Genomic DNA, 57,671 nt, shown 5'->3' with positions numbered 1-57,671 from the left:
TCATCACCTCGAGTAAGCAGGTTCCTAAAGAAGATTGGCTGAATATCGTTGTTACTGCAAAGGCTAAGTCTAAAATTAAATCGGCGTTAAAAGAGGATAAAAGACGGGTTGCCGAAGAGGGCAAAGAACTTTTGGAAAGAAAGTTAAAGTCGCTGAAGATCACGTATAACACCGAGAATATACATAAAATTGCCTTCTATTTTAAATACAACAACACACTTGACCTGTTTTATAATATTGCCAAAGGAGGAATAGACCTGAAAGACCTGAAAGAATTTCAGGCATCGGAAAAGGTGGTAGAGAACCGGACACCGGAGCGCATTGCAGCCTCTCAGCTGGAAGGCATCATGAGCAAGGTGAAGGCAAAAGATAGTGACACACTTCTTATAGGTGAAGATCTGCAAAAAATTGACTACAAGCTTTCCACATGCTGTAACCCTATCCCCGGGGATGATGTCTTCGGATTTATTACCGTTAATGACGGAATTAAGATTCATAGGACAAACTGTCCCAATGCCACTAAACTGATGGCCAATTATGGGTACCGGGTAGTAAAAGCAAAATGGACCTCACAAAAAGAACTGGCCTTTTTAACCGGCTTAAGGATTACGGGTATTGATGAAGTAGGCTTAATCAACAAATTGACAACGGTTATTTCCAATGACTTTAAAGTCAACATGAGATCCATTACAGTGGACAGTAACGAAGGTATTTTTGAAGGATCCATCATGGTTTATGTGAACGACACCATTCATTTAGAAAATTTGATACGTAAGTTAAAACAGGTAAAAGGAGTCACAGCCGTAACACGTTTTGATTCAGAACCACGTAACATTAACAAAGCTTCATAAAGAAATTTAAGATTTGTTATTTTTTTAGATAAATTTGAACGTTGAGTCTAACAAAAAATATGCCCTTACAAGAAACGATAGCAATGGTTAAAAAGATTTTCGAGGCTTACCTTGAAAATAAAAGTTTAAGGAAAACGCCTGAGCGTTTCGCCATTCTTGAAGAAATTTATTCCCGTAATGACCACTTCGATGTGGAGTCGCTTTACATCCATATGAAGAACAAGAAATACAGGGTAAGCCGTGCAACGGTTTATAATACGCTGGAATTGCTTGTTTCATGTGATCTTGTAACCAAACATCAGTTTGGAAAGAACATGGCTCAGTTCGAAAAGTCGTATGGCTACAAGCAACATGACCATATCATCTGTATTGATTGTGGAAAAGTTGTGGAGTTCTGTGACCCACGCATTGGGCAGATCCAAAGCATGATGGGCGATTTGCTGAAGTTTGAAATAAAACACCATTCACTAAATCTTTACGGCAATTGTGAAAAGCTGAAAGAAGGTTTCTGTGAATCTTATACTAAAAATTAACAATACTACAATCATTCATGGCAGTTGATGTACTTTTAGGCCTCCAATGGGGCGATGAAGGCAAGGGAAAAATCGTTGATGTCCTTAGTCAAAATTATGATCTGATCGCAAGATTTCAGGGCGGACCTAATGCAGGCCATACCCTGGAGTTCGATAATCAGAAATATGTTTTAAATACTATTCCATCAGGAATTTTCAATGCTAAAACCATGAACCTCATTGGTAATGGAGTAGTTATTGATCCCATTATTTTGAAACGTGAGCTTGATAATTTAAAAACAAGCGGATTTGATCCTGTAGCAGCGAAGAAATTGGTCATTGCCCGTAAGGCACATCTAATTCTTCCTACACATCAGCTTTTGGATGCTGCATCCGAAAGTAAGATGGGTGACGAAAAGATCGGATCCACGCTGAAAGGTATCGGTCCAACGTATATGGATAAAACGGGACGTAATGGTCTCCGTGTGGGTGATATTGAGTTAACCGATTTCAAGGAGAAATACGATAAACTGGTCAACAAACACAAGTCTATCCTATCTCATTACGGTGAAATTCCTGATTTTTCAGAAAAAGAAAAGACTTTCTTTGCAGCGATCGAATTCCTTAAAACTATTGAATTGGTAGACAGTGAGCATTTTGTGAACCAATACCTGCGCGAAGGAAAAACTATACTTGCAGAAGGTGCTCAGGGAGCTATGCTGGATGTGGACTTTGGTTCTTATCCATTTGTTACTTCATCAAACACGACCACTGCAGGAGCTTGTACTGGTCTTGGTATTGCACCACAAAAGATCGGTTCAGTAATTGGTATTTTCAAAGCCTATTGCACACGTGTGGGTAGCGGACCCTTCCCCACTGAATTATTTGATGAGACAGGCGAGAAACTTCGTCAGATCGGACATGAATTCGGTGCTACTACCGGAAGGCCAAGAAGATGCGGATGGATTGATCTTCCTGCATTGAAATACGCGGTGATGCTGAATGGAGTTACTGAACTGGTAATGACAAAGGCAGATGTATTAAGCGGTTTCGACAAAATATATGCCTGCACACATTACAATCATGGTGGCGAAAAGATTGATTACATGCCTTATGATATCTGCAGTGTGAAAGCTATTCCTGTTCTGGAAGAAATTGAAGGATGGAATGAAGATTTGACCGGTATTAAAACTGTGGAGGAAATTCCTGCAAAATTATATGCGTATGTACGGTATATTGAAGAACATATCGGCGTACCTGTAAGATATCTTTCTGTTGGCCCTGACCGGGTTCAAACATTGATCTTAAACTAAAGACCATTCCGGCTATGCAACCGTATGATTGTACTATAGCTGATATTTCAAAATTTAAGCGTCAAGCTTTACAATGGGCCACATCATTCGATGTGGCCTGTTTTTTAGACTCCAATCACTATACTGATTCCTATTCCAGTTATACCGCTGTGATTGCAGCTGGCGTTTCAAAAGAGATTTGCTTAAATTCAGGTAATGCTTTAGAAGAACTTTCTAATTTCCTGAATAACAACAAGTTATTTATTCCAGGGTTTTTTTCTTATGACCTAAAGAATGAGATAGAACAGCTGGATTCGAATAATCAGGATGATTTAGAATTCCCTGATCTTTACTTTTTTGTTCCAAAACATCTATTGCTTATCAAGGGCAATGAGGTTAGGATTTTGACGAACAAGCCTAATTTACTCGAAGAAATCAATGCCCAGTTTTTACAGGATCAAGAAGTTAACTTTGAGGGAACGATTCAATCGACCTTAACTAAAGAAGCCTATATTGACAAAGTCAATCATATTAAAGAACATATCAAAAAGGGAGACATCTATGAAATGACCTTTTGTCAGCAGTTCTTTTCAGATTGTAAATCCTTTAATCCTTTGGCAGCTTACCTGCAGCTCAATTCCATTTCACCTGCACCATTCTCCACTTTCTTTAAGATGAGGGACAAATATATCATCTCCTCTTCACCCGAACGCTTTATTAAAAAAGAAGGATTGATGGTTATTTCCCAACCTATAAAAGGTACGGCGGCTCGAAGTGCAGATCCCATTGAAGATAATCGGCTTAAAGAGGATTTAAGAAACAATTTAAAGGAACAGGCAGAGAACATTATGATCGTTGACCTGGTGAGGAATGACCTGACAAGGACGGCTCTTCCGGGTACTGTTGAAGTAAAAGAGTTGTGTGGCATCTATTCGTTTGAACAGGTACATCAAATGATTTCTACGATTACTGCCCAGGTTTCAGCTACGACAAAAAATATAGCTATTATTAAGAATGCCTTTCCAATGGGATCGATGACTGGTGCTCCTAAGATAAGAGCCATGGAGCTTATCGAATTATATGAAGAAACAAAGAGGGGAATTTATTCAGGGTCAGTTGGTTACTTTGATCCGAAAGGAAACTTCGATTTTAATGTAATTATCAGAAGTCTGATTTATAATGAAAGCAAAAAATTTCTATCCTTTCAAGTAGGAAGTGCAATAACCTTTGCTTCAGATCCAGAACAAGAATATCAGGAATGCATGCTGAAAGCAAAGGCTATGTTAAAGGTTTTAAGCTAATAAAAAATAAATGTGCATTTGAGAAGATGTTGTGGTAAGTCTTCCAAAATATAACATTAGTAATACAAAGTGATGATTATCACTTTATTTAGACACTAACAGTGTGTATTTTGTGCTTCATTTACCATTAGGTTTTTAAATGAACCAGAAGCCAGATCGATAACTGCAACAGCACATACCCAAATAGTACTATTTAAAATGAGTGAGCAACCGCAATCAAACGACATTATATTTTATAACACACCTACAGGTGATGTTAAAATTGAAGTGATCTTTAATGCTGAAACTTTTTGGCTAACCCAAAAGCGCTTAGCTGAATTATTTGGAGTGGAGGTGCCGGCCATTAGTAAACACTTGAAGAGGATTTTTGAAAGTAATGAGCTTCAGGAAGATTCAGTTGTTTCCAAAATGGAAACAACTGCCAGTGATGGTAAAAAGTATCTTACTTTCTTTTACAATTTAGACGCAATCATAGCAGTCGGCTACCGAGTCAATAGCTATCAGGCTACACAGTTCCGTATATGGGCAACTAAAACACTTAGGGAGTATATTATCAAGGGCTTTGTCTTGGATGATGCACGGTTAAAACAAGGTAAACGTTTTGGCAAAGATTATTTTGATGAGCTTTTAGAGCGCATTCGAGAGATACGGGCCAGCGAAAGACGTTTCTATCTAAAGATAACAGATATATACGAGCAGTGCAGTATCGATTACAATAAGGATGCTGATATAACCCAAAACTTTTTTAAGACGGTTCAAAATAAACTTCACTTTGCTATTTCTGGTAAAACCGCTGCCCAAATAATTGCAGAGCGAGCATGTGCTGATAAGCCAAATATGGGCTTACAGACTTTCAAAAATGCACCTATCGGAAAAGTTTTAAAAGGAGATATAGCCGTGGCTAAAAACTACTTGATAGAAAAAGAGATCAAAGAATTAGAACGGGTGGTTACAATGTATCTTGACTTTGCAGAATTACAGGCATCAAGGCAGATACCGATGAAGATGGGTGACTGGATAAGCCGTTTAGACGCGTTCTTACAATTCAACGAATATCAGATATTAAAAGATGCTGGGAAAGTTAGCCATGAGGTTGCAATAAAGTTAGCTGAAAGGGAATACGATAAATTTAGGGTGATACAAGATCAAAATTTTGAAAGTGACTTTGATAAAGAGATTAAAAAAATAAAGCCAGGTAAGAAAGCGGACTAATCAAAATCAATCGATATGTAATAATAACTGGCTGAGCTGAGAAAGGCTATATTACAAAATAGCAATATAGCCTTTCTTTATATAAAGGTAAGTGTGATAATAAAAACCGTATGTCAGGTTGATTCAACATTGTTATTAGGAATCATATTCTTGTATACCTATAATAATGTGCTTAAGATATTCATTTCCCGAATCGTTCAGGTACTAATTTCCTCAATAATTTTCTTGGACATTAGCTACATAACCCAAACTTCACGTTATTTATTATAGTATTTCATTGCTTCAGGTAAGCGCTTTTGAATAGCAGCTATACGGGTTGCATCACTAGGGTGAGTACTTAGAAATTCGGGGGAAGCACCGTTACTTTGTTTTGCTGAGGCCATTCGTTGCCAAAAGAATACCGCTTCACTTGGGTTATATCCAGCCATAGCCATGAAGGTTAGTCCCAGGCGATCTGCTTCAGACTCCTGACTTCTTCCATACTTAAGCAAAGCAAGTTGTCCGCCCAATCCATATAATTGTGCTATACTTTGAGATCCGGTAGCAGATCCTATTACGCCACCGATAGCCTGAGCACCAAGCGTCTGAGAGTATCTTTCTTCAGCATGTCTGGCTATAGCATGAGCAATTTCATGTCCCATGACGGTAGCTAAACCGGCCTCAGTTCGGGTTACTGGCAATATTCCGGTATAAACGGCTACCTTACCACCAGGCATGCACCAGGCATTGATATCAGCACTTTTTACCAGGTTAAATTCCCAGCTAAAATTATATTGATTGGCATAGCCATTTGTTTTTAAATAACGATCGATAGCACTTGCAATGCGGAGACCAACTTTTTTAACCAGTTGAGCATCAGCACCGGAGCTTACCACTACATTTTTAGGATCTTTAAGAAAATCCCTGTATGCTGTTAAAGATTGAGTTTGAATTTCCTGGGAATTGGCTAGATTTAATTGTCTTCTGCCAGTTAGGGGAACAGTTGAACATGCCGCCAAAAAGGCAATTAATAAACATGTAAATATAATTTTTAAGTGTGTCATCTCTTTACTGTGTATAGTGTTTCAACAAAAAAACTATACAGCTGTTTTCTTTTTGAACATATTAATCTTTGATTCTTTGCCTTTAAGGAGCCTTTCAATGTTCTTTTGATGCGTAATCAGGATGAGCACACAGATACACATTCCATACAAAACTACCGCTCTTAAAGGAGAATGAAACACAAAAATTATGCTTAAAGGAAAGGCAAAACCTGCCAGTATAGAGCTTAATGACACATACTTAGAAACCATGAGTACCAAAACAAATACCCCTACGCAGAATAGAGCGGCATCAAAATGAACGGCTAGCACCATTCCAAATAAGGTTGCAATTCCTTTGCCTCCACGAAAGCCTGCGAAGACAGGAAATAAATGTCCCATAACAGCCGTAATGCCTAAAGCAAGCTGATAATTCACAAATTGAATGGAATCCTGTGGACCTGTTATGGACAATCCAATGAAGTATGCCAGATTAGTAGCGGTATATCCTTTAAGGATATCTAAAGTCATAACGGTTATACCAGCTTTGGTGCCTAAAACGCGCAACGTATTTGTCGCACCGGCGTTTCCACTTCCGTATTCGCGCACATCAATTCCATAGAAAGCCTGTCCTATCCAGACGGCACTAGGAATCGATCCAAAAAGGTAAGCAGCCAACACAGCTGTAATAGAAAATATGGATATCATTAAGTATGCAATTATACTAAAAAACCACTGTTAATGTACTTTATGTTCATTTAAGTCCTAATTCGTCGCTTTAAGGCTCATATCCAGACTCTTTACGGAATGAGTGAGAGCACCCATGGAGATAAAATCTACACCACATTGGGCGTATTCGAGCACATTTTCTTCAGATATTCCGCCGGAGGCTTCAGTAGGAAACCTTCCATGGATTAAATTGACTGCAGATTTTAAATTCTCAAAGCTAAAGTTATCAAGAAGAATGCGGTCTGCGCCACCCGCTTCAATAACTTCTTCCAGTTCAGAAATCGTACGCACTTCAATTTCTATCTCAAGTGTCAATTTCTTATCCTTTATATATGCTTTTGCTGCCAGCAGGGCATTTTTAATCCCCCCTGCATAATCCACGTGATTGTCTTTAATCAGGATCATATCGTATAAACCAATGCGATGATTTACCCCACCACCAATAACTACAGCTTGCTTTTCAAGGAACCGTAAGTTTGGCGTAGTCTTCCTCGTATCCAGGACACGGGTATTGGTATCCTTAAGTTTAGCCACTATACGGGCGGTAGTCGATGCTATTCCACTCATTCTTTGCATGGTATTCAGAACCAGTCTTTCAGCAATTAGAATAGAGGATACATTTCCTTCCACGGTAAGGGCTATATCGCCGAACTCCACTTTTGCCCCATCAGCAAGAAGCACATGCACTTGAAGATCAGCATCCACTTGTTTAAATATGGCAAGAGCAACATCCACTCCCGCCAGTACACCTTTATCCTTAATGATCAATTTAGCTTCCCCCTTTTTATTAACCGGAATCGTGGATAAAGAAGTATGATCGCCGGAACCAAGGTCTTCGGCAAGTGCATTTGCAATAAATTGAGTAAGTAACTCTTTGTAGTCTTTCATATACATTGCTAAAATAACAATAACATTAAATTAAACAATTAGTAACATCGAAAATTTACAAATATGACCTTTGTCACTTTGGATACTAATAATACAAGTCTATATTTGTTGTGTGGAAAATAAAAAAGTAGCACTTATAATTCTTGATGGCTGGGGCTACGGCAAAGCCGACGCATCCAACGCTATACTGGCAGCAAACACTCCTTTCTTTGATCACCTTATAGCAACATATCCTAACTCCAAGCTTGAAGCTTCCGGAGTTGCAGTAGGACTTCCTGCAGGGCAAATGGGAAATTCTGAGGTAGGACACATGAACCTGGGAGCAGGCCGTGTGGTATACCAGGAGCTCGGAAGGATTCATAAAGCAGTGGATGATGGCGAATTACTGGAGCATCCTATTCTTCAGGATGCCTTTAAATATGCGATCGCTGAAAACAAAAATGTACATTTTATCGGTCTTGTATCCGACGGCGGTGTTCATTCACATCTTAAACATATTAAAGGTCTGTTCGATGCAGCAAAAGCAGCATCAGTACCGAATGTATTTCTTCATGCATTTTTGGATGGCCGTGATACGGATCCGAATGCTGGAAAAGCTTATATCAAAGATTTACTTGATTATTCTAAAGACTCAACTATCCAAATCGCTTCTTTAATAGGTCGTTATTATGCAATGGACCGCGATAATCGTTGGGAAAGGGTTAAACAGGCGTATGATTTATTAGTGAACGCTATTGGAACACCATCCAATGACCTTGTTAAATCGCTTGAAAACTCGTACAGTGAAGGTATTACTGATGAGTTTATTAAACCTGTAATTAAGGTTGACGAAAATGGAAATCCTATTACCCATATTCAAACGGGTGATGTGGTAATCTGCTTCAACTTTAGAACAGATCGTGGTCGCGAAATTACTACAGCCTTAACTCAAAAAGCATTCCCTGATTATCAGATGACGCCACTTGATTTAAGATATATCACCATGACTACCTATGATGAAACATTCAAAGGAGTGGAAGTGCTTTTCAAAAAGGATGACCTGATTGATACGCTTGGTGAAGTACTGGAACGTTTCAATAAAACTCAGGTTCGGATAGCGGAAACTGAAAAATACCCTCACGTTACATTTTTCTTCTCCGGTGGAAAAGAAAAACCTTTTGACGGGGAAAAAAGACTATTAGTACCTTCGCCTAAAGTTGCTACATATGACCTGCAACCAGAAATGAGCGCCAGAGGAATCAGAGATGCTATCTGCGAAGAGATTCCAGAAAACAAACCAGACTTCATCTGTTTAAATTTCGCAAATGCAGATATGGTAGGACATACAGGTGTATTTTCAGCAGTTGTTAAAGCTGTTGAAACTGCAGACGAATGCCTGAAAGATGTAGTAGCTTGTGGTCTTGAAAATGGATATTCGTTTATTATCATTGCCGACCATGGAAATGCAGATTACATGGTCAATGCTGATGGATCAGTAAATACAGCTCATACCACTAATCTTGTTCCCTGCATTTTAATAGATAAGGATTACAAACATGTTAAGGATGGAAAACTTGGAGATATTGCTCCTACAGTTCTAACTATACTGCATGTACCTATTCCTGAAAAAATGACTGGTAATGTGCTTGTATAAAACACACACTTTATGTTTTTTAATTCTTCTGTGCGCGATTAGCTCGTGTACAGAAGATAAAAAAACCCCTGATATCAAAAACAAGTATTTTGATATCAGGGGTTTTTTCAATAAAGAGATTTTGCGATTAAGTGCAGCCAATCCCACGGTACTGAAAAAGGTTATTCACAATGGGATTAGCGAAGAAAAACAGGTTAAGATTCCTAATTGGAAAAATGAACTGGATGTATTTTCAGCGTCTGACCTCAATAAACCTTCCTGGAGGGATAGCTATAACATCAAAGTAAATGTTAACGGACTTGTTTATACTACCCTGGATAGTACTTTAAAAATTAAAAGAATCCGGATTAATAAGTCTGGAAACAGGATCACTTCAATCGATATAGAGAGTCAGGTAAGTAACGAAATATATAATTCGACTGAACTATTAAACTACTATCCTGATTCCTTGTATAAGATCAAAAAAACACAACAAGTAAAATTGATAGGCACAAACACCTATCAGATAAATGGAAAAATCAAACCCTGATCTGCATCAGGGTTTAAAATATTATCGACTTAAGTTTGCCATATAAACTTTGGCTTTCTTAATTTCCTCTGTAATGTCTTTCCTACCGGGAGTGGCATCAAGCACCTTCTGCAAGTCTTCGATACAAGATTTGAACGAGTTTTCAGCCACTTCCTTGTTATAAAACTTACGAATTTTCTGTCCCTTAAGGATTCCATAATCACGGTAAGCCATTGCACGGTTCTGGTACAAGACCTGATCTGCTGAATTTAATTCGATGGCCTTAGTGTAATCATTAATGGAAGCAAGGAGTAACTTTTCTCTTTCTGTAACAGACAGAGGAGAGTTCATTTGAGTTCCAAGTACATTTCTGGCTTTACCACGGTAGTAATAAGCGGAAACATTGTTAGGTTTTAGCGCGATTACCTGTCCGAAGGTGCTAATGGATTTCTGATAGCTTCCTGAATGATAATAAGAATACCCTAACATGTACAAAACATCAGGATTTGATCCTTCAGTGGGTATTGCTTTTTCCAGATGGGTAACCGCTTCTTTAAAGTCGCCATCCATGAGGGCCTTCTGCCCTAACTTTACATTGTTATTTTTAATTTCCTGATTCTGTTGTGCATAAGTGACGCCACTACATAAAAACACAAAAGATAAAATTGATGCAATTAATTTCATTTTTAAATACTTAAGTTCTACTCGTCTTATAACGATTGAGGTGTAATATTATTTCTAATTTGAGAATTTACAAAAATAGAAGCGTTTCGAATATACACATCATTTATTACACTCATAAATAACTTTAAGCTAAATTTGTTTTTACCAAGATACAATTGAAGCGGACAGCTATAGTTGGAATGAGGTCAAATTGCTGTGAAAGCCTGACTTTATTGCAGTATCAAAATTAATACGTGACTAAGTACTTCATTAATCCTCTCATATGTGCTTTTCATACTGATTTACCGCTTTTGGCATACGCCTTGCAGCAGTATACTTTTTATTAATAAACAATAGTTCAACTAATTTCACTGTCAGAATGACGTTAAGAAAGGATTTAAATGAATAACCTCCTTGATTTTAATCACTCGTTACCCCTTATAAATGAAGATACAGAATTCTTTCCTCTTATGTCACAAGAAGACGAAGAGGAAATGAATAATGAACAAACGCCTGATATACTGCCTATTCTACCATTAAGGAATACTGTATTATTTCCAGGTGTTGTTATTCCAATAACGGTAGGGAGAGATAAATCCATTAAACTTATAAAAGATGCCTATAAAGGAAATCGTACTATCGGGGTCGTTTCTCAAAAAGATGTAGGAGTAGAAGATCCAACATTTGAACAACTAAATGAGGTTGGTACAGTGGCACTTATCATAAAAATGCTTCAAATGCCGGATGGCAGTACCACTGTAATTATACAGGGGAAACAACGATTCCGCCTAAATGAAGAGGTGCAGAAAGATCCATATATTAAAGCTACCGTAAATAAATTTGAAGAAATCCGTCCTAAGACTGACAAACAGTTCAAGGCCATGGTCGGATCAATCAAGGATATGGCGATGCAAATTATACATCTTTCGCCTAATTTGCCCAGTGAGGCAGGGATTGCTATAAAAAATATTGAGAGTCCCTCCTTTTTAATCAACTTCATCTCTTCTAATATGAATGCAGATGTTGCTGTAAAACAGAGTATGCTAGAGGTAGCGAATCTGCATGAAAGAGCAATTTTAGTGCTTGAACAGCTTACAATTGATTTGCAAATGCTTGAACTGAAGAATCAAATTCAGTCAAAAGTTCGTGTAGATCTGGATAAGCAACAGCGTGATTACTTCCTGAACCAACAGCTAAAAACCATACAAGAGGAACTTGGTGGTAATACGCCTGACCTGGAATTAGAAAATCTGCGTGAAAGAGCTTCAAAGAAGAAATGGTCTAAAGAGATTAACGGATACTTTTCGAAAGAGCTGGATAAGCTTGGAAGGATGAATCCTGCTGCGGCCGATTATTCGGTACAGGTAAATTATCTTGAATTGGTGCTTGATCTTCCATGGAATGATTTCACTAAAGATAATTTCGATCTAAAAAGAGCGGAACGCATTCTGGATAAAGACCATTATGGTTTGGAAAAAGTAAAACGCAGGATTATTGAGTATCTGGCTGTATTGAAATTGAAACAGAACATGAAAGCTCCTATCCTTTGCCTTGCCGGCCCTCCAGGGGTTGGAAAAACCTCACTTGGGAAATCTATTGCCCGTGCACTGGGGAGAAAATACGTCAGAATTGCCCTGGGTGGTATCCGAGATGAAGCTGAAATAAGGGGACACAGAAAAACTTATATCGGTGCAATGCCTGGCCGGATTATTCAGTCACTAAAGAAAGCAGGGACATCAAATCCAGTATTTGTATTAGATGAAATTGATAAAGTTGCGAATGATTCTCATGGAGATCCTTCTTCCGCTTTACTCGAGGTGTTGGATCCGGAACAGAACAGTGCTTTTTACGATCATTATGTAGAGCTAGATTATGATTTGTCAAATGTCATGTTCATTGCTACAGCCAACTCTTTGAGTTCGATACAGCCTGCATTGCTTGACAGGATGGAAGTAATTGAAGTGAATGGGTACACCATAGAAGAGAAAATTGAAATTGCTAAACAGCATTTACTTGCTAAGCAACTTGAACAGCATGGTTTGTCTAAGAAACATCTTACACTGAAACCTGCTGTAATAGAAAAAATAATTGAAGAATACACACGGGAATCGGGAGTTCGTGGGTTAGAAAAGAAGATAGGTTCTGTTGTGCGGGGTATCGCTACAAAAATTGCCATGGAGGAAGACTATACTCCAGCGGTTAATAAAACGGATGTTGAAACGATTCTGGGCCCTCCTATTTTTGACAAGGACATGTATGAAGGGAATGATGTAGCTGGCGTGGTAACAGGTTTAGCCTGGACACAGGTTGGCGGTGACATCCTTTTTATAGAGGCTAGTCTTAGTCCGGGTAAAGGCAAGATGTCTATAACCGGTAATTTAGGTGATGTTATGAAAGAGTCGGCTACTTTGGCAATGGCTTATTTACGTGCTCATGCTATAAATTTCAATATAGATCATCAGTTATTTGATCTGTGGGATGTTCATATTCACGTTCCTGCTGGAGCCACACCCAAGGATGGTCCATCAGCAGGAATTACGATGTTAACTGCACTTACTTCTGCATTTACGCAACGTAAAGTAAAGTCAGATCTGGCTATGACAGGGGAAATTACACTTAGAGGAAAGGTATTGCCAGTGGGTGGAATAAAGGAAAAGATCCTTGCTGCTAAACGGGCAAACATCAAGCAAATCATTCTTTCAAAGTCAAATGAGAAGGATATCCTGGAAATAAAAGAGAGTTATATCAAGGATCTTAAGTTCCATTATGTTACGGAAATGAGGCAGGTGATTGATCTTGCGCTTTCAGATGACAAGGTAAAAGATCCAATAGATCTGACGATTAAAGCGAAGGAAACTTTTCTGTAGTTGAAGCGAAGATTAAATATACAAGAGGGGATTTCGATTGAAACCCCTCTTTTTTTTTGCTTATACTAATTTCTGGTTATGGAAAGGAATTAGCACTTTGTACAGCATAAATTTATTTACATATTTGTTTTTCAGGACAGCAAATGGTTAAGATCAACTTTATTCTTTTAGTGTTTTTTTTCAGTTCTATTTCTTTATCCGCTCAAACCGGCAACTTTAAAAATATGATCGGGTTTAAAAGCGAGAATGACTCTTATTTAGGATCAGGATCTGATCGCTATTATACAAACGGTTTATTTTTCAACTTTCGTCATGCTTTAAATCAAAAAGACACAACAGGTAGAGTTGAAAAAAAGATATGGGAAGCGGAAATTGGGCAATATATTTACAATGCGCAATCCGGTGCTGTGCCTGATATCATTTATGTTGACCGTCCTTTCGCAGGTTATCTTTATGGTGCAGCAAAAATAAGCTGGTACAAAAAGGATGAACAGGTAATGAGTGCAGGTTTGAATATTGGTACAATTGGTCCTAATTCCCTGGCAAAGGATGCACAGGAACTGCTTCATCGCGTGATTGGATTTTATGAAATTAATGGCTGGCAATACCAGGTGAAGAATGAAATTGGCGTTAACGCTTTATTTGAATATAAAAGACTGTTGCTTCGTCCTTCAGAAAATGCAGATTTCAGTTTGGCTACACAAGCAATAGTGGGTAATACCAATACGAGGGCTAGTGCAGGCGTATTATTCAGGGCTGGAAGTATAAATAAACTAACTCAATCGGCTTCCACAAACAGTCGTATTTCGAACATTGAAGGTTCCTCGCTAACAAAGAAAGAATTCTTCTTTTATACACAGCCTACATTAAATGTAATTGTTTACGACGCAACAATTCAGGGTGGCTTGTTTAGGGATGATAAAGGACCGGTAACCTATACACCAAATAGGTTGGTATATGCGCAAGAAGTTGGTGTGCTATATGCACAAAACCCGTGGACAGCCAGCTTTTCTGCTATTTTTAAAACTAAAGAGATGAAGTCGCAGGTTCGATCTCAGCAATATGGATCAGTAAGTTTGTCATATAGCTTTGGACATTAAAAAATTCATGTAGATCAGTTACGAAGTTAACAAATTGGCTACTAGTTATTCTTCAGGTTTTCGTTTATCTGACCTCTATTAATGAATATTTATCTGATGATATATCATTAAATAATAACTTTGCGGTATGACTGATAATATTGTAATTGCTATTGATGGATACTCGTCTTGTGGCAAAAGTACACTGGCAAAAGCCCTGGCCAAAAAGCTTCATTACATATATATTGATACAGGTGCCATGTATAGGGCGGTAACATTGTATTTAAAAAGGAATCATATTGATTTAGCTGATGAAAATCAAATCAAGGAATCGCTTAAGAATATTCATTTAAATTTTCACTCACGCGATTATCAAACGCATATCATCCTAAATGATGAGGAAGTGTCGGATGAAATACGGAAAATGGATGTTTCCCAGATGGTAAGTGAAGTAAGCACCATAAAAGCGGTTAGAAAAGAGCTTGTGAAACAACAGCAAAGGATGGGCAGATCGAAAAATATCGTGATGGATGGACGCGATATTGGTACCATTGTATTTCCTGATGCCCCAATCAAGATTTTCATGACAGCCGATCCTAAAATAAGGGCTGAGCGTCGATATAAAGAATTGATGGAAAAAGGGGAAGATATAACGCTGGAAGAGGTATTTGAAAACATTGCACACCGTGACTTTATCGACACAACCAGACTGGAAAGTCCGCTTACCCGTGCTCACGATGCTATTATTTTAGACAATACAGAACTAAATGAAGAAGAACAGCTTCAATTTGTATTAGATAGAGTGGAGCAACATATTGCTAATTAATCAGGCGACTTGTCATCAGGAGTTTGTTTATTGTCCTCGTTGATTTGTTGCTCATCTAAAGGTTGTTCCCAACCTAAACGATGTTCTTTATTTGAAGACTTAAAAGAGTCATCCTCATGTTTTTCAGTTGATTTAGCTTCAGTATTAGCTTCTGAAGGGTTATTTTCTTTTATTTTATTTTCGGGGTTGTTATTATTATCCATTTTGGCAGACATTTGATATAAAAAATCAACAGCAAGTTGCATGCATTGTTTGCTATTTAATAACAAGAATGAAGTATCTAAAAATCAGCAAAATAAACTTTAGTATTAAATATCAATTTTATACCTTTGCCATTCCGATTAATTCGGGAAAAAGGAGATAAATTAATTAATGGCCAAAAAACAAGAAGCAGAAAAGGAGCTAGAAGCTAAAACAGCGGAACTCCATGAAGAAGAAACCAACACGGTTAAAGAAAGCATTGAATCAGAGGCTGATTCTTTGTCAATTGAAGACATTAAGTCTAAAACACTAATTACGCCAACCGGCGATTTCGACTGGGATGCAGATGAAAAAGGTTTTGGTAACTACAGCGATGAAGAACGCACCAGACTGGAAGACATGTATGCCGGAACATTTAATTCGATCAGCAAGGGTGAGATCATCGCAGGTATTGTTGTATCAATTAACAACAAAGACGTTGTATTAAACATTGGATTCAAATCTGATGGAATGGTATCCTTATCAGAATTCCGCGATACACCGGATTTGAAGGTAGGTGATTCAGTAGACGTATTTGTAGAATCACAGGAAGATGCTAACGGTCAATTGGTTCTTTCACGTAAACGTGCTAAGACTCAGAGATCATGGGAGCTTATCAATGAAGCTTTGGAAAATGACACAATCATTAACGGTTACGTTAAGAGTCGTACAAAAGGTGGTCTTATTGTGGATATCATGGGAGTTGAAGCATTCCTTCCAGGATCACAGATTGATATTAAACCAATCCGTGATTACGATATCTACGTGGGCAAAACAATGGAATTCAAGGTGGTTAAAATCAATCATGAGTTTAAAAACGTGGTTGTTTCACATAAGGTTCTTATTGAAGATGACCTTGAGAATCAAAAAACAGAGATTGTTGCTAAACTAGAAAAAGGACAGGTTCTTGAAGGAACTGTTAAGAACATCACTGATTTCGGTGTGTTTATTGATCTTGGTGGAGTTGACGGTTTATTGCACATTACAGATATTTCTTGGGGTCGTATCGAGCATCCAAAAGAAGTATTAGCGCTTGATCAGAAGATCAATGTGGTTGTACTTGACTTTGATGATGAGAAGAAACGTATCGCATTAGGTTTAAAACAACTTACTCCTCATCCATGGGCATCTTTGGATACTACCATTGAAATTGGTTCAAGAGTTAAGGGTAAAATTGTTACTGTTGCTGATTACGGTGCTTTCCTTGAAATCACTCCAGGTGTAGAAGGATTAATCCACGTATCAGAAATGTCATGGTCTCAAAACTTACGCAATCCTCAGGAATTCCTAAAGGTAGGCGATGAAGTTGAAGCACAGGTATTAACATTGGATCGCGACGAGCGTAAAATGAGCCTGGGTATCAAACAATTGACACCAGATCCTTGGCAGAATATTGCTGCCAGATATCCTATCGGAAGCAAGCATACTGCTATAGTTAAGAACATGACTAACTTTGGTGTATTTGTTGAAATCGAGGAAGGTATCGACGGTTTAATTCACATCTCTGACCTATCATGGTCTAAGAAGATCAACCATCCAAATGAGTTTACTAAGGTAGGCGAAGTTTTAAATGTTGTTGTTCTTGAATTAGATGAGGATAATCGTAAATTAAGCCTTGGTCATAAGCAATTAGAAGAAAATCCTTGGGATACTTTTGAGACTATCTTTACTGTAGATTCTATACATGAAGGTACTGTATTAAAGGTTACTGAAAAAGGAGCTATCATTGCTTTACCTTATGGTGTTGAAGGATTCTCTCCAAGCAAACATTCGATCAAAGAAGATGGAAAAGCGCTTAAGGCAGAGGAAACTGCTGAATTCAAAATCATTGAATTTAGTAAGGATTCTAAACGTATCGTAGTATCTCATTCACGTATTTGGGAAGATGCACGTTCTGATGCAAGATCTGCTGAGGTTACTCAAAAGAAAAATGATCAGAAAGCAACTGTCAATGCAGTAAAGAAGGTGAAAGATTCAGTTGAGAAATCTACATTAGGAGATCTTAGTGTATTAGCACAATTGAAACAACAGATGGAAGGTGCTGAAAGTCAGGCCCGCAAATCAAAGACTGCTGCTGAACCAGCTGCGGTTGCTGAGCCTGTTGTTGCTCCGGTTGAAGTTGCTGCTGTTGAACCAGCTGCAGATGAAACTGAAGCTCTTACAAAAGCAGAAACTGCTGCTCCTGTTGAGCCTGCTGCAAGTGTTGAGCCTGCTGCAGATGATACAACTGAAGAAGAAGCTAAATAAATTTTTTCTTTATTAAGATAAAGCCCTGCCGTAATTAAATACGGCAGGGCTTTTTTTATTAAAATGATTTATTTTTTATAATTTTGCCCAAACCATAAAATGCAAAACTTAACTCTGCTTGACGGTCAAAAATTTCAGATTACTATAATGAGGCTGTGTCATCAGCTGATTGAGAATCATGATGATTTTTCTAATTCAGTGATCCTGGGCATCCAACCCAGAGGAATATATCTGGCCAACAGAATAGCTTACGAACTACAGCAAATTTTACCGGATGCTAAAATCTTGAATGGAAATCTGGATATTACCTTTTTCAGGGATGACTTTAGACGACGGGAATCTCCATTAGTTCCTAATACCACAAAAATTGACTTTATTATCGAGGGTAAAAAAGTTATTTTAGTAGACGATGTATTGTGGACAGGCCGTACTATTCGATCTGCAATGGATGCAATGCTTGCTTTTGGACGTCCTCAAAAAGTAGAATTATTGGTATTAGTAGACAGACGATTTTCGAGACACCTTCCCATTGAACCTGACTACATCGGGATCCAGGTAGATTCGATCAATTCGCAAAAAGTACTTGTTTCCTGGAAAGAAACAGATCAGGAAGATAAAGTGATTCTATTGTCAGAAAAAGATTAAATAATTTATTTTAAACATTAATTTCAGTTTACAAACGCTACATATTCATGTCAGACTACAGCAAGGGCCTAAGTACAAAACATCTTTTAGGAATTAAAGATCTGAATGAACGGGATATTCAACTAATTTTTGAAACTGCTGATACTTTTAAAGATGTTTTAAACCGGCCTATTAAAAAAGTTCCATCTCTTCGCGATGTAACTATAGCCAATGTTTTCTTTGAAAATTCAACGAGAACCAGACTATCTTTTGAACTGGCACAGAAAAGGCTATCGGCAGATACTATTAATTTCGCTGCTTCCTCTTCGTCTGTGAGTAAGGGTGAAACCTTAATTGATACAGTCAACAATATACTGGCGATGAAAGTGGATATGATAGTCATCCGTCACCCCTACCCTGGAGCCGGGATCTTTTTAAGTAGAAAAGTAAACGCTCAGATTGTAAATGCTGGAGATGGAGCACATGAACATCCTACTCAGGCATTATTGGATGCTTTTTCTATCAGGGAAAAATATGGTGATGTTGCAGGAAAGAAAATTGCTATAATTGGTGATATTTTACATTCCAGGGTTGCTTTATCTAATATACTGTGCCTTCAGAAATTAGGTGCGGAAGTGATGGTATGCGGACCAACTACCCTGATTCCTAAATATATTGGCAGTTTGGGTGTCAAAGTAGAGTTCGACTTACTGAAAGCTTTAAACTGGTGCGATGTAGCAAATATGCTTCGCATCCAATTGGAAAGGCAAGACATTAAGTATTTCCCTTCGCTTAGGGAATATACGATGATGTATGGTCTGAATAAGCAAATTCTTGATTCTTTAGATAAAGAAATTCTTATTATGCACCCTGGTCCAATTAACCGTGGTGTGGAAATAACGAGTGACGTAGCGGATAGTAAACAATCTATTATTCTGGATCAGGTAGAAAATGGGGTTGCAATCAGGATGGCTGTGTTATATTTATTAGCAGGTCAAAAACCTTAAAATGAATCAGTTAATTAAATTTCAATAATTACGAGAAAATACTTTTCTCAAATACATACTAGTTTTCAATGCTGAAACGTTAATTTTGGCAGGTTTCCACATTTGTTAGCATCCATTGTGTGCATTGTGTTCTATTAATGTTATTTAGCGATTTATAATCAGACATGCTTAAAAAATATATACTTGCTACATCATTTGTATGCTTATTCCAATTGGTTCAGGCCCAGCAAACAGAATGGTTCAGCATTAACCAAGCCTACAAAAGTGGCATAGAACTTTTTGAAAAGAGAAAATACGTTGCTGCAAGTGAGCAATTCAGCCGTGTAGAACAATCAAGAATTGCCCCTTCATCTCAGGCACTAACTGAAAACAAGCAGATTTCACTATTAAAGGAAAATGCTCAATTTTACCAGGCCGTTTGTGCATTAGAACTTGGCAATGATAACGCAGAGAGTCTTTTTCTTTCTTTTATAAAAGAAAACCCTTCCAGTGCAAATACTAAATCAGCCTACTTTCAAATTGGTAAATCGTATTTTGATAAAAAGAATTATGATAAGGCCATTGAGTGGTTTAAGAAAACTGAAGCAGGAAACCTGACTGGTAAAGAAAGTGATGAATATCGTTTCAAACTGGGTTATTCTTACTTTGTTGCTAAAAATTATAACGAAGCGGAACCTTTATTTGCCAAATTGAAAGATGGTAAGAGCGAATATGCTGAATCTTCAATTTATTACTATGCCTATTTAAACTATTTAAGTGCAGATTATACCACTGCTTTAAGGGAGTTTGAACGATTAAAGAACTCAACAAAATATAAAGCAAGTTATCCGTATTATATATCTGCACTGTATTTCCTTGATAAACGGTATGATGATGTGTTATCTTATACCATACCTGCAATAGCAGATATAGATGCGCAGTATAAACCTGAGATGTATCGAATAGTTGCAGCTACCTATTTTGCCCGATCTGACTATAAAACAGCAATTAATTACTACCTGAAGTTTCAGGATCTGGATAAAGGAAAGACCCAGAATAATCAGGATAACTACCAGATAGGATACAGCTATGTTAAACTGGATCAGCCTCAAAAGGCCATAACGGAATTGGAAAAGATGGGATCTCCAGATGTTCATTACCAGAATGGAATGATTGTTTTGGGAAATGCATTGATTAAAACAGGAAACAAGCAAAGTGCAAGAAATGCATTTTTTAGAGCTTCCCGATTGGATTTTGATCCTAAGTTAAAGGAAGAAGGACTGTTGAATTATGCTAAACTATCTCAGGAGCTTGAATTTCATACCGTTGCACTGGATGCCGTTCACGAATTCATTAAAACGTATCCCAAAAGCACACGCATTAATGAAGCCAAGACTTTATTGGGAGATGTATTATTATCCACCAAAAACTTTAAAGAAGCGGTAAATATTTTAGAGACCATTCAGAATAAGAATGAAGAGACTCAGATCGTTTATCAAAGAGTGACCTATTTTAGAGGACTTGAGTTTTATAATGAGCGTGCTTTTGAAAACAGTATATCGATGTTTATGCGTTCTCAAAGTAATGGTTTAAATGAAGAAATTGCTGCCCTGGCTACTTACTGGCTGGCTGAAGCGATGTTTGAAGTAAGGAAATATGGTGAATCTGTTAATCAGTTCGAGAAGTTTCTAGCTATGCCTGCTGCTAAAAAGACGGATGTTTATAATTATTCAAATTATGCATTAGGTTACTCTGCTTTTCAATTTGAAGGTTATAGTAAAGCGGCAACATACTTTGAACGTTTTCTAAAAGGAGACGATAAAGATAAGAATACCATTGTTGATGCTACATTAAGACTGGCAGACTCCTATTTTGTACTTAAAAGTTACGACGCTGCCATGCAGCAATATAATAAGATCATTGCATGGAACAGTCCGGGTGAAGATTACGCTTTGTTTCAAAGAGGTATGATTCAAGGTCTGCAAAATTTAAATGATGCTAAAATTGCTACCCATGAATCCTTGCTTCAACAGTTTCCTAATTCCAACTATGCAGATGATGCAGGATTTGAAATTGCCTATACTTATTTTATAAAGGGTGACAATGAAAAATCTAAATCAGACTTGCTTGCACTGATTGAAAAGTATCCAAGAAGCAGTTATGTGCCCCGTGCCTTAGTTACTGTGGGTTTGGTAGATTACAATCAGGATAAGAATGATGAAGCTTTAGCTACCTTCCAACGCGTAGTGAAAGACTACTCTACTACTGACGAAGCAAAGATTGCACTGGAATCTATCAAAAATATTTATCTGGATAAGGCAGATGCTGCAGGTTTCTTAACTTATGCCAACACGACCAGCATTGGTAACTTCAGTACTTCGGAACAGGATAACATTACCTTCCAGGCGGCTAATAACTTATTCTTAAGAGGAAACTATCAGGGTGCTTTTGATGCTGTAAATGCTTACTTCGATAAATTCCCGAAAGCTATATATGAGAAACATGCTAAGTTTATCCGTGCTGAAAGTCTGGTTAAGCTAAACAGAGCAGAAGAAGCTATTCCTGACTACACCTTTATATTAAACGATTGGACCAGTGAATATACGGAACGAGCCTTAATCAGCATTTCCAAGCTTTTCCTGCAACAGAAAAAATATAATGAGGCGGTTGTTTATTTGAAAAAATTGGAAACCACTTCTGAGTATAAAGCAAATTATAGCTTTGCTGTAAACAACCTGATGGAAGCTTACAGTAATATGAATATGCCGGATGATGTTTTAAAATATGTAAAATTGGTTAAATTATTTGATCGCTCATCAAATGATGATAAGTCTAAAGCTGGTTTATATGCAGGTAAGGCCTATTTATTGAAGGGTGATACTACAACAGCAAGCAAAGAATTAATTGGAGTTGCTGCAACGAATACAACCATTACTGGTGCTGAAGCCCTATACACTTTAGCTCATGTTGAATATTTGAAGAGAGATTACAAGGCATCTCAAAAAAGTATCCTTGACCTTGTTAAAAGAATGGAATCGCAGGACTACTGGGTTGCTAAGGCTTACATTTTGTTAGCCGACAATTATATAGCAGTTAAAGACACTTTTCAGGCGAAAGCTACATTACAAAGTGTTATAGATAATTATGAAGGTAATGATGATGTGCTTCCTACTGCAAAGTCAAAGCTTGAACAAATTAATAAGAAATAGGCTAGAATGAAACTGAACAATATTAAATATACACTCGCAATTTGTGCTCTACTACTAACATCGGTTTCTTATGCGCAAAATCCTACTGATCCCAAAAAGGCAACACCAGCTGCAGGTACGCTAACAGACGAAATTGTCGTTGAAAGACCTTACAAACCCGTTTTAGCGGATGCAGCAAAAATAAGAAGGAGTCCGGATTTAAACAGTAACAGCGTTTTTAAGAGAGCATTGACTTATTCGATGTTTGACAAGAAATTGGAATTAAACAGTGATATCCGTCAGCTACAGGCTCAAGAAGTTATAAATGGTGAACGCCCTCCCCTTTTAAACAATTATGCCAAGTTTGGAATGGGAAACTTTAGTACAGGTCTTGCTGAACTATATTTAAATACAGGATCGGATGAAGCATTACAGGCTGGATTCTTTTTAAAACACCTGAATCAAAAAGGTGATATTACTGGTCAGAAATACTCTCGTCAGAATGCAGGTATTTTTGGTAAAAGTATTCTGCCCAAAGTAACTTTAAATGGAGAATTAGGCTTTGACAGATTCTCTACTTTTTTGTATGGAGTTGATCCATCTACTAATTTAACTTTTAATAGTGATCCTCAAAAGCAAAGGTACAGCACCATAAGCATCAAGGGCGAGATGTTAAAAAATTATAAATCAGAAGATGAACTTGACTATGCTGTAAAAGCAGATGCTTACTTTTTATCAGATAAATTTGATGCCAAGGAAAATGCTATTGCACTAAGTGGTTTTGTAAATAAGGTTTGGAACGATTTCAATATCGGGGTTAACAGTTCACTTGATTTTACACAAACAAAAGACTCATTAAATATTGGAAATCATATTTTTAGGGCTAATCCATATATTAAACTGCAGGGAAAATCATACAAATTATCCCTTGGTGTTAATCTGGTTGAAGAATTTGGTACGAATTCAGGGTTTAACCTCTTCCCTACTGTAACTGCAGAAATGCCTGTCATTCCTGAATTTGCTACCCTATTTGCTGGTTATACTGGTGATGTAATAAAATCTACATTACAGAATTTCTCTAATGAGAATCCTTATTTAAATCAAAATCTGCAAATTTTAAACACACAAGAAACTGCTAATTTATACGGTGGGATTAAAGGGAATGCAGGCGCAGGATTTGGATATAAAGCCACCCTGTTTTATAAGAAATTAGATAACATGCCTTTGTTTGTTAACAATGCATTAAATCCTGAACGCTTTGATGTAATATATGACAATGCAAAAGTCACCGGATTAGAAGGAGAGATTAATGTTAAGGTGTCTGATGCATTCAGCTGGTTAGGTAAGGTAATGGTTAATAATTACAGTATGGATGTGCAGGAAAAAGCATGGTTGAAACCTGAATTTAAAATATCCTCCAGCGCGCGGTTATCCATTACAAAAGAAATTACAATTGATGGTGAGCTAGTTTTGAATGATGCATCATCTGCCTTGGTCTACTTACCTACCCCAAGTATTGTTAAAGTAAAGGGTTATGCCGATGTAAGTGCCGGTGCTGAATATGTTCATAAGGAAAAAGTGGGCATTTTCCTGAGAGTAAATAATATGCTGAATAATGATTATCAACGTCTTTTATATTATCCTCAACTGGGTCTGAATGTAATAGGTGGTGTTAACTATTCATTTTAATCACCTTTGTTAAATTAATATTTTAGATTAATTTTACAGAAATGAACATTTCGCTCTATATTTCGGAATTACTTAAGGATTATGATGAAATAAGTCTTTCCGATGTAGGGACATTTTACAAAGAAAGAACATCTGCCTTTTTCGATGAAAGTACAGGTCAATTCCATGCCCCTTCAGAAAAGGTTTGCTTTAAGAATACCTTCAATGGCCAGGATGATACGTTGGTGCATTATATTAGCCAGGTCAAGAAGATTTCTGAAGCTTCCTCCCGCTATTTTATTAATAAGTTCATTGCTCAGATTCAACAATCTTTATCCTCTTTTAACGAGGTTGAAATACAACCAATTGGTTTACTCAAAAACAGTCCTTCGGGACTAGTACTTGCGCAGACTAATGAATCTGCGACTAATTTTGGTTTATCAAAATTAAAAGATGCTTCCTATACGCCTGCATTTACACCGATTAATAATGCGCCAATAGAAGCGGAACTCAGTGATCAGGACAATAATCATACGACCTCAAAAACCTGGAAGGCGGTATTTATTATTTTAGTCCTGTTGATTATTTCTGGTAGCTATTTTTATATCATCAATCCGTCCTTGTTTAACCTGACATCTGATAAACCGATACCAGAACAGAATGCGCAGCCCCAAATTAAAAAACAAGAGGCTCCAGTAATTCAAAGTGTTGATTCATCTATTAACAATGCTGGTTCGCTGAAACAAAACGCTACTAACGTTCAAGATTCTATTTCAGCAACTTTAAAGACACCGCTTAAGCCTGAAAATAAAAAAAACAATAATCCTGTAAGTTCCCTTAAAGAAATCAATACGTCCAAATCAAAAGAATTTTATGTAATCGGGGCTTCTTTTGGACTACCCTTAGAAGCTGAAAACTATATAAAAACATTGCAAAAGAGAGGAATAAAGGCGACAATTGTAGAAGATACCCGCAGACCAAGGTATAAAATAAGCCTTGGCTCATTTCATACTTACGAAGAGGCAAACATTGAAAAAAGACAAGTACAAAGTAATTTCAATAAAGAAGCCTGGATTTTAAATTTAAACGATAAAGCTAAAAAATAACACACATGTTTTTATTACAGATTGATTCCGTTACTCCCGATACAGTGGCTACTGCTGCAGTCGAAGCTGCTCAGAAAGCTCAGGAACTGCGCTTTTTTGACCTATTGCTAAAGGGTGGGTGGGTAATGCTACCTCTAGCCATACTTTTCTTTTTAGGATTGGTTATTTTTATTGAAAGATATATTACGATACGGAAAGCATCAAGCAAAGGCTCTGACTTAATGTCTCAGGTTAAGCAAAGTATATTGACAGGTCATCTTGATTCTGCAATCGCAGTTTGCAGGAACAGCAATTCACCATTAGGAAGAATGCTGCAAAAAGGATTGCTTAGAATTGGCCGTCCGATTAAAGAAATTGAAGGAGCTATAGAGAATCTGGGTAAATTGGAAGTATCTAAATTGGAAAAAAATATAAGTATCCTTGGTATTGTAGCAGGTATAGCCCCAATGCTTGGTTTCGTGGGTACCATTTTAGGAGTTATTAAAATATTTTATAACATCTCTCTGGCTGATAATATCAGTATAGGTATTATTGCAGGTGGTCTTTATGAAAAAATGATTACTTCAGCAACAGGTTTAGGAGTTGGTATTTTAGCTTATATAGGCTATCATATTTTAAATATTATGGTAGATAGAGTGATATTAAGAATGGAAACAGACGCGATAGAATTCATTGATCTATTAGACGAACCAGGTAGATAAAACAGCATGAATTTAAGAAAGAAAAATAAACCAACAGTTGAAGTGAATGCTTCGGCTATGAGTGACATTATGTTCTTCCTGATGCTGTTCTTTTTAATTGCATCGACTGTAACAAATCCAAACATCATTAAGTTGATGCTTCCGAAATCAGATACAGGACAATCTGTTTCCAAGAAAACCGTTACCATATCAGTGACGAAGGATTTGGAGTATTTCATGGACAAACAACAAGTTCAATTAGATGAAATACAGGGAAGACTGCTAGCCATGTCCACTAAGGCTGATGCGTTAACCATTATACTATATGTTGATCGCACAGTGGCCATTCAGGACGTTGTTCAAATTATGGATATTGCAAACAGACTGTCTATTAAACTTGTTTTAGCTACAGAACCAAAATAAACTCATGCAGTACCAGGAAGATAATAATTATCCAAAGGCATTTTTGATCGCAGGAGCATTTATGATTGCAATGCTCCTGCTTTGCTACATCATACGCTTTGGAATGAATCCGCCTCAAGAAGTTGGAACAGGTGGAATTGTAGTAAATTATGGAACCGCTGAAGTAGGAATGGGCGACGATTTCATGAGCATTGAGGAGCCTTCCGTTGATCCAAATGCAAATAACACACCTCCGGATAAGGTGGTAGAGAATTCTGAACCTCAGCCAACAGCGCCATCTTCAGAAAATAGTGATAAAGCAGTGGTCACTCAGGAATCTGAAGATGCTCCTGTAGTGAAAACTTCAACTAAAAAAAGCACGTCAACAGCTCCTTCCACAACTACTTCAACAAAAGAAAGCCAACCTGTAGTCAATCAAAATGCGCTTTATAAAGGCAAGAAAAGCACAGGCTCAGGAGGTGGAGACGGAACAGGAACTACTCCAGGAAATCAAGGTGACGTGGATGGAGACCCTCTTGCTGCTAACTATGGTAGTGGAGGATCAGGGTTCGGCAATGTTAAGCTTACATTATCGAATAGAAGATTTGTAAATCTACCTAAGATCAACGATCAAGGACAGTTATCCGGTCGTATTTACGTAGAGATCAGAGTAGGTAAATCAGGAGAAGTTATTTTTGCGAGAGCTGGAGTTAAAGGTACAACCCTATCTGATCAGGATTTATGGAGAAAATGTGAACAAGCTGTATTGGGAGCTAATTTAAATCGCTTAGAATCCGCTCCTGATGTTCAGATTGGAGTAGTCGTATTCAACTTTAAGGTGAATTAGCTTAATTTACAATCAGACATTTCACCACATGAACTACAAAGAGACAGTTGAATATTTATATTCCAGGTTGCCTATGTTTTCCAAGCAAGGCTCCTCAGCAATAAAGAAGGATCTTGCTAATACTGTTTTATTGTGTAATAGCTTGAACAATCCTCAGGAGCGTTTTAAGAGCATTCACATTGCAGGAACCAATGGAAAAGGATCTGTATCTCATATGCTGGCCTCTGTGCTCCAGGTAGCCGGTTATAAGACTGGCCTATATACCTCTCCCCATTTGCGTGATTTCAGAGAAAGGATCCGCATAAATGGTCAAATGATTGCTGAAGCAGATATCATAAACTTTGTTCAAGAACAAAGGGATCTCATCGATACCATTAGTCCCTCTTTTTTCGAAGTTACAGTGGCTATGGCTTTTGATTATTTTGCAGCTCAAGAAGTAGATATCGCAGTTATTGAAGTAGGATTAGGTGGGCGTCTTGACTCGACCAATATCATCAATCCCATCCTCTCTATCATCACAAATATCAGTTTCGACCATGTATCCATATTAGGAAATTCCCTGAAAGAAATTGCAGCAGAGAAATCTGGAATAATAAAAAAGGGTATACCTGTAGTTATAGGAGAAGCAATTAATGAAGTAGTTAAAAAGGTATTTGAGGATAAAGCACAGCAGCAGTATTCCACTTTAACCCTTGCATCTGAAAGTTGGTTAATAAAAAACAATAAAGATTCCAACGAGGATGTGCTGAGTCTTGAAGTGAGTAAACCCTCGAATACAAATCTTCAGGCGGATGCAGTAATTCAAGTAAAACCTCCTCTATCCGATGGTAGTGAATCATTAAATTTATCTTTGGATTTAACCGGTACTTACCAGCTTAAGAATCTTAAAACAGTGCTGAGTGCTATAGAGCAATTGAGGCTAATCGGGTTTTCTATTACAAATGAACAAATACAATCCGGCTTAAGTCAAGTAACTAAACTGACTGGTTTAATGGGAAGATGGCAGATTCTAGACCACAATCCTCTTATTATATGCGATACCGGACATAATGAAGATGGCATTCAGGAAGTAATTAAAAATATTGCTCGTATTTCTTACCATACACTGCACATGGTTATTGGAATGGTAAAAGATAAAGACATTACTAAAGTACTATCCTTATTACCCAAAGAAGCCAGGTATTACTTTTGCAATCCGGCTATAGAACGTGCTAAGCCAGCCTTAGATTTAGCCAAAGAAGCTGAAGCTGCTGGACTTTCAGGAGAGTCTTACTCTTCGGTACACGAAGCCTTATTAGCTGCCAAAGCCAACGCAAACATGAACGACTTCATATTCATAGGTGGAAGTACTTATGTTGTAGCCGAAATTATTTAATGAACACCTACAAATAAGTCAGCTTTCCCAATGTATAGCTGATTCCAATACTAATAGTCTGATAAAGATCATTATGCGATCCCGGCCTAATACTGCCATCCATTTTATCGCCCAGTAAAAAATTCGTCTGATAGTTCAGGTTCAATAAAAGCCTTGATTCTGCTCCCATATACATATCTATTCCCCCTAAAGCAGGTATAAACAGTTCTTTATTATTGTAGGATTCAGATGAATTTATGCCATTCATGATCATAAATACACCACCTCCTGAACCCAGATAAATTCCTTTTACTAATTTATCTCCTATTGATGCCCGAGCGGCAATATACCTTTGTGGCTTCCTGATCAGTTCACCAACATGCAACTTTCCTTTAAAAGTTAAGGATTGAAAATCTCCCTGAAAGTTTGATGTATTCTGATCATCATGACCGGATATAGAACCAGACTGTGCTTCCATTCCTATATTCAAATAAGGACTAAAATAATAATCAAATACACCATACCCGAATAACTTACGATCAGCATGTAAGAAATCGGTGAATGTAGATGTCTGACCAGCACCAATGCCTATCGAAAAATGTCTGTATGTATTTTGTGCTGAGCTGCTACTCAGCAAAATGAATAAAAAAAACGAAGTCCCCAATATGCTTTTAAAATAAGATATCATCGTATGATGTATTAAATATTTTCTATTTTAATCCAAAACCATTAACCCCTTAGGCCTATGTATCATAAAAAAAGAATAGCCACATTTACGCTGATATCTTACTTTTGAAAAACCTCAAAGTGATTACATAGACACTGAACTAATTATATCTTTAATTTTTTGAGCAGATTGATTTAGCTGAGTCCTTTCCAACTCATTAATATCTAAAGGCAAGACTTCCCTTACCCCGTTACGATCTACCACACAAGGAACCCCTAAAAATACATCAGACACGCCATGGTAATCAGTCAGCAAAGTCGAAACATTCAACACAGCCGCTTCATTATGTAAAATAGCTGTACAAATCCGATCAAGAGCTAGCGCGATCCCATAAAACGTTGCACCTTTCGCTTTTATAATCTGATAAGCAGCATTTTTAGTATCTAAATAAAGGTTTTCTTTTTCTTCATCAGTGAAATTAATAGTAGAACCAGCCACGTTAGTCATGCTCCATAAAGGCAATTCAGAATCGCCATGTTCACCAATAATATGTGCATGCACACTTCTTGAATCAATATTAAGCTTCTCCCCTATCAAGTATCGAAATCGTGCACTATCTAATAAAGTACCCGACCCAATTATTCGGTTCACTGGCCATCCTGATTTCTTCCATGTAAAATAGCTCATTATATCTACCGGATTTGATGCAATAATCAAGATGCCATCTGTATTATACTTCAGCACCTCTGTAGTAATGCTTTCAAAAACGGCTACATTACGTTTTAACAGATCAATACGAGACTCACCTTCACGCTGTGAAGCCCCTGCAGTGATAATAATAATGTCAGCATCCTTACAATCTTCGTAAGTACCGGCCCAAACTTTAGACTGCCCCAAAAAAGGCAAGCCATGGTTCATATCTAACGCATCTCCTATAGCCTTACCCTGATTGGCATCTATTAGTACCAATTCATCCATACGCTCTCTTAAAAGAAGCGTATAGGCTGTTGTAGAACCTACAGCTCCAACACCAATGACTACGATCCTGCTTTTTTTATTTGTTAACGGCATTTTAGTAAATTAAAATATATGTTGCAATATAGTCAAGACAAATAAATCCAAAGCATTTTATATGAAACAGTTCAAAGAAACATATTAAAAAGTTCAAAAAAAGAGCTATCCAGTAAGTCTTTTCTAGCGTTAAGCCAATAAATTTTAACACTTTTTTATAATAAAAAGGGCAATTTTCGATATGAAAATTGCCCTTTTTATTCCTTCGAGATTTTGACCAAAATCAAATTCTTTAATGAATTTGATTTATAATGCTGCCTACTTCTCTGTTGAAATAATTATTTTTTAAAGAAATCAATGATCAGGTTTGCTAACTCTACACCAATACGCTCTTGAGCTTCATTCGTTGCTGCACCAATATGTGGAGTCAACGAAATCTTTGGATGAGTAAGAATCTCCTGACGAGGAGTTGGTTCATTATCATAAACATCCAATCCTGCGAATCCGACAATACCACTATTTAAAGCCTCAATAAGAGCTAACTCATCAATAGTACCACCTCTCGAACAATTTACAATACCAACACCATTCTTCATTTTATCAAATTCAGATTTACCTAAAATAGGTTTATCTAAAAATGGAATATGAAGACTGATAAAATCACTTTCAGTGATCAGCTCATCGAATGATGCCTTTTTTACAGGAACACTAACATTCACACCGCCAGTCAGGTTTAATTCTAAAGTTGCAGGTACATCATACAAATCGTACGCCAGAACTTCCATTCCTAAACCTAATGCAATTTTAGCAGTTTCGCGACCAATACGTCCAAAGCCAATAATACCAATTTTCTTTCCTTTTAATTCAACGCCTTTTGCATACGCTTTTTTAAGGTTATTAAATTTTGTACCACCTTCAACCGGCATCTTACGATTAGAGTCATATAAAAACCGAATTCCGGTAAATAGATGAGCAAAAACCAGTTCAGCAACCGATGGAGAAGAAGCTGCAGGAGTATTAACAACTGTCAATCCCTTTTCACGAGCGTAGTCAACATCGATATTATCCATACCAACACCACCACGACCTATTAAACGAAGGTTGGGACAAGCATCAATAAGTTCTTTTCTAACCTTAGTAGCACTACGAACAGTTATAGCATCAAAGTTCTTTAAAGCTTCAGGAAGTTCTCCCTGAGGTATATTTTCAGTTTGAACGGTAAAGCCGGCCTGTTCAAGTAATTGCTTACCAACAGCGTCAATACCATCATTTGCAAGAATTTTTATCATTATCTCGTATTTATATTATCTAAGCATTATTATCTGCAAATTCTTGCATCACATCAATAAGTGCATGAACAGCAGTAATAGGAAGTGCATTATAAATAGATGCCCTAAAACCACCTACACTACGATGTCCTTTAATTCCAACCATTCCGCGTTCCTGAGCAAACTTTAGGAAAGGTTTGTCTAATTCCGGATTTTCCATCACAAAACAAACATTCATGCGTGAACGATCTTCCACATTACAAGGACCTTTAAATAAAGGATTACGATCTATTTCAGCATATAAAGCTTCAGATTTAGCAATATTTTCCTTTTCTATCTGTGCAACACCACCTTTTGCTTTCAGCCATCTTAAGTTCAATAAAGAAGCATAAATGGAGAAAACTGCAGGAGTATTATAAAGTGATTTGTTGTCCGCATGGATCTTATAATCCAGCATAGATGGTAATTTACGACCAGACTTACCTATTAGATCATCTTTCACGATCACAAGGGTAAGACCTGCAGGACCCATATTCTTTTGGGCACCAGCATAAATTAAACCAAAATCAGCAATATTTAATACTCTGCTGAAAATGTCAGATGACATATCAGAAACTATAGGAACATCTGTTTTAGGGAAATCAAATAGTTCAGTTCCGAATATGGTATTATTAGATGTGACATGAAAATATGCAGAATCTGCAGGTATTTCATAATCTCTAGGCACATAAGTATAGTTAGCCTCTTTTGATGAAGCAACAATATTTACATTTCCGAATAGCTTAGCTTCTTTGATAGCCTTACTTGACCATACACCTGAATCAAGATAAGATGCAGTTTGTCCTTCAGCAAGAATATTCATAGGAACCATGCTAAATTGAAGACTTGCTCCACCTTGAAGCAATAAAATCGAATAGCCTTCAGGAATGTTTAAAAGATCTTTTACTAATTGTAAAATTTCGTCAACCACAGCCTCGAATTCAGGTGCTCTGTGAGAAATTTCAAGTATGGAAAGTCCTGTATTATTAAAATTTAATACTGCTTCTGCTGCTTGTTTAAATACTTCCTGTGGCAAAATACTGGGTCCAGCGCCAAAATTATATTTCATGGTTTAGCTCGTGTTAATGAAGCGGCAAATTTATGAGTTTTATTAACTAATCGTAAGAATAAATGAAAATAACACTAGATTTACTTTCATTATAAAGCCATTATGCCTAAATAAACGCTCAGGAGAACATAAATTCCAATCACATGTTTAAACAATAAAATCAAAAAAATGAAATTTTTAACCCTTTTTAGTAGTATCCTGTTCTTATTTTCAGCATGCAACAATACAAATACCTCCAATACTTCCAGCAATTCCGGATTAGTATCTAAAGATTCATCATCTTCAGATACCCTAAACATGTGTTTTCAGCACGTAGAAGGTAACCGAAATCAAGACACATCATACATCCATCTCATTCTGAATCAATCAGCGGTAACCGGTCAATACGATCATATGCCCTATGAAAAAGATAGCAGAAAGGGCATTATAAAAGCGGTTAAAACAGGTAACGAAATTAAAGGAGTTTGGATCTACAGCCAGGAAGGCATGCAGGATTCCCTTGATATCGCATTTAAACTACAAGACGCTAGTTTATTGCAAAAACCCTTTAGTGTTGACATTTCCACTGGCAGACAAGTTTTAAGAGACAGCTCAGCCTATTCCATCCAATACACCAGGCGAACTTGTAAATAAACAATCAATTTTCTTTACTTTGTAGCCAATGGATGTATACGAAAAAGCACTCTGCGATTTTTACACTAAATCAGATAAAGAGGAAGAACCTTTATGGATTTATAATACGTATGGTGAACCTGAGGAAATGCCGGTGGAAATTTTCTTCAGGGACGAAGAGGATATGTCCCCCATTGAGTTATTAGCCCTAAAAAGTTGCAAAGGAACCATTTTAGATATTGGCGCTGGAGTAGGATCACATGCACTATTACTCCAAGACTTTTTCGCAGATATCACAGTCCTGGAAATCTCTAAAGAAGCATGTTCCATCATGAAAGACAGGGGTGTCGAAAAAATCATTAATCAAGACTTTTACGCTTACGAAGAACAAAAATTCGACACGCTACTTTTATTAATGAACGGAATCGGTTTATGTTCCAATCTAGCAGGTCTAAGTACATTTCTAGACCATGCACAGCATTTACTCTCCAAAGATGGCAGCCTGATCTTCGACTCTTCCGATATTACCTACCTGTACGATGATGGCGATTTCCCTGCAAATCAATATTATGGAGAAATATCCTATCAGTACAAATACAAGGGACAGTATGGCAACTGGTTTCAATGGTTATACATTGATCAACATACACTCAGAGAAATTGCAGAGCCAAAAGGTTGGAAAGTAACTATTATTTTAGAAGAATACGATCAATACCTCGCCGTTCTAAGTCACCATCCAGTTTAACACTACAACAAAATATTCCTTGTAATTTCCTTGTTGATCGTGATATAACCCGGATATTTTATCTCTTTATTACCAAGACCTAAAGTTGGTCGTATTTTTATAGTTAAGATACTTTTCTTTGCAGAAGTCCCATCATTACTCAGGAAATCAAGAATCGCATCCTGTGTCTCTCTATTAGAAATAAAGTTATAGATGTTGGCATTTATTTTAATTGGCACAACCGTTTCGCCACCACCAGGTTCAACCTGAATGGTTTGATTTATAAAGCCACTGGCCAATTCCTGATCTTTAATAAGTAGCTTATATTCAAACTGACGGATAGCAGCAACTGCTGAAGAAGGATTCTTAATCTGAAGATTTACTTTACCCTCAAAAGGAACATTTTTCCTTAATATTCCCAATAAAATTCGGGGAGATTTTATCACATCAAAATTCTTTGATTTTAAAGCCTGAGAAACATCAACATTAGCCACATAAAGACTATCTGCTGATATAATTGAATATTTACACTTTTCAAAGGCTTTTGCCTGATCAATCTGTTTGTTTATGCTGCAACTTGATATGATAATAGAAATTATCACTAAATAGATACTTTGTTTCATGTCACAATGGTAACGCTTTAATTAATATAAAGGTATTTCTTTGATAAATTTGATGATTTACACCACGTATTGTAAAACATTTAGACAATCCAGACAAACATTGACTTTTTCAAAAAAATCTATCTATCTATGTATTAAAGAATTAAATTGTAAAAACAAAATTGGCAAAGTATTTATTCTAACTGATACATTTAACATTCAAAATATGAAAAACTTAATTTTAACCGCTGCAGTTGTAGCAATAACAGGGTTTACAGCTATAAACGCACAAACTACCTCTCCTGCTCAAACACAGGATTCAACTTCAACAACTACAGGGCAAACTCCTGTTCAAGGACAAGATTCTTCAGCAACAGGACAAACCTCAACTTCAACCGGAACCTCTTCCACCGGAACTACTACAACAGGAGCTGCTGCAGCAACAGGTGATATTGTTCAGGCAATTTCCACTTCTGGTTATAACGCAAGTCTAACCACTGCAATAAAAACTGCTGGTCTTGATCAAACTCTAAAAGGAGCAGGTCCATTTACCATCTTCGCCCCTTCCGACCAAGCTTTTGTAGCAGTTCCAGCCGGAGATAGCTTACTTACACAACAAGCTAAATTAACTAAGACCCTTAAACATCATGTTGTAGCTGGTACTTATACCAAAGACGACATTATTAAAGCACTTACAGTAGGTAAAGGATCCACCACACTGAAAACTATTGAAGGAGATGTCCTTACTTTAAAAGTAAATGAAAGTAAGAACCTTGAATTGTCAGATGCTTCCGGAAACAAAGCACTTGTAACCGTATTTGATATCAAAGGAACTAACGGTACTGCACACGTAATCAACAACGTATTGGTACCAAAACAATAATATTATTTGATTATTCCCTAAGTGAAAGACTCTGCTACCCTTTAGCAGGGTCTTTTTTATGTTTCAAACTTATTTACATTCAGCGTAAACAACACCATAAAGTAACGGCCTAATCGATTACTTCGGTTGTCCATAATAGAGTTATTCAAGATCAAACGTTGAACATTCGTATTTTGATCAAATAAATCAAACCCAGTAAAACGAAGAGCACCCTTTTTACCTTTTAAAAACTGATACTCCAGGTAAGTATTCAAAATCAAAGGGTTAGTCTTTACAGATCCTGCAAACCCATTATAAAAATTCTTATCTAAAGCAGACCCTAAAATAAAAGAAGGACTTACATTCCATCTTCCTGATGCACTTAACAACCAGGTCGATAACTCATTTTTCTCATATTCATCCAGGGAATACGATGTGTTATTCAACGTATAAGTAACCGAAGGATTCAGTTCAAGCTTTCCTCCAGGATTAATCTGCATCCTGAAATTTTGAGAAGTAATCAGGTTTTTACCTGTTATTTTAACATAATTACTAAGCGACACATTATTATTGTAGCTAACGTTACCGTTGATATCCAGGATAATACGCCGACCTACCAATGGAAGAGAAGCATTGTACAATCCCCCAAGTTGAAACCCACCGTTAATATTATCAAATAAAGTTTCCTGAGTAACCACATTATCCGGATGATACACTAACACCGTATTTGCAACCACCTGATCCTGAACCACAGAAGCACTCAAACTCGTAAATAACGTATTACCCGTATCAAAATTAAAGCTGTTATAAGAAAAATCTACTGTATGCCAAAGCTCCGATTTTAAGGTCGGATTTCCAGTTATTGGATACTGCGGGTTCGTTACATCTGTTACCGGTTGCAATTGCAAATAAGAAGGAGGATTACTGCTGGCTGCATAGTTAAATCCAAATGATTTCTCTGAAGATGGTGTGTAACTATAACTTAATTCGGGAACAATATTTAACCCTATTCTGTTTATCCTAATACTATTACTGATTGATTCTCCTGAGAGTAATGTAGGCTGAACACTAATACCGATAGAATAGGCATGTTTGGATCCGCTATGACGAAGAGCCAGACTCACCAGGTTCGTTCTGAAAGAATACGTATACCTGTTACTTAGAGAATCAATTCGCTTAATCATATCTGCCCAATTAGCCTCCCGGTCATTCAAAAATTCCGAATAACTATACACATAGCCAAATTCAAGTCGCGTATTCGTCGTTATAGGCTCCAGATAGGAAACCTTAGCACTGATATTCAAATTCTCATTTTCATTTTTAAGAAATGTTCTTAAAAGTGAATCCAGACTTAGATTACCGCTTCTATCATAAAAATTCAATCTTGCATCCACGCGCTGTTCAGTCGTATTTACTCCATTTTTAATATTCAGCTCCGTATATACATTTCGCCCCGGTTTTTTAAAGCGATGATTAGCTACCACCCTTAAGCCAATAAGCGGATTTAAATTAGATGTCGACTCATTCGTTTGTTGCCTCAAACTATCAATCAGATAAGAATTCGTTAACTTATTCTGTATTAAATTAGAATTCGTTATCGAATTTCTCTTTGAAAAAGATACCGATGGCGAAATTTGAATATAATCTTCTTTATTGCGATCATATTCAATATTCCACTGAAATACATGGTTATATCCATTGCTGGTGACCCTGCTGGTATCGTAATTCACAATCAGTGTATTATTTGGATAGATATTCTGACGAAAGGTTTCTGAGAAAAGCTCATTGCGCGTGTTCGAATAATTATAGCTCCCAAATGAACTCAGGTACTTATTATATTTTTCACGATGATTAAATCCAAACGCATTTAAGTTGGTCAAGCCATTGTCGCCTCCATTTTTCAAAGCATAACCTGATCCTGATAAACTGGAATTATTATTATTTAAATTTCCGTAGACCCCAGTTTCCCTGTTATTATTGAAGTAATTAGCCAACGCCGACACCTGATACCTTCCTTCATTACCCAGTCCAGCATTTGCATTACCAAAATAGCCTTTTCTCAAATTAGCCCAGGTTTTAATGTTAATAATCTTTTGAGAACGTCCAGTTGCACTTCCAGTAAACTGCCCCTGGTCTCCATAATCATTAATAACCTGGATCTTTTCAATTAAGTTAGCCGGAATATTTTTCATCACTGTTTCTACATCTCCGCCAAAAAAGTCCCTGCCATTAACCGTAATTTTTGATATCTGCTTTCCCTGAGCAATTACATCGCCATCATCATTCAAAATAATACCCGGCAATTGTCTTAGTAAATCTTCTGTGTATGCGTTTTCCCTTAACTTATAGTTCCGGGATTGGTACTCAATAGTATCCTTTTTGATCACAAGAAGCTGTTTCCCCGTGATCAGAATTTGATTTAATTCATAGGATTGTGCCTGCAACTGCAATGGCTCAATCTCAATATAAAACATTCCCTCCTCCCCAATATGGTCCTTCACTAATGACTGATATCCCAGGTTAGATATCGTCAATTTGAAAACCGGAGAAGTAATATCCTTTAAAGAGTAGAAACCCTTATCATTAGTTTTAACCAGTACAGAGTCAAAATCGGAGGTAAGTAAGACTGTTGCACCAGATATACCAGTACCTGAAGTATCCTGTAAAGTACCTCTTACAAAATATCTGATCGTTTGGGCATTTAAACATCGGGAACTTAACAGAAGTGCAATTAAAATTACAAATACCTTCATCTACAATGCAATTATAAAGAATCTGCCATGTATAGCATCAATTAAATTTCAATAGGACTTCATAATATTAAAACAGTATTAACGACATTAATAATATTCTAATATGAAAGTTTAGAATTTAATTGAAGCCCGACAGAAATTTCGGTACATAGCTTACAAACGCTAAGGATTATTCAGGATATAGGCGTGATAAAAGAAGAGAAAATCGCTCTTCAGCTTACACAAAAAATTCAGGACTATTGGTGTAGTACGAATAGACTAATTATAATCAGGTTAGGATTATAAAAAAAAGGGCCATTGGAACAGCCCTTTTGGTATGTTATCTGTTGAAGCCGCCTCTTCCGCCGCCTCCACCACCGCCACCGCGGTTGAATCCACCACCGCCACCACCACGACTTTGACCATCAGTGGGTTTATCTTCAGCCACTTTGACTGTGATTTTACTCCCATTGTAATCTCCACCATTCATGTTTTTGATCGCTTCTTTAGCTTCTTCATCGTTAGGCATTTCAACAAAGCCAAAACCTCTGCTTTTACCTGTTTCACGGTCCTTTATAATTCTAAGTGACTTAACTACTCCAAAATCTCCAAAAACCGCTCTTAATTCTGCCTCCTCTACTTCGAAAGGAAGGCCTGCAATAAATATCTTCATTAAAACTTTAAAATTTGAGCAAATGTAAGCTTTTTAAATGAAATTATAGCTAATCACTTGGAAACAAGACTTATTTTATATGTTAAATTTTATTTCATGAAAGCTATATGACAACATCACCAGGCATTACTCTTTCGATTCATTTAAGCCAACAATATGAAATTTATTTGAACAGACCCGATCCCTTTTAATTCAAATAATATTCAGTCACAATCAAATCCTACTAGTTCTTATTTTAAAATTAGCGTAGAGGAAACGCTCATATTAAGGTTTTATATCCAGCCTAACGCCATAAAATTTTGATTAATAGTCCCGAAACCCGAGTTTAAACCATAAAACAATTCTATAACTAACTCACAACTAACTCAATAAACGGAAACCAATAAAAAGTTTAATTCTAGTTTGGAAATGAGGGTAAGATTTGTACTTTTGTCGCGGAGAGTTGGCAGAGTGGTCGATTGCGGCAGTCTTGAAAACTGTTGACTTGTTAAAGGGTCCGCGGGTTCGAATCCCCCACTCTCCGCCAAGGTATCAAAACCTACAAAAAGCCTGCAAATTAACCTTTGCAGGCTTTTTTGTTTAATACCGGAAAATGGGATCGAAAATCGTTAGAATGTGATTTTTCTATTTTCGAAGAGGTTTAAATTTAAGCATCTACATAATTGCTAATTCAGCATTCCGGTAGGCGTTCAATTTTTTATCTAAAGATTTTAATATCCGATTAAATCTTTCTTCTTTAGCATTTTTCCACCTTACTATTTAAAGCATAACTGATAGCCATAATGATTAATAATACACCGCAAAAAGCAAATGCAGCAGGCAATGTAAATGCATTTGAAATTAAACCCAACATAGCCGGACCTGTGAGCAAACCCGCATAGCCCAATGTGGTGATAGCCGGAATAGCTATAGTAGCGGGAACATTTTTTAGGCGGCCTCCTTCGCTAAAAAATATGGGAACAATATTAGCCATTCCTAGTCCCCATAAAACGAATCCCATTAAAGCTGTTGCCACCCAGGGTGTAAAAATAGCTAAAGCCATGCCTAATGCTGCAACAAGGCCTCCTCCAATTACTACAATACGACCATTAAGTCTTGAAATAATTCGATCACCAAACAAACGCATTACAGCCATCGCCACTGAAAAAGAAGCATAGCCCGTACCTGACATTTCTTTGCTGACACCTCTATTGTTTTGTAAAAAAACTGCACTCCAATCCAACACTGCACCTTCTGATAAAAATGCGATAAAACACATCATCCCAATAAAAAGCACCCTGCTATTAAACCATAGTTTTGCTTTGCTGTTGGTTTCCGTTTTAACCGTATTAATTTCATCTATTATGGTTCGCTCCGTCTGCTTATCAAATAAAGATTTATAATTGATACCTATTATCAAAAGAAGTATAATTGAAACACCTATAGCCGCCCACATTGGTGTAAGTCCCCATTTCATTAAAAGACCAATACCCAATGCACCCAACAGCCCTCCTACGCTATACAAGCCATGAAGAGATGACATAATGGGTTTTCCATACGCATTTTGTACTTGTACACCATGCGCGTTCATGGCAGCATCAATCAACCCCATACCAGAGCCAAAGAAAAACAACACTACAGCCATTGTGAAAACGGAAGTCGTCAGCATTAAAAGTGGTAGCATAGCCGCAATTAATAATGCTCCAACTAGTATAACCTTACGACTTCCGAATTTAGCAGATATGACACCGCTAACAGGCATCATGATAATTGCACCTAAGCCTAAGAGTAGTAAAAGCAAGCCTAAATCAGCATCATTGAGTGCAAGTCTTTCTTTTGCAAAAGGAACCATTGGTGCCCAACAAGATACCCCTAAACCACAAACTAAAAAAGCTGATTTTGTAGCCCAAATAGCTTGTTTTATCGCTTCTTGTTTAATTTGCTGTCTTTCCATTATATAAAATTGCACATTATTGCATATTAGAATTATTTTTAATTGATACCGATTAAGCAGCACCTATATTTTTACATTCAAACAATGAACAAGCCCCCATCCTTTATGTTAACCTCGAAACAAACATAATAAATGAAAGCAGTTAAATCTTATGTAGCTCATAGTGCCGATAAACCACTTGAACCTTACCAGTTAGATCGCAGAGAACCGGAAGCTAAGGATGTGGAAATTAAAATCTTATATTGCGGCGTATGCCATTCTGATATACATACCGCAAGAAATGAATGGGGTGGAACAATGTACCCTGTTGTACCCGGACATGAAATAGTTGGAACAGTAACCCGTGTGGGTAGTGAGGTAAGTCGCTTTAAAGCAGGTGATACAGTGGGTGTTGGCTGTTTTGTAGATTCTTGTGGCCATTGCAAAAACTGCAAAGAGGACAATGAACAATATTGCGAAAACGGACATTCTCAAACCTATAACTCTTACTTACAGGATCACAAAACAATCACTTATGGGGGTTATTCCACCCATATCGTGGTAACCGAAAAATTCGTTTTAAACGTATCTGATAAACTTCCTCTTGAAAAAGTGGCCCCTTTATTATGTGCAGGCATCACCACTTACTCTCCTTTAAAACACTGGAACGTGAAAGCTGGTGATAAACTTGGAGTCGTTGGTTTAGGCGGACTTGGACATATGGCAGTTAAAATTGGTGCTTCTATGGGTGCCGAAGTAACTGTATTAAGCCGTTCAAAAAGTAAAGAAAAGGATGCTCAGGAACTAGGTGCGCATCATTTCGAGATCACAACGGATAAAAGCACCATGGAAAGACTGGCAAACAGTTTCGATTTCATCATTGATACTGTATCTGCGCAACATGACTACAATGACTATCTGGCTCTGTTGAATACCAATGGCGTAATGATCATATTGGGTGTACCTCCCACACCTTCTGATGTTCAAGCCTTTCAGTTGATTGGTGGTCGCCGTAGTCTGGTTGGTTCTTTAGTTGGAGGTATAAAAGAGACTCAGGAAATGCTGGACTACTGTGCTGAACATAATATTACTTCAGACGTGGAAATGATCAATATCGATCAGATCAACGAAGCGTATGAACGGACCCTTGCAGGAGATGTTCATTATCGTTTTGTAATCGATATGGCTTCGCTAAAATAAGAAGTTAATTTAAAATTAGATTACATAGAATGACAAATGGATAAAAGCATGCAATTATTTATTTGTCATTCTATTTTTATACCTGAACAACATTTGAGAAACCGGGATGATCATCAACCCACAAATTGCAAAGGTGATAAATGCAGCGCGGAGTTCAAATGTTTGAGCCAGATAACCGATCAGCGGTGGACCTATCAGCATTCCGGTAATAGAATAAGTAGTAATGACGGAAATTGCCAATCCTGCTGAGTATTTTTTCGAAGCACCCGCCATACTAAATGACATAGGTATAATGGCTGCTGTACCAAACCCCACAATAGAAAAGCCTATCAGTGCAGTCCAAAAGTAGGGTGCCAATACCGCTAATAATATTCCGATAACAATAAGTGTTGCACTTAAAATATACGTCTTAGGCATTCCAATCCTTTGAATGATAAAGTCGGAAAGAAACCGTGATAAAGCCATGAAGGTCATAAAAATCAAATAACCGTAAGTAAAGATCTTTACGTTCAGCACCTTCTGAAAATAAATTCCACTCCAGTCAAACATCCCACCTTCGCAAATGGAGGATAAGAAAGCCAAAACCCCTAACATCACAATTATAGGGTCAGGTTTTCCTAATTTCAACTTGTTACCCCTGGCAGTTTTGTCGTCTGTGAGCAAAAACTGGTAAGAGTAAACGGCAACTACGAAGGTTAACACGGCTACTAGCGCAAAATGAGTATGCACTTCCACGTTCATCGCTAATAGTGCGGTAGAAAAAAGGATCCCAGCAATTCCCCCTGTACTCCAGAATCCATGAAAAGATCCTACTATTTTACCCGTAAAATGGGTTTGTAAATTAATAGCCTGGGTATTAATAGAAATATTAAAGATGCGCAATGTAAAAGCAAAAACGACTACAGCAGCAACCAATGAGTAGATACTCGTGGTAAATCCAATGCATAAAAGCATCAGTGAATTAAGGGCATAAGAGACAACCAAAGGTCCCCTACTATTAAACCGCGAAACTAACCAGCCTGAAATCGGCAAGCCTATTAAAGAACCTATGGGTAAGGCGAATAAAAGTGAACCTAATTCGGCTTCATTAAGATCAAATGTGTGTTTGATTGTTGGTATACGTGATGCCCAGGATGAAAAGGTAAATCCAGACATGAAAAAGAAGATGCTTAAAAATACCCTCTGTTTGCTTTTAGAGACATTTAATATCATAGATATGCAAATATAGAGTTTATCTGATAGCTAAAAACATGACTTGTTCAAGCAGAATAATCCAATGTCGTAAAATACCCCTAGTTTTGTCTTGTTCAACGCCCCTGAATTTGAACTAATACAAATATATTTGAGTCTATAAAAAGTCTATGTTGAGTCCATGATAAGTCCGTGTTTGACCACAAAAACACGGACTTATCATAGATTCAACCTAGTTTGATTATAGGCTGATTGAGTTCATTATTTCCGTTCGTATCCATGAGAATCCCTTAAATAATCATTAAACTAAAATACTTAAAAAAATGGCAACAATAACCCCTTATTTAACCTTCAACGGCAATTGCGAAGAAGCATTTGAATTTTACAAATCTGTATTTGGAGGAGATTTTGAGTATATCGGAAGGTTTAAAGATATGCCTTCTGATACACCGGTTACAGGACCTGCAGGAGAGAAAATAATGCACATTTCTTTACCGATTGGAAATGGATCTGTGCTAATGGGCAGCGATACCAATGAGCACTATGGATCTGTAACCATAGGAAACAATTTTTCCATGTCTATCAATACAGAAAGCGAAGAGGAAGCAACACGCCTTTTTGACGGACTTGCGGGAGGTGGTAAAATTACTATGCCTCTTGAAAAAACGTTCTGGGCAGAACGATTTGGCATGTTTACCGATCAGTTTGGAATAAACTGGATGGTCAACTACGACCTGAATGCAGTAGAAAAATAACAGTACCTTAATATCAATGTGATATTCAATCATTATTTAATGTTTTTGTGTTGAGCAAAAATTAGCAGGCTGCTGAAACTTATAGTTACATTTGCGGCCTGCTAAAACACAGATCTATTATGATTGAAATTTGCTGCGTGGGACATATTACATTAGACAAGGTAGTTACGTCCAAGTCTGAGGTACATATGCCAGGAGGAACTTCTTTTTACTTTTCCAATGCTATAGCGAATATGGATATTTCCTATTCCCTGGTCACAGCTTTAGGTCCCGAAGAAAACTTTATAGTCGAAGGTTTAAGAGCTAAAGGAATAACAGTACAGGTTCTGCCGAGTGCTCACACGGTTTATTTTGAGAATATCTATGATGAAGATCAGGATAAGCGGACACAAAAGGTGCTGCAAAAGGCAGATTCATTCAGCATAAAAGAGATGTTGGATGTTGATGCGAAAATCTTTCACCTGGGTCCGCTTCTTGCCGATGACATTCCGGTAGAGTTAATCAAGTATCTTTCTGAAAAAGGAACCGTTTCTTTAGATGCACAGGGTTATTTAAGGGAAGTCAGAGATACTCATGTATTTGCTACAGATTGGGCCCACAAAAAAGAAGCACTGCAGTATATCGATATCTTAAAGGTCAACGATGCGGAGTTGTTTGCCGTAACGGGATGTAAAGATCTTCGGGATGGAGCTAGAGCGCTTGTGGCTATGGGTGTTAAAGAAGTGATCGTGACACTGGGCAGTAAAGGTTCTCTTATTTATGCAGAAGGAGAATTTTATGAAATTCCAGCTTATAAACCAAAGGCAACCATAGATGCAACCGGATGTGGAGATACTTATATGGCTGGATATTTATATAAAAAGGCTAAAAAGGCTGGATATGTAGAAGCTGGAAAGTTTGGTGCGGCTATGGCTACACTTAAAATTGAATCGTCAGGGCCATTTACCGGAACATACGCCGATGTGATCGGGATTACAAGCGAATAGCCGTTATTGATAGTTTATACGACTAATTGGTTGTAAAGGTGCTCTAAAGTTTCAGCAGCGTCTCCACAAAAGCCTGGATGGACTTTAGAACTTTGTACAACAGTGCTGCGGGTTGCTGTAAGCCATCGAAAACGTTCGGCAATTACTAGTTGACCTATCACTCCGCCATCCTTACTGCCCGAGCAAATACATTTGTATGCCTGCAGGTTATTATAAATTTCCAGAATATCTGTATCAGACGAAAAAGAGCGAATGCGCTCTTCGTTTAGAATGAAGTTCATATCTAAAAATTTTTGTGCTGAGCAAAAAAGAATAACTCCAATATTTACAAATTCTTCCCTTTCAACACGCGGTACCAGGCGAATAACCGCGTACTCAAATAAGTATTTCCCTTGCATGTTGTGCTTCTTTTACAAAAATTTCAGAGTTTGATAGCCGGGATAGTAAAAACTGATCATAAACCTGCCGGTGTTGACTGGCTATTTCGGAGGATTCGTCAGATAACCACTCGTCCGGTATTAAGGCTGTAATCGATTTAATGCAGTCCTCTGTAAGAATAGCTCTAAACTCCTGATCGACGGTATCGAGTTCTGTTGCGCTTGATAACAGTACATGATCTTTAATACTCAAGAATGGCTTTATGGATTGTTCCTTCCAGTTGGTCCAGGAGTGATGAAAATAGAGTGCTGCCCCGTGATCGATGAGCCACAATTCTTTATGCCACATCAGCATATTAGTATTTTTTGCTGTGCGATCTACATTGGTAAGCAGACAATCGAGCCAGACAATCTGTGATGCTAGTTTTGCATCGACAGTGGTAACTAAAGGATCAAAAGTGATTGCTCCAGCAAGATAATGAAGGGCAAGATTAAGTCCTATACTAAATTTTAGCAGGTCCTGAATTTCCTCATCAGGCTCAGTTCGGCCAAATGCCTCATCGAGTTTGGCAAAAACGACCTCAGGTACTTTAAGACCCAGTGCACGTGCTATTTCGCAGCCTAAAAGTTCAGCGACAAGTGCCTTAATGCCCTGTCCTGCCCCTCTAAACTTAAGAACGTACATAAAGTCATCATCAGCCTCTACAATGGCAGGCAGCGAACCGCCTTCCCGTAAAGGGGTAATATAGCGTGTTACATTTACAGTACGGAGCTGAAGCGGCATATCATTCATCATGCGTGAGTTCAAATTTAAGCTTTAATATGGACATGCTGCTTATCTTTGTAAATAAGAACTAATAAAATTATATTAGTTTTGTATTTTAATTACAGGTTAATAAATGAAGAAAAAAATATTAGTTGTAGAAAATGATCAGGACATCAGGGAGATTCTCACTGTAATTCTTACAGAGGAGGGATATGAAATCATTACATTTAAATCAACAGAAATTATTTCAGAGCACATTATTGCCTATAAGCCCGACGCTATCCTGTTAGATATCATCAGACCTACAGATGAAGGTACAGAGCTGTGCAGACAAATTAAGGCTGCGGAAACCACAAAACATATTCCCGTAATTGTGATGTCAACCTATACTAAGACAGAGGTTTTAGAAGAGATCTGTGCTGACAAAGTAATTGCAAAACCCTTTGATATCGATGTTTTGGTAAACGTGATTCAAAACAAATTGAAAGCAGCAATCATTCCGAAAGCCCGGGCATAGTTTTTATATATGATCCGCTATCTTTTCCAGGTTTTCTTCCTTATAAATGTTCGGATATTCAGCACCTTCCAGAATCACTTTCACATCATCAGAATTTAACTCCTGATCTTCCTGCACAATGCCTTCCTGACCATCATTTGTTTTAACTTTTTCACCAAATTTGAATCCTTTCATTTCTGATAAACAACCTTTTATATTGATAGTTTTGATAAAGTGAAGGATCCGTTTTTGGGAATGCACAGTTAGTCTATGAAGTGATATAAAAATAAAGCTTCACCTGTAAATGCAGATTTTTTCTGTCCTTTAATTTCCAATTCCACCCTCATGGTCACTTTGGTAACACCTCTTAGGTTAATGATATCCACTAGCTTAACTTGAAGTCTCACTTCACTTCCTACCATAACGGCCTGAGCAAACCTTAATTTGTCCATACCATAATTGATTTCCATTTTTAGGTATTGAATGTCAACTATTTGTTTCCATAGGTAAGGGATTAATGACAAGGTAAGATAGCCGTGGGCTATTGTAGTTTTAAACGGACTTTCTGTTTCTGCCCGCTTTGGATCCGTATGAATCCATTGATGATCCAATGTGGCATCAGAAAACTTGTTAATTTGTTCCTGCGTAATGGTATGATAAGATGATGTTCCTATTTCTTTACCCAGATATTGTTCAAATTCCTTATAGCTTCTGATTGTTAACATGCTGTTATTCTTTTATTGTACATCTTTTATATTTTGACAAATCACCTGCCTTAGGTGATACTAATCATAGTATTTATACAAGGATACTAAAGTAAGGGTTTAATTAATATGCTTTTGATTTTTTAATGATATTGGAACAGATATTGATAGATCTAATGAAACTTATAGAAAAACAATATGGGATTATTAAGATTTATTGTCATTGGTGCTGCAGTAGCTGCTGGTGTCAAATATGCAACCAAGAAAAGACCTGATGGAAAATCTTTTGTTGACGATTTAAGTGAAAAAGCACCTGAATGGATCGACAAGGCTAAGAAATATGGTGATCAGTTTAAAGATCAGTACGCTCCTGAAAAACAGACAAGTACAGATTTCGAATAAGCTTGAGGTCTTTTAAATAAAGATTGTGATGAATAATGAAGAAAGGGGTTGTATCTGATATAGATACAACCCCTTTCTTTTTTATCTTAAAAAACAAAGGGAGCGCTATCCCTTATCTGCCTTATTCAGAGCAGCAAATGTCGCAGCTGCCACAACTCCTCCAATGGTATAATAGGCTACGGTAAGCGTTTCTGATCGTACACTTTTTGTTACCGGGCTATCATTTAAACCCATCTTTTTTGGTAAAGAAAGTGCCCCTATACCTGCAGACAGTCCTAGCATGATTCCCTTGATCCAATTTTTATTTCCTTTGCCAGAGCCTATTAAACTATAATATAGAGTATTACTGAAAATATCCCCTACAAGTGTAGCTTCTGTTAGTGAAGCTCCTGTTGGTGGCGTAGCACCGACACCTTCCAGTGTTTTAGATAATGCTTCTTTACCTATAAGATCTACGCGTGGAGCTTTAGAATCAAACCGTTTTACTGTTTCATGAAGTACATTAAGTGCTATTGCACCTGCAAATCCTGCTATTATCGCTTTAAGCTTTCTCATATATATAAAGATTAGGAAAAATTAATACTAGTTTAAAAATGGATATAGGAATCATATTTTTAATATCGCTGAACTATTAAGGTGCTATCAAATTTTTGTGAAATAAACCAGTTAATGCCTGCAATCAGATAATTTAGTTTTTGATGCCCATAATTAATGGTTTGAAAATAAATGGTCATTTCATTTGTAGACACATAATATTGAACCTCCTGATCATCTGCATGAAATGAATCAGAACCAAAATATACAGCAATAACGATTCCTGTTACTTTGCCTTTTATAAGCCAATCATATGCCAGTGATGTAGATTGTTCCAGGCTAAATTCTCGCATAATTGATTAGAAAACAGGATATGCGGATTAAGGTTTTAATTCTTATTGAAAAACAATCTCCCCAATGCATGTTTTAATACCGCTACGCCTGGCAGATGGTAGTTAAGCTATTTTTTAAGTTGTAGAAATGGCAAACATTTTAATTTCTGAATGGTTTAAAGCTTAAATTAAAATTATGACAGTTTCAGATCAGTCCTTCAGAGATGAGTTTAAGCCTTTATATATTCCCTCCTCTTTTCATCAAGAAGATACACAGGAAAACAAAATCGTCTTTGCTCTTGCCCAAATAGGCGATGGTGATACTGACGAAATTGCAAGTAAGCTTGAAGAATTGGAGCCAGGCAGTTCTACTCCTGAAATGACCGCCTTTATGGAAGCCGTTTTAAGTGGTTTATTTAACAAAGGTCTACTAAAAGGTGTAGAGCAAAATGGGAAAATGAGATATAATTTAAGTAAAATTACGAAAGCTAATGATGGAGAAATAAATCCTGATCTACTTACACCCGGTTTGGATTAAGATTTAATTACTCTCTGGAAATATTTTCTCTTTTAAGCAACTACCTTATAACTAAACGTTTATAAAAAATTAAATAACAAATTATCACACAATTTCTCAAACGAAATGTTATTATTATACACGACCAATAGTAATAATAAATTATGTTGTACCAGAATTACAAATGTTCGGTGTGTCATACACCCTTTCATTTTCAAAGTCACAGGCCGTGGTTTCTTAAAAATGTGTTGTATTTTGTTCCCATAAGAGCGTTCTTTTGTCCAAAATGTTTAACCAACAGATATGTGTGGATACGATGAAATAAAACTCTTCCTTAAGGGATTAATTTTTGAACAGACTTAACCATAGAGGTACCAAAGAAACCAGTTACATCCTTAGATTCCTGAGTAATTTTGAATATATTGGAATGTGCATTAGGCAAAGGAGTTGCAAATATTCCGGAGTTATTTAATTGGGTTTGAATATCATCCCAAAAAACATAATTCTCTTTTGTTAAAGACCAAGCTTCCACACGGATTAGGTCTCCTGATACAAATGCACTGTCTATGTCAAGCTCATAGTTGCTGATATAATTTCCATCTACATATTCATCTTTAAACAGATTGATTTCATTTGCTTTGTTTAAAAACTTATTGTTTTTGAATATTTTAAACTGTGAAAAATCACCAATTCCCTCTAGCTCTCTTCCATTGATTACGGGGTAATATCCTTCATCAGGGTAAACTATTGATTTCATTTCGTACTTGAATTGAACGGTATCTGGAGTCATGGTCAACCTGGGCATGGTTGAAATAGCCTCGTAAGTACCATCTGTTGTTTTGATATTCAGGGTATAGGTCCTCCCTTCCCTTCCCTTTATTGTGCTGATCTGATACCAACCCGGTGATGATTCTTTAAGAATCTCCACATTTTTAAGATTATCTTTCAAAGTAAGTATCGCCTTGGTGACTACTTCATAGCTGCCATCGGACAGTACAGGATTGGTATAATAGAGTTTGACGTATTGATTTTCGCGCAGATTGGTAAGTGATCCTTCAACTACTAAAACATGATTTTCACTGGCAATATTTACATCAACCACGTCTTCGCAAGAATTTAAACTTAACGCGATTAACAGGATACCGATTGCTTTAAACAGTTTCATTTTAAAATTTAAAGTTATAAGTGACAGAAGGTATGATCATACCGATCATGGAAAAGCGAACTGCTTCTAGGTTTTGCGGACTACTTTCATTTTGGCGGAGGTACATGGAAAAAGCATTGCGCCTATTTAAGGCATTAAATGCGGACACGACCCATTCACCCGATATTTTCTTACCTGGTCGGGTTTTATTTTTAAATGTTGCGGAAAGATCTAAACGATGATAGGCAGGAATACGGTAATTGTTACGGTAGTTTCCGGCATTATACTGTACGGAATATCCATTAAATTCATATTTTGATGATGGAAGTGTAGCAGGTGTTCCTGTGGAAAAACTATATGTTGCAGAAATGGAAATCCGTGGCTTAAGCTGGTATATGGCTACTAAAGCTAGTGAATGCGTTTTATCGTACTTGGAAGGATAGTAAGCATTATTATTTATGCCGTTAATTTTCCGCTCCGTCTTGCTTAACGTATAACTAATCCAACCATTAAAACGCCCCTCATTCTTTTTAAAATAAAATTCAGTCCCATACGCCCTGCCCTGGCCAACGAGAATATCACCCGGCAAATCTTCATTAAGCAATGTTTCTGCTCCGTCTACAAAGTCGAGCTGATTGTACAATTTTCTATAATAAACCTCTGCTGAGGCTTCATATTTGCCATTAAATAAATTGCTAAAATATCCGGCGGATACCTGATCTGCTTTCTCCGGTTCGATGTTATATGAACTGGGTGCCCACATATCCAAGGGACTGGTGGATATGGTGTTGGTCATCAGGTGAAGATACTGCACGGTGCGTGTATAGGATGCTTTGACTGCCGAACTCGTGTTTATCTGCAGCTTAAGAGAAAGCCTGGGCTGTAAATTCGCATACCATTTCATACTTTCCCAATCGGTAAATTGTTGGGTATTGTAGGCTATTTTTCGTTCAGTAATGGCACCTTCATAATCACTTACGGTTGTAGAATCTTTAGCTATACTTTGAAATGCTGACATCCTGAGGCCATATTCCATAGAAAGACGATCGGATACTTTAATTTCATGGTCCCAAAATAGATTATACTCGGCAGCCCGCTGACCATCAATGTTTATTGCACTAAATATAGATGCTTCTCCGGTTGGACGAGCATTTCCGGGAATAAATTCATGAAGTGCCACTTCTGCGCCAAAGTAGATCGTATTATTAACGTTTGGATACCAGTTATATGTATTTTTTAAGGTGTAATCAATTATGCCGGCTTTCCATTCGAAACTTGATGTAGGTTCACTCATAGAACCCAAACTATATTGATAATTGGAGTATATGGCACTCACATTTGAAAATAATTTGTTCGTGTAAACATGATTCCATCTTACGGTACCTGTTCCATTTCCCCATTGGAGCATAAATACTCCTGCGGACTGGATTTTATCTTTTCCTAAATAACCGGAAATAAACAAACGATCATGGTTAGAAAGACTAAAATTCATTTTAGTACTCAAATCATAAAAGTAAATGGAGTTATCGCTAATGTCAGTATTGGAGGACTGGCGGGTAATCACATCCGTATAAGATCGTCGTCCACTGATGAGTACTGAACTTTTATCCTTTTTAATTGGGCCCTCGATAGTAAGTCTGCTGGCTATAAGACCTAGTCCCCCCGCAACATTCCATTTTTGGTTATTCCCTTCTTTAAGCCGGGTATCGAGAACAGAAGAAAGGCGGCCACCAAAACGGGCGGGCATTTCAGTTTTATATAATACGGCATCCATAACAGCATCCGGATTAGCTACTGAAAAAAGATTAAATAAGTGTGAAGTAAAATATAAAGGAGCTTCATCCAAAAGGACAAGATTCTGATCCACTCCCCCACCTCTTACATTAAATCCGGAAGCACCATCGCCTATTGTACTTACTCCTGGTAATAATTGGAATGATCGGATCAAATCAGCCTCTCCAAGCAATGGAGGCAGTAATTTAACGGACGACATCGATAATGGGGTAACATGAACAGAACGATTGGAATTATTCCAGCCCGAAACGTTGATTACCACTTCATCAATTAGGTTTTCCAATGTATTTAGCTTCGCATTAATTAAGGTATCTTTTGTGAATACTGCGTCTAGTTCAAAGGTTTGGTACCCAATGTAAGCGTATTGGATGTGATGTTTTCCGGCAGGAATGGAAATAGAATAAAAGCCATAGGAATTACATGAACTTTTATGGCTGGAATCAATGGAAATAAGGGTACCGACTAGACTTTCTCCATTGCGTGCATCCTGAACAAAACCACTAATAGTTATTATTTTTTGGGCATGAACAGGAGTAAATAGAAACGTAGTTAAGATCAACAAGACCCCTAACTTATACAATACCATATATAATTAGCCAACACATAATTTGCTATAAATATAGTACTTCTAATAACCTGATTATTATTATGTAAATATTTAACTTTAACATTCTTGTATTTTACGATATAAATGGTTACATTATAAAGTTATGATTGAACTTAAGAAATTATTATATAAAAAATGCATGGAATATGTGGACGAGCGCATTGCCAGCATAGAGAGTGCTTTATTGGCTTCGCATGATGCTTCGGTTAATGACACCAAAAGCAGTGCAGGTGATAAGTATGAAACTACCAGGGAGATGATGCAACAGGAAATTTCGAGGAATTCGCTGCAACTTATGGAAGCTAAAAAGCTAAGAATCAGCATGAATAAGTTAAGTCCTGATTCTACATCACCCATAGTTAAACCGGGAAGTTATGTATGTACAACTAACGGAAATTTTTATATCAGCATTAGTGCAGGTCTGATACAAATTGGCGAAAAGTCAACGTATGCGGTATCTCACTTTTCGCCAATAGGCAAGCTATTGCTGGGTCTTCAAAGCGGTGAGACTATTACTGTAAATAATCAAACCTATACTATTCTGAGTGTTCAATAAATAGGCAGCTTTAGGCTTCCTGCAAGGCTTTTGTGATCAATGCGTGACCTTCCGGACTAAAGTTCAAGGTCATTGCAGCATCATGCCCCTCCTTGCTCATCTTTTTCCAGGTTTTTCTTAATACCGTTATCATCTTTTCCTCTGGCAGTTTTTTAACAAGATCATCAAATTGAAATTCAAGAAATACCAGGCATAGGGCATTTTCGATAATCTGTACATCGGGATCTAACTTAAGCTGGAGCTTTTGGATGATAACCTGAACGCGCGCAATAATCTCGTCGGAATAACCTACGGTTCGAAGAATAGATGCTGCTTTTTGAGCATGGATCTTTTTTAAATCGCTCCTCCATGTGAGATAGCCAATGCGCCCATCTGGATATGTATTGCGGGGAACTTCCCATCGGCCGATATGTTGACTCCGGGAAGCAAGGAGTAACTCTTCTGATGCTTCGGGAGCCAGTTTTTTAACCCAGTTATATAATTCTACGGAATAGAAATATTCTGAAGGATGGGTAACACCTTTCCAGGTCAGCTGTTCAGGACTTTGCTTATTATAATCATCAAACAGTTTAAATGCCTGCTCTAACTTTTCCATATTGTTAATTTGAGTAAATAGTGATCCAAGATAACACTTCTTTTAAGATCATTGCAGATGTTGCAGGATTTGCAAGTCCAAGATCATGTCCGGCACCATATACATGAAGGAAGTTAACGGGAAAATTCTGATTACTCAATGCAACCGCAAGGAACACGGAGGATTCATAGGGTACAATTGGATCAACCGTTCCATGGATAAGTAAGGTAGGGACGTTGGTAATACGGGCGGCAGGACTAGCCATTGCAAAAGCTAAGGGTAAAGGGGAGCTTATGGGCGCACCAACCATGAACTCAATTGGGTTTTGGTTGGCCCACACAGGGATATAACAGCACTTACTTCATTGTTCTGTTTATTAGCATAAGCGTTAAACAATCCGATATGGGCACCTGCGCTTACTCCTAAAACAACATTGCTTGAAGATCGAACTATCCAGTCATCTGCATTTTGCTTCACATAGGCGAAAGCTTTACCAACATCTTCCATCATTCCTTCATAATGATTTGTTGCAGATGCAAATCGGTAATTCATGCTTACAATGGCAACACCGTGTTTTAGTAAAGAATCCTGAATAATTTTCATATCAGCTTTATCGCCATCTATCCATGCTCCTCCATGTAGTATGAGCACTAAAGGAGTAGTTGTGGTTCGGTTGGCAGGCAAATACACATCCATCTTTTGGCTGTTATCTGTTCCATAACTAATATTTAGTTTAATTTCTTCCTTTGTTCCCTGATCGGAATCGTTGTCCTTTTTACAAGACGAAAAAGAAAGGGCTATAAATAAAAAAAGGAAAGCTTTTTTCATATTGATTGTTCAAAGGTCTAGCTAATATAAGATTAATTTAAACCTATACTTATTACAATCGGCATAACTTAAACGAAATCAATTAAAGATGAGTGGGTTGATAACTATAAACGACTTTATAGGGAATATTTTTTAGCTTGGAAGAGATCTGTCCAATTTGCAGATTTTCGCCTTGGGGTGTGGCTTCACATACGGAATATATTTTACCCTTATACATGACGGGTTTACCAATGGGTTTGCTAAATTGTACTCCCATCGTAATATGAGTGGGATAGAGCATGGCAATCATGGGCAACTTATATATTTCTTTAACCAGATAAAAAAACAAGGCAGCCCTGTCGTCACAATCGCTGTATTTTGCGAACAGTGTTTCCTCGGCTGACATTCTCTTTTCCTTACCAAAGTTCTCTTCGTCATCTTCATACAAAAATGCGTAACGGGTAAACCTCATGAGATAATCAACACCCTTCTTTTCACTCATCCCCTTTATATTTTGTTTAAGCAAGGGAATAAGCGATTGATAAGTCTCATTGCTTAAAGGAATATTAAAGTAGGATTCGAAGTCTACGCCTGGGTAGTTTTTAAATATTGCTTCCACATCAGAGTTTAGCTTCACAGTGAAATGATAGATTTTTTGCTTGTAACTAAACTGCAAATTCTTTTCTCTGTAGTTTTCGGGTTTAAAATCAGGGAGCTTGGTTATTTTGTAGGAGAATGCTTTTTTAGCTTCAGCTACCTGAATAGGGATTGGAAATGGGGGATCCTGACGAAGATCGGCCTTAGGATAGTCATGATAATTAAGACACATGTATTTCTTTTTGTTAATGATGAAAAAAGGAATATCTGAAATATCTTCATCATTATAGACATAAAATATAATCTTATCATGTGAGAGAGCAAGTCGGGCATCATAGCCTGATTTACTTAGAAAAAACCATTTATAAAGGGTGTATCGGGTGTAATTATCAGCCTTAGGACTAAATTGCTGAACTGATTTTCTGATCAACTGGTAGTACAACCAGTCATTTAATTGATATTTTTCTTTGTAGGCAAGCAGAGAGTCGATAACTGGTTTGTAAATACTTGAATTAAGCTCGTTGTAAAAGGATGTTACCGTTTGGGAACTTAATGTTTGGGGAGCTTTAATTAAAAGCGATTGATCTACTTCAAGATTATAGGTTCCTTCGTAAAACTCAAAACAAAATTGTTTACTCTTACTCTGTGCATAACTATCAGTGAGGGTAAGTACCATAAAAATCAAACAGAAAAACTGTATAGACCTGGACATGGTGTGTTAATTTGTTTACATTAAAGATACGTAATATTAACATATAAAATTTTTGAAATTGCAAAATAATAGATGATAGTAGACATATATTATGGGGGTTATAATCATATTTAGCACTAACACTCAACCAGATGTGTTAAATAAACAGGAGTTGTCTTAAAGGAATCGTCTATAAGAGGGTGTTCTTTATTATTTATCCGAATAAATTAAAGTCTCAAATATAAAATGAGGATCTTAGAATCGGCTATAAAAAACTGTTCTCTATTACGCATCCGAATGAATTAAGGTCTCAAATATAAAATGCCGAATCTTAGAATCGGCTACAAGTAATTATTCTCTATTACTTAACTGAATAAATTAAAAAAACAGAGAAGCTCCTCTCCTTTTGAACGAGCCTCTGTTTGTAATCTTTATTGAGGTTTTACATTTTTTAAGGGAACTAAACTATTTAAATACTATTCAATCACAGTGTAACCGGATGGACTGATTTTCACCGCATTAGACGCATCATTAGGGTTAAGTCCGTGCTTCTTTTCGTATTCATCAGGCATTCCATCATAATTGTCGTTCAGAATACGCCATATCTATACTTCAGATTTCACGCCGTGGAACAACTATATAGTTCTGAATACTCGATTGCTATTTTGGTTCGTTTTATGAAATAAGTAAAAAAGACAACACAAAGCATGCGTACGTTTACTTTAATAATGATATAGAGGTGCGGCTATAAAGAATGCTACAGAACTCATTGATCTGTGCTCCTCTAATGATTGATTAGCTAACCATACATAGGAAATGCTACTATTGAAAATGATGCTGAGCTCATTGATCTGTGCTCCTCTAATGATCAATACATATATTAAGTTGCTTGTACTAAGAGTAATGCTGAGCTTACTGATCTATACTTAGCTATTGATTGATTAGTTAGCAATAATCTTGTGAGATTGACTTTAACATTTAGTCCTCGTAATTTTATTTATGTACACCCGATGATTTATTTATTAAAGCTCGGGTGTACATAATTGTAAATTAAATGGTTATTCGTCCACCAGTTACAGGAATAGTTGCTCCAGCGATATAACTTGCTTCATCAGACGCTAAGAAGACGTAAGCAGGAGCAACTTCTACTGGCTGCCCTGGCCGTCCCATAGGAGTATCAGATCCAAAATTTTCTGGCTCAGGCATTGTTGATGGTATTAAAGGAGTCCATATAGGGCCTGGAGCTACTGCATTAACCCGTATACCTTTATGATTTTCTAATAGAATCTGACTCAGGTTCGCTGTAAAATTTTGAATGGCACCTTTAGTAGCTGCATAAGGCAGTAAGACCAAACTCGGCGAATAAGCGTTTACCGATGTGGTATTAATTATACTGCTGCCTGGTTTCATAAATGGCTCTGCGGCTTTACTTAAATAAAACATAGCCGTTATATTGGTATCAAATGTACGCTCCCATTCATCCGAAGGTACTTCCTGCAAATCCTTCCTCGCCATTTGAAATGCTGCATTATTAACAAGAATATCAATTTGACCAAATTCTGCTACTGCCTTATTTATAATATCCTTACAATGCGCCTCTTTTCTGATATCCCCTTTTACTAAAATGGCTTTACGTCCAGCATTACGAACATACTCAGCAGTTGATTCTGCATCCTGATCTTCAGCGTCATCCAGGTAGCTAATCAAAACATCTGCTCCTTCACGTGCAAATGCGATTGCAACAGCGC

The 57,671-nt window shown here is 37.2% G+C and carries 57 protein-coding genes and 1 tRNA gene (1 of these 58 running past the window's edge); 31 read left to right on the top strand and 27 right to left on the bottom strand.

Annotated elements, in window-relative coordinates:
• From ADIARSV_RS01105 to ADIARSV_RS01085, 5 genes are all read left to right on the top strand, one after another.
• Positions 1 to 851 carry the 3' end of a RelA/SpoT family protein gene (locus ADIARSV_RS01105; protein ID WP_016193494.1) on the top strand. The gene continues 1,381 nt to the left of window position 1, outside the view, so the window shows 851 of its 2,232 coding nt (coding positions 1,382-2,232); the start codon falls outside the window, past its left edge; it ends in the stop codon at positions 849 to 851.
• Between the two features lie 59 nt (positions 852 to 910).
• A complete protein-coding gene (locus ADIARSV_RS01100; RefSeq protein ID WP_016193493.1) occupies positions 911 to 1,384 on the top strand; it encodes a Fur family transcriptional regulator in 474 nt (157 codons plus the stop codon).
• A 17-nt stretch (positions 1,385 to 1,401) separates the two neighbouring features.
• On the top strand, positions 1,402 to 2,676 hold the full coding sequence (locus tag ADIARSV_RS01095; protein ID WP_016193492.1) for an adenylosuccinate synthase: 1,275 nt from the start codon (positions 1,402 to 1,404) through the stop codon (positions 2,674 to 2,676).
• Positions 2,677 to 2,690: 14 nt separating this feature from the next.
• Complete coding sequence (locus tag ADIARSV_RS01090) at positions 2,691 to 3,956, top strand: anthranilate synthase component I family protein (protein WP_016193491.1); 1,266 nt, start codon at positions 2,691 to 2,693, stop codon at positions 3,954 to 3,956.
• 198 nt (positions 3,957 to 4,154) lie between these two features.
• Complete coding sequence (locus ADIARSV_RS01085) at positions 4,155 to 5,168, top strand: virulence RhuM family protein (RefSeq protein ID WP_016193490.1); 1,014 nt, start codon at positions 4,155 to 4,157, stop codon at positions 5,166 to 5,168.
• Positions 5,169 to 5,425: 257 nt separating this feature from the next.
• Here ADIARSV_RS01085 and ADIARSV_RS01080 read toward each other — a convergent pair whose 3' ends face one another.
• From ADIARSV_RS01080 to nadC, 3 genes are read right to left on the bottom strand one after another with little or no spacing between them, the layout of a single operon-like run.
• The gene (locus ADIARSV_RS01080) at positions 5,426 to 6,211 is read right to left on the bottom strand and encodes a M48 family metallopeptidase (protein WP_040298671.1); all 786 of its coding nucleotides are present in this window, start codon (positions 6,209 to 6,211) and stop codon (positions 5,426 to 5,428) included.
• A 33-nt stretch (positions 6,212 to 6,244) separates the two neighbouring features.
• Positions 6,245 to 6,895, bottom strand: coding sequence for a glycerol-3-phosphate 1-O-acyltransferase PlsY (gene plsY / locus ADIARSV_RS01075; protein ID WP_016193488.1), 651 nt, complete (start codon positions 6,893 to 6,895; stop codon positions 6,245 to 6,247).
• A gap of 57 nt (positions 6,896 to 6,952) precedes the next feature.
• On the bottom strand, positions 6,953 to 7,804 hold the full coding sequence (gene nadC / locus ADIARSV_RS01070) for a carboxylating nicotinate-nucleotide diphosphorylase (RefSeq protein WP_016193487.1): 852 nt from the start codon (positions 7,802 to 7,804) through the stop codon (positions 6,953 to 6,955).
• Between the two features lie 112 nt (positions 7,805 to 7,916).
• Between nadC and gpmI the strand changes: the two genes are divergently transcribed.
• Both gpmI and ADIARSV_RS01060 read left to right on the top strand, forming a co-directional pair.
• Positions 7,917 to 9,437: a 2,3-bisphosphoglycerate-independent phosphoglycerate mutase gene (gpmI, locus tag ADIARSV_RS01065; protein ID WP_016193486.1), complete on the top strand. Its 1,521-nt coding sequence runs from the start codon at positions 7,917 to 7,919 to the stop codon at positions 9,435 to 9,437.
• Positions 9,438 to 9,558: 121 nt separating this feature from the next.
• The gene (locus tag ADIARSV_RS01060) at positions 9,559 to 9,966 is read left to right on the top strand and encodes a hypothetical protein (RefSeq protein ID WP_152439727.1); all 408 of its coding nucleotides are present in this window, start codon (positions 9,559 to 9,561) and stop codon (positions 9,964 to 9,966) included.
• A 21-nt stretch (positions 9,967 to 9,987) separates the two neighbouring features.
• Here ADIARSV_RS01060 and ADIARSV_RS01055 read toward each other — a convergent pair whose 3' ends face one another.
• Positions 9,988 to 10,629, bottom strand: coding sequence for a tetratricopeptide repeat protein (locus ADIARSV_RS01055; RefSeq protein WP_016193484.1), 642 nt, complete (start codon positions 10,627 to 10,629; stop codon positions 9,988 to 9,990).
• A gap of 380 nt (positions 10,630 to 11,009) precedes the next feature.
• Between ADIARSV_RS01055 and lon the strand changes: the two genes are divergently transcribed.
• The 3 genes from lon to cmk all read left to right on the top strand — a co-directional run bounded on the left by lon (position 11,010) and on the right by cmk (position 15,380).
• The gene (lon, locus tag ADIARSV_RS01050; RefSeq protein ID WP_040298667.1) at positions 11,010 to 13,475 is read left to right on the top strand and encodes an endopeptidase La; all 2,466 of its coding nucleotides are present in this window, start codon (positions 11,010 to 11,012) and stop codon (positions 13,473 to 13,475) included.
• 143 nt (positions 13,476 to 13,618) lie between these two features.
• A complete protein-coding gene (locus ADIARSV_RS01045) occupies positions 13,619 to 14,575 on the top strand; it encodes a lipid A deacylase LpxR family protein (protein ID WP_016193482.1) in 957 nt (318 codons plus the stop codon).
• A gap of 127 nt (positions 14,576 to 14,702) precedes the next feature.
• Positions 14,703 to 15,380 carry a (d)CMP kinase gene (gene cmk / locus ADIARSV_RS01040; protein ID WP_016193481.1) on the top strand — a complete coding sequence of 226 codons (678 nt, stop codon included), beginning with the start codon at positions 14,703 to 14,705 and terminating at the stop codon, positions 15,378 to 15,380.
• Here the strand turns inward: cmk and ADIARSV_RS01035 are convergent.
• Positions 15,377 to 15,625, bottom strand: a complete 249-nt coding sequence (locus tag ADIARSV_RS01035) for a hypothetical protein (protein WP_040298665.1) — start codon at positions 15,623 to 15,625, stop codon at positions 15,377 to 15,379. The genes cmk and ADIARSV_RS01035 overlap by 4 nt on opposite strands.
• 127 nt (positions 15,626 to 15,752) lie before the next feature.
• On the opposite strand from ADIARSV_RS01035, the gene rpsA reads away from it, so the two are divergent.
• The 10 genes from rpsA to ADIARSV_RS00985 all read left to right on the top strand — a co-directional run bounded on the left by rpsA (position 15,753) and on the right by ADIARSV_RS00985 (position 28,743).
• Entirely contained in the window at positions 15,753 to 17,867 is a 2,115-nt protein-coding gene (gene rpsA, locus ADIARSV_RS01030) for a 30S ribosomal protein S1 (RefSeq protein WP_016193479.1), read from the top strand.
• Positions 17,868 to 17,966: 99 nt separating this feature from the next.
• Positions 17,967 to 18,512 (top strand): bifunctional pyr operon transcriptional regulator/uracil phosphoribosyltransferase PyrR, encoded by a 546-nt coding sequence (gene pyrR, locus ADIARSV_RS01025; RefSeq protein WP_016193478.1) that lies wholly within the window; start codon positions 17,967 to 17,969, stop codon positions 18,510 to 18,512.
• Positions 18,513 to 18,559: 47 nt separating this feature from the next.
• The gene (locus ADIARSV_RS01020) at positions 18,560 to 19,498 is read left to right on the top strand and encodes an aspartate carbamoyltransferase catalytic subunit (protein ID WP_016193477.1); all 939 of its coding nucleotides are present in this window, start codon (positions 18,560 to 18,562) and stop codon (positions 19,496 to 19,498) included.
• Between the two features lie 164 nt (positions 19,499 to 19,662).
• Positions 19,663 to 22,686 (top strand): tetratricopeptide repeat protein, encoded by a 3,024-nt coding sequence (locus tag ADIARSV_RS01015; RefSeq protein ID WP_016193476.1) that lies wholly within the window; start codon positions 19,663 to 19,665, stop codon positions 22,684 to 22,686.
• Positions 22,687 to 22,692: 6 nt separating this feature from the next.
• The gene (locus tag ADIARSV_RS01010) at positions 22,693 to 24,354 is read left to right on the top strand and encodes a TonB-dependent receptor (protein ID WP_016193475.1); all 1,662 of its coding nucleotides are present in this window, start codon (positions 22,693 to 22,695) and stop codon (positions 24,352 to 24,354) included.
• Positions 24,355 to 24,395: 41 nt separating this feature from the next.
• Positions 24,396 to 25,439 (top strand): SPOR domain-containing protein, encoded by a 1,044-nt coding sequence (locus tag ADIARSV_RS01005; protein ID WP_016193474.1) that lies wholly within the window; start codon positions 24,396 to 24,398, stop codon positions 25,437 to 25,439.
• Between the two features lie 5 nt (positions 25,440 to 25,444).
• Positions 25,445 to 26,140, top strand: coding sequence for a MotA/TolQ/ExbB proton channel family protein (locus tag ADIARSV_RS01000; RefSeq protein WP_016193473.1), 696 nt, complete (start codon positions 25,445 to 25,447; stop codon positions 26,138 to 26,140).
• A 6-nt stretch (positions 26,141 to 26,146) separates the two neighbouring features.
• The gene (locus tag ADIARSV_RS00995) at positions 26,147 to 26,542 is read left to right on the top strand and encodes an ExbD/TolR family protein (protein ID WP_016193472.1); all 396 of its coding nucleotides are present in this window, start codon (positions 26,147 to 26,149) and stop codon (positions 26,540 to 26,542) included.
• Between the two features lie 4 nt (positions 26,543 to 26,546).
• Positions 26,547 to 27,368 (top strand): hypothetical protein, encoded by an 822-nt coding sequence (locus tag ADIARSV_RS00990; RefSeq protein ID WP_016193471.1) that lies wholly within the window; start codon positions 26,547 to 26,549, stop codon positions 27,366 to 27,368.
• Positions 27,369 to 27,396: 28 nt separating this feature from the next.
• Complete coding sequence (locus ADIARSV_RS00985) at positions 27,397 to 28,743, top strand: bifunctional folylpolyglutamate synthase/dihydrofolate synthase (RefSeq protein ID WP_040298663.1); 1,347 nt, start codon at positions 27,397 to 27,399, stop codon at positions 28,741 to 28,743.
• A 7-nt stretch (positions 28,744 to 28,750) separates the two neighbouring features.
• Here the strand turns inward: ADIARSV_RS00985 and ADIARSV_RS00980 are convergent, their stop codons facing one another.
• The 4 genes from ADIARSV_RS00980 to serC all read right to left on the bottom strand — a co-directional run bounded on the left by ADIARSV_RS00980 (position 28,751) and on the right by serC (position 32,776).
• Positions 28,751 to 29,410 carry a hypothetical protein gene (locus ADIARSV_RS00980; RefSeq protein WP_040298661.1) on the bottom strand — a complete coding sequence of 220 codons (660 nt, stop codon included), beginning with the start codon at positions 29,408 to 29,410 and terminating at the stop codon, positions 28,751 to 28,753.
• Between the two features lie 123 nt (positions 29,411 to 29,533).
• Positions 29,534 to 30,460, bottom strand: coding sequence for an L-lactate dehydrogenase (locus ADIARSV_RS00975; RefSeq protein WP_016193468.1), 927 nt, complete (start codon positions 30,458 to 30,460; stop codon positions 29,534 to 29,536).
• A gap of 278 nt (positions 30,461 to 30,738) precedes the next feature.
• The gene (locus ADIARSV_RS00970; protein ID WP_016193467.1) at positions 30,739 to 31,689 is read right to left on the bottom strand and encodes a D-2-hydroxyacid dehydrogenase; all 951 of its coding nucleotides are present in this window, start codon (positions 31,687 to 31,689) and stop codon (positions 30,739 to 30,741) included.
• A gap of 19 nt (positions 31,690 to 31,708) precedes the next feature.
• Positions 31,709 to 32,776, bottom strand: a complete 1,068-nt coding sequence (gene serC / locus ADIARSV_RS00965) for a 3-phosphoserine/phosphohydroxythreonine transaminase (RefSeq protein WP_016193466.1) — start codon at positions 32,774 to 32,776, stop codon at positions 31,709 to 31,711.
• Positions 32,777 to 32,944: 168 nt separating this feature from the next.
• On the opposite strand from serC, the gene ADIARSV_RS00955 reads away from it, so the two are divergent.
• Positions 32,945 to 33,409 (top strand): hypothetical protein, encoded by a 465-nt coding sequence (locus ADIARSV_RS00955; protein ID WP_152439726.1) that lies wholly within the window; start codon positions 32,945 to 32,947, stop codon positions 33,407 to 33,409.
• A 28-nt stretch (positions 33,410 to 33,437) separates the two neighbouring features.
• Positions 33,438 to 34,133, top strand: coding sequence for a class I SAM-dependent methyltransferase (locus tag ADIARSV_RS00950; protein ID WP_016193463.1), 696 nt, complete (start codon positions 33,438 to 33,440; stop codon positions 34,131 to 34,133).
• 2 nt (positions 34,134 to 34,135) lie between these two features.
• Here ADIARSV_RS00950 and ADIARSV_RS00945 read toward each other — a convergent pair whose 3' ends face one another.
• Positions 34,136 to 34,735 (bottom strand): hypothetical protein, encoded by a 600-nt coding sequence (locus ADIARSV_RS00945; protein ID WP_016193462.1) that lies wholly within the window; start codon positions 34,733 to 34,735, stop codon positions 34,136 to 34,138.
• Between the two features lie 205 nt (positions 34,736 to 34,940).
• Between ADIARSV_RS00945 and ADIARSV_RS20300 the strand changes: the two genes are divergently transcribed.
• Positions 34,941 to 35,597, top strand: coding sequence for a fasciclin domain-containing protein (locus ADIARSV_RS20300; protein WP_016193461.1), 657 nt, complete (start codon positions 34,941 to 34,943; stop codon positions 35,595 to 35,597).
• A 56-nt stretch (positions 35,598 to 35,653) separates the two neighbouring features.
• Here ADIARSV_RS20300 and ADIARSV_RS00935 read toward each other — a convergent pair whose 3' ends face one another.
• Together ADIARSV_RS00935 and ADIARSV_RS00930 are read right to left on the bottom strand one after the other, a co-directional pair.
• Positions 35,654 to 38,329, bottom strand: coding sequence for a TonB-dependent receptor (locus ADIARSV_RS00935; RefSeq protein ID WP_016193460.1), 2,676 nt, complete (start codon positions 38,327 to 38,329; stop codon positions 35,654 to 35,656).
• A 319-nt stretch (positions 38,330 to 38,648) separates the two neighbouring features.
• A complete protein-coding gene (locus ADIARSV_RS00930) occupies positions 38,649 to 38,981 on the bottom strand; it encodes an RNA recognition motif domain-containing protein (protein WP_016193459.1) in 333 nt (110 codons plus the stop codon).
• Positions 38,982 to 39,417: 436 nt separating this feature from the next.
• Here ADIARSV_RS00930 and ADIARSV_RS00925 point away from each other — a divergent pair.
• Positions 39,418 to 39,507: transfer RNA gene (locus ADIARSV_RS00925), tRNA-Ser, on the top strand.
• A gap of 210 nt (positions 39,508 to 39,717) precedes the next feature.
• Here ADIARSV_RS00925 and ADIARSV_RS00920 read toward each other — a convergent pair.
• Complete coding sequence (locus tag ADIARSV_RS00920) at positions 39,718 to 40,914, bottom strand: MFS transporter (protein ID WP_016193458.1); 1,197 nt, start codon at positions 40,912 to 40,914, stop codon at positions 39,718 to 39,720.
• A 132-nt stretch (positions 40,915 to 41,046) separates the two neighbouring features.
• Here ADIARSV_RS00920 and ADIARSV_RS00915 point away from each other — a divergent pair, with 132 nt between their 5' ends.
• Complete coding sequence (locus ADIARSV_RS00915) at positions 41,047 to 42,093, top strand: NAD(P)-dependent alcohol dehydrogenase (RefSeq protein WP_016193457.1); 1,047 nt, start codon at positions 41,047 to 41,049, stop codon at positions 42,091 to 42,093.
• Positions 42,094 to 42,147: 54 nt separating this feature from the next.
• Here the strand turns inward: ADIARSV_RS00915 and ADIARSV_RS00910 are convergent, their stop codons facing one another.
• A complete protein-coding gene (locus tag ADIARSV_RS00910; RefSeq protein ID WP_040298657.1) occupies positions 42,148 to 43,305 on the bottom strand; it encodes an MFS transporter in 1,158 nt (385 codons plus the stop codon).
• Between the two features lie 302 nt (positions 43,306 to 43,607).
• Between ADIARSV_RS00910 and ADIARSV_RS00905 the strand changes: the two genes are divergently transcribed.
• On the top strand, positions 43,608 to 44,039 hold the full coding sequence (locus ADIARSV_RS00905; RefSeq protein ID WP_016193454.1) for a VOC family protein: 432 nt from the start codon (positions 43,608 to 43,610) through the stop codon (positions 44,037 to 44,039).
• Between the two features lie 137 nt (positions 44,040 to 44,176).
• Positions 44,177 to 45,025 (top strand): PfkB family carbohydrate kinase, encoded by an 849-nt coding sequence (locus ADIARSV_RS00900; RefSeq protein WP_235048341.1) that lies wholly within the window; start codon positions 44,177 to 44,179, stop codon positions 45,023 to 45,025.
• Between the two features lie 14 nt (positions 45,026 to 45,039).
• Here the strand turns inward: ADIARSV_RS00900 and ADIARSV_RS00895 are convergent, their stop codons facing one another.
• Positions 45,040 to 45,423 (bottom strand): DUF3037 domain-containing protein, encoded by a 384-nt coding sequence (locus ADIARSV_RS00895; protein ID WP_016193452.1) that lies wholly within the window; start codon positions 45,421 to 45,423, stop codon positions 45,040 to 45,042.
• Positions 45,401 to 46,195, bottom strand: coding sequence for a HipA family kinase (locus ADIARSV_RS00890; RefSeq protein ID WP_040298654.1), 795 nt, complete (start codon positions 46,193 to 46,195; stop codon positions 45,401 to 45,403). Before ADIARSV_RS00890 ends, ADIARSV_RS00895 begins: the two co-directional genes overlap by 23 nt.
• A 106-nt stretch (positions 46,196 to 46,301) precedes the next feature.
• Here ADIARSV_RS00890 and ADIARSV_RS00885 point away from each other — a divergent pair, with 106 nt between their 5' ends.
• Positions 46,302 to 46,685 (top strand): response regulator transcription factor, encoded by a 384-nt coding sequence (locus ADIARSV_RS00885; protein WP_016193450.1) that lies wholly within the window; start codon positions 46,302 to 46,304, stop codon positions 46,683 to 46,685.
• A gap of 3 nt (positions 46,686 to 46,688) precedes the next feature.
• Here ADIARSV_RS00885 and ADIARSV_RS21750 read toward each other — a convergent pair whose 3' ends face one another.
• Together ADIARSV_RS21750 and ADIARSV_RS00875 are read right to left on the bottom strand one after the other, a co-directional pair.
• Positions 46,689 to 46,859, bottom strand: a complete 171-nt coding sequence (locus tag ADIARSV_RS21750) for a hypothetical protein (RefSeq protein ID WP_016193449.1) — start codon at positions 46,857 to 46,859, stop codon at positions 46,689 to 46,691.
• A 68-nt stretch (positions 46,860 to 46,927) separates the two neighbouring features.
• On the bottom strand, positions 46,928 to 47,389 hold the full coding sequence (locus ADIARSV_RS00875) for a MaoC family dehydratase (RefSeq protein WP_016193448.1): 462 nt from the start codon (positions 47,387 to 47,389) through the stop codon (positions 46,928 to 46,930).
• Between the two features lie 177 nt (positions 47,390 to 47,566).
• Between ADIARSV_RS00875 and ADIARSV_RS00870 the strand changes: the two genes are divergently transcribed.
• Positions 47,567 to 47,770: a YtxH domain-containing protein gene (locus tag ADIARSV_RS00870; RefSeq protein ID WP_016193447.1), complete on the top strand. Its 204-nt coding sequence runs from the start codon at positions 47,567 to 47,569 to the stop codon at positions 47,768 to 47,770.
• 105 nt (positions 47,771 to 47,875) lie between these two features.
• Here ADIARSV_RS00870 and ADIARSV_RS00865 read toward each other — a convergent pair whose 3' ends face one another.
• The gene (locus ADIARSV_RS00865) at positions 47,876 to 48,325 is read right to left on the bottom strand and encodes a hypothetical protein (protein WP_016193446.1); all 450 of its coding nucleotides are present in this window, start codon (positions 48,323 to 48,325) and stop codon (positions 47,876 to 47,878) included.
• A 59-nt stretch (positions 48,326 to 48,384) separates the two neighbouring features.
• Positions 48,385 to 48,657 carry a hypothetical protein gene (locus tag ADIARSV_RS00860; protein WP_016193445.1) on the bottom strand — a complete coding sequence of 91 codons (273 nt, stop codon included), beginning with the start codon at positions 48,655 to 48,657 and terminating at the stop codon, positions 48,385 to 48,387.
• Positions 48,658 to 48,832: 175 nt separating this feature from the next.
• On the opposite strand from ADIARSV_RS00860, the gene ADIARSV_RS00855 reads away from it, so the two are divergent.
• On the top strand, positions 48,833 to 49,174 hold the full coding sequence (locus ADIARSV_RS00855; protein ID WP_016193444.1) for a hypothetical protein: 342 nt from the start codon (positions 48,833 to 48,835) through the stop codon (positions 49,172 to 49,174).
• Positions 49,175 to 49,487: 313 nt separating this feature from the next.
• Here the strand turns inward: ADIARSV_RS00855 and ADIARSV_RS00850 are convergent, their stop codons facing one another.
• Positions 49,488 to 50,318, bottom strand: a complete 831-nt coding sequence (locus ADIARSV_RS00850) for a DUF4249 family protein (RefSeq protein WP_016193443.1) — start codon at positions 50,316 to 50,318, stop codon at positions 49,488 to 49,490.
• A 1-nt stretch (position 50,319) separates the two neighbouring features.
• On the bottom strand, positions 50,320 to 52,677 hold the full coding sequence (locus ADIARSV_RS00845; protein WP_016193442.1) for a TonB-dependent receptor: 2,358 nt from the start codon (positions 52,675 to 52,677) through the stop codon (positions 50,320 to 50,322).
• Positions 52,678 to 52,801: 124 nt separating this feature from the next.
• Here ADIARSV_RS00845 and ADIARSV_RS00840 point away from each other — a divergent pair, with 124 nt between their 5' ends.
• The gene (locus ADIARSV_RS00840; protein WP_016193441.1) at positions 52,802 to 53,254 is read left to right on the top strand and encodes a hypothetical protein; all 453 of its coding nucleotides are present in this window, start codon (positions 52,802 to 52,804) and stop codon (positions 53,252 to 53,254) included.
• 10 nt (positions 53,255 to 53,264) lie between these two features.
• Here the strand turns inward: ADIARSV_RS00840 and ADIARSV_RS00835 are convergent, their stop codons facing one another.
• From ADIARSV_RS00835 to ADIARSV_RS00815, 5 genes are all read right to left on the bottom strand, one after another.
• On the bottom strand, positions 53,265 to 53,849 hold the full coding sequence (locus ADIARSV_RS00835) for a DUF4202 domain-containing protein (protein WP_016193440.1): 585 nt from the start codon (positions 53,847 to 53,849) through the stop codon (positions 53,265 to 53,267).
• Positions 53,850 to 53,853: 4 nt separating this feature from the next.
• Entirely contained in the window at positions 53,854 to 54,093 is a 240-nt protein-coding gene (locus tag ADIARSV_RS00830) for an alpha/beta hydrolase family protein (RefSeq protein WP_040298650.1), read from the bottom strand.
• A gap of 26 nt (positions 54,094 to 54,119) precedes the next feature.
• Positions 54,120 to 54,656, bottom strand: coding sequence for an alpha/beta hydrolase (locus ADIARSV_RS00825; protein ID WP_016193438.1), 537 nt, complete (start codon positions 54,654 to 54,656; stop codon positions 54,120 to 54,122).
• A gap of 82 nt (positions 54,657 to 54,738) precedes the next feature.
• A complete protein-coding gene (locus ADIARSV_RS00820) occupies positions 54,739 to 55,908 on the bottom strand; it encodes a hypothetical protein (RefSeq protein WP_016193437.1) in 1,170 nt (389 codons plus the stop codon).
• Between the two features lie 1,065 nt (positions 55,909 to 56,973).
• Positions 56,974 to 57,671: SDR family oxidoreductase (locus ADIARSV_RS00815; RefSeq protein WP_040298647.1), on the bottom strand; the 698-nt coding region annotated here is incomplete at its 5' end.

This window comes from Arcticibacter svalbardensis MN12-7, assembly GCF_000403135.1.
Lineage (GTDB): Bacteria > Bacteroidota > Bacteroidia > Sphingobacteriales > Sphingobacteriaceae > Arcticibacter > Arcticibacter svalbardensis.
This window is presented reverse-complemented; position numbering and strand designations above follow the sequence as displayed.

Excerpts from the sequence above, each read along its gene's own strand:
- ADIARSV_RS01100 (WP_016193493.1), top strand. The coding sequence starts at position 911 with ATGCCCTTACAAGAAACGATAGCAATGGTTAAAAAGATTTTCGAGGCT.
- ADIARSV_RS01095 (WP_016193492.1), top strand. The coding sequence starts at position 1,402 with ATGGCAGTTGATGTACTTTTAGGCCTCCAATGGGGCGATGAAGGCAAG.
- ADIARSV_RS01090 (WP_016193491.1), top strand. The coding sequence starts at position 2,691 with ATGCAACCGTATGATTGTACTATAGCTGATATTTCAAAATTTAAGCGT.
- ADIARSV_RS01085 (WP_016193490.1), top strand. The coding sequence starts at position 4,155 with ATGAGTGAGCAACCGCAATCAAACGACATTATATTTTATAACACACCT.
- ADIARSV_RS01080 (WP_040298671.1), bottom strand. The coding sequence starts at position 6,211 with ATGACACACTTAAAAATTATATTTACATGTTTATTAATTGCCTTTTTG.
- plsY (WP_016193488.1), bottom strand. The coding sequence starts at position 6,895 with ATGATATCCATATTTTCTATTACAGCTGTGTTGGCTGCTTACCTTTTT.
- nadC (WP_016193487.1), bottom strand. The coding sequence starts at position 7,804 with ATGAAAGACTACAAAGAGTTACTTACTCAATTTATTGCAAATGCACTT.
- ADIARSV_RS01055 (WP_016193484.1), bottom strand. The coding sequence starts at position 10,629 with ATGAAATTAATTGCATCAATTTTATCTTTTGTGTTTTTATGTAGTGGC.
- lon (WP_040298667.1), top strand. The coding sequence starts at position 11,010 with ATGAATAACCTCCTTGATTTTAATCACTCGTTACCCCTTATAAATGAA.
- ADIARSV_RS01045 (WP_016193482.1), top strand. The coding sequence starts at position 13,619 with ATGGTTAAGATCAACTTTATTCTTTTAGTGTTTTTTTTCAGTTCTATT.
- cmk (WP_016193481.1), top strand. The coding sequence starts at position 14,703 with ATGACTGATAATATTGTAATTGCTATTGATGGATACTCGTCTTGTGGC.
- ADIARSV_RS01035 (WP_040298665.1), bottom strand. The coding sequence starts at position 15,625 with ATGCAACTTGCTGTTGATTTTTTATATCAAATGTCTGCCAAAATGGAT.
- rpsA (WP_016193479.1), top strand. The coding sequence starts at position 15,753 with ATGGCCAAAAAACAAGAAGCAGAAAAGGAGCTAGAAGCTAAAACAGCG.
- pyrR (WP_016193478.1), top strand. The coding sequence starts at position 17,967 with ATGCAAAACTTAACTCTGCTTGACGGTCAAAAATTTCAGATTACTATA.
- ADIARSV_RS01020 (WP_016193477.1), top strand. The coding sequence starts at position 18,560 with ATGTCAGACTACAGCAAGGGCCTAAGTACAAAACATCTTTTAGGAATT.
- ADIARSV_RS01015 (WP_016193476.1), top strand. The coding sequence starts at position 19,663 with ATGCTTAAAAAATATATACTTGCTACATCATTTGTATGCTTATTCCAA.
- ADIARSV_RS01010 (WP_016193475.1), top strand. The coding sequence starts at position 22,693 with ATGAAACTGAACAATATTAAATATACACTCGCAATTTGTGCTCTACTA.
- ADIARSV_RS01005 (WP_016193474.1), top strand. The coding sequence starts at position 24,396 with ATGAACATTTCGCTCTATATTTCGGAATTACTTAAGGATTATGATGAA.
- ADIARSV_RS01000 (WP_016193473.1), top strand. The coding sequence starts at position 25,445 with ATGTTTTTATTACAGATTGATTCCGTTACTCCCGATACAGTGGCTACT.
- ADIARSV_RS00995 (WP_016193472.1), top strand. The coding sequence starts at position 26,147 with ATGAATTTAAGAAAGAAAAATAAACCAACAGTTGAAGTGAATGCTTCG.
- ADIARSV_RS00990 (WP_016193471.1), top strand. The coding sequence starts at position 26,547 with ATGCAGTACCAGGAAGATAATAATTATCCAAAGGCATTTTTGATCGCA.
- ADIARSV_RS00985 (WP_040298663.1), top strand. The coding sequence starts at position 27,397 with ATGAACTACAAAGAGACAGTTGAATATTTATATTCCAGGTTGCCTATG.
- ADIARSV_RS00980 (WP_040298661.1), bottom strand. The coding sequence starts at position 29,410 with ATGATATCTTATTTTAAAAGCATATTGGGGACTTCGTTTTTTTTATTC.
- ADIARSV_RS00975 (WP_016193468.1), bottom strand. The coding sequence starts at position 30,460 with ATGCCGTTAACAAATAAAAAAAGCAGGATCGTAGTCATTGGTGTTGGA.
- ADIARSV_RS00970 (WP_016193467.1), bottom strand. The coding sequence starts at position 31,689 with ATGATAAAAATTCTTGCAAATGATGGTATTGACGCTGTTGGTAAGCAA.
- serC (WP_016193466.1), bottom strand. The coding sequence starts at position 32,776 with ATGAAATATAATTTTGGCGCTGGACCCAGTATTTTGCCACAGGAAGTA.
- ADIARSV_RS00955 (WP_152439726.1), top strand. The coding sequence starts at position 32,945 with ATGAAATTTTTAACCCTTTTTAGTAGTATCCTGTTCTTATTTTCAGCA.
- ADIARSV_RS00950 (WP_016193463.1), top strand. The coding sequence starts at position 33,438 with ATGGATGTATACGAAAAAGCACTCTGCGATTTTTACACTAAATCAGAT.
- ADIARSV_RS00945 (WP_016193462.1), bottom strand. The coding sequence starts at position 34,735 with ATGAAACAAAGTATCTATTTAGTGATAATTTCTATTATCATATCAAGT.
- ADIARSV_RS20300 (WP_016193461.1), top strand. The coding sequence starts at position 34,941 with ATGAAAAACTTAATTTTAACCGCTGCAGTTGTAGCAATAACAGGGTTT.
- ADIARSV_RS00935 (WP_016193460.1), bottom strand. The coding sequence starts at position 38,329 with ATGAAGGTATTTGTAATTTTAATTGCACTTCTGTTAAGTTCCCGATGT.
- ADIARSV_RS00930 (WP_016193459.1), bottom strand. The coding sequence starts at position 38,981 with ATGAAGATATTTATTGCAGGCCTTCCTTTCGAAGTAGAGGAGGCAGAA.
- ADIARSV_RS00920 (WP_016193458.1), bottom strand. The coding sequence starts at position 40,914 with ATGGAAAGACAGCAAATTAAACAAGAAGCGATAAAACAAGCTATTTGG.
- ADIARSV_RS00915 (WP_016193457.1), top strand. The coding sequence starts at position 41,047 with ATGAAAGCAGTTAAATCTTATGTAGCTCATAGTGCCGATAAACCACTT.
- ADIARSV_RS00910 (WP_040298657.1), bottom strand. The coding sequence starts at position 43,305 with ATGATATTAAATGTCTCTAAAAGCAAACAGAGGGTATTTTTAAGCATC.
- ADIARSV_RS00905 (WP_016193454.1), top strand. The coding sequence starts at position 43,608 with ATGGCAACAATAACCCCTTATTTAACCTTCAACGGCAATTGCGAAGAA.
- ADIARSV_RS00895 (WP_016193452.1), bottom strand. The coding sequence starts at position 45,423 with ATGCAAGGGAAATACTTATTTGAGTACGCGGTTATTCGCCTGGTACCG.
- ADIARSV_RS00890 (WP_040298654.1), bottom strand. The coding sequence starts at position 46,195 with ATGAATGATATGCCGCTTCAGCTCCGTACTGTAAATGTAACACGCTAT.
- ADIARSV_RS00885 (WP_016193450.1), top strand. The coding sequence starts at position 46,302 with ATGAAGAAAAAAATATTAGTTGTAGAAAATGATCAGGACATCAGGGAG.
- ADIARSV_RS21750 (WP_016193449.1), bottom strand. The coding sequence starts at position 46,859 with ATGAAAGGATTCAAATTTGGTGAAAAAGTTAAAACAAATGATGGTCAG.
- ADIARSV_RS00875 (WP_016193448.1), bottom strand. The coding sequence starts at position 47,389 with ATGTTAACAATCAGAAGCTATAAGGAATTTGAACAATATCTGGGTAAA.
- ADIARSV_RS00870 (WP_016193447.1), top strand. The coding sequence starts at position 47,567 with ATGGGATTATTAAGATTTATTGTCATTGGTGCTGCAGTAGCTGCTGGT.
- ADIARSV_RS00865 (WP_016193446.1), bottom strand. The coding sequence starts at position 48,325 with ATGAGAAAGCTTAAAGCGATAATAGCAGGATTTGCAGGTGCAATAGCA.
- ADIARSV_RS00860 (WP_016193445.1), bottom strand. The coding sequence starts at position 48,657 with ATGCGAGAATTTAGCCTGGAACAATCTACATCACTGGCATATGATTGG.
- ADIARSV_RS00855 (WP_016193444.1), top strand. The coding sequence starts at position 48,833 with ATGACAGTTTCAGATCAGTCCTTCAGAGATGAGTTTAAGCCTTTATAT.
- ADIARSV_RS00850 (WP_016193443.1), bottom strand. The coding sequence starts at position 50,318 with ATGAAACTGTTTAAAGCAATCGGTATCCTGTTAATCGCGTTAAGTTTA.
- ADIARSV_RS00845 (WP_016193442.1), bottom strand. The coding sequence starts at position 52,677 with ATGGTATTGTATAAGTTAGGGGTCTTGTTGATCTTAACTACGTTTCTA.
- ADIARSV_RS00840 (WP_016193441.1), top strand. The coding sequence starts at position 52,802 with ATGATTGAACTTAAGAAATTATTATATAAAAAATGCATGGAATATGTG.
- ADIARSV_RS00835 (WP_016193440.1), bottom strand. The coding sequence starts at position 53,849 with ATGGAAAAGTTAGAGCAGGCATTTAAACTGTTTGATGATTATAATAAG.
- ADIARSV_RS00830 (WP_040298650.1), bottom strand. The coding sequence starts at position 54,093 with ATGGCTAGTCCTGCCGCCCGTATTACCAACGTCCCTACCTTACTTATC.
- ADIARSV_RS00825 (WP_016193438.1), bottom strand. The coding sequence starts at position 54,656 with ATGAAAAAAGCTTTCCTTTTTTTATTTATAGCCCTTTCTTTTTCGTCT.
- ADIARSV_RS00820 (WP_016193437.1), bottom strand. The coding sequence starts at position 55,908 with ATGGTACTTACCCTCACTGATAGTTATGCACAGAGTAAGAGTAAACAA.